Source organism: Mechercharimyces mesophilus, from assembly GCF_059818345.1.
In genome coordinates this window covers 1-57671 of sequence record NZ_JCBAPH010000002.1, presented here as the reverse complement: position 1 = coordinate 57671, position 57671 = coordinate 1, and the positions used below count along the sequence as shown (strand labels likewise).

The 57671-nt window shown below is 45.3% G+C and carries 51 protein-coding genes, 12 tRNA genes and 1 riboswitch (1 of these 64 running past the window's edge); of the genes, 52 read left to right on the top strand and 11 right to left on the bottom strand.

The features are described 5' to 3' along the window. The 11 genes from AC6RGY_RS08025 to AC6RGY_RS07975 form a co-directional block, all read left to right on the top strand. Positions 1-178, top strand: partial view of an outer membrane lipoprotein-sorting protein gene (locus tag AC6RGY_RS08025; RefSeq protein ID WP_499861535.1) — the 3' portion only. Its footprint begins 836 nt before the window's first position; only the last 178 of its 1014 coding nucleotides appear in the window; the start codon falls outside the window, past its left edge; the stop codon is at positions 176-178. A gap of 270 nt (positions 179-448) precedes the next feature. Next, positions 449-871 carry a hypothetical protein gene (locus AC6RGY_RS08020; RefSeq protein WP_499861534.1) on the top strand — a complete coding sequence of 141 codons (423 nt, stop codon included), beginning with the start codon at positions 449-451 and terminating at the stop codon, positions 869-871. Between the two features lie 4 nt (positions 872-875). Further along, positions 876-2054: an alanine racemase gene (gene alr / locus AC6RGY_RS08015; protein WP_499861533.1), complete on the top strand. Its 1179-nt coding sequence runs from the start codon at positions 876-878 to the stop codon at positions 2052-2054. A 213-nt stretch (positions 2055-2267) separates the two neighbouring features. After that, positions 2268-2519, top strand: coding sequence for a CopG family ribbon-helix-helix protein (locus AC6RGY_RS08010; RefSeq protein WP_499862449.1), 252 nt, complete (start codon positions 2268-2270; stop codon positions 2517-2519). Positions 2520-2524: 5 nt separating this feature from the next. Continuing rightward, a complete protein-coding gene (locus AC6RGY_RS08005; protein ID WP_499861532.1) occupies positions 2525-2875 on the top strand; it encodes a type II toxin-antitoxin system PemK/MazF family toxin in 351 nt (116 codons plus the stop codon). Between the two features lie 245 nt (positions 2876-3120). Further along, entirely contained in the window at positions 3121-4122 is a 1002-nt protein-coding gene (locus AC6RGY_RS08000) for a SpoIIE family protein phosphatase (RefSeq protein ID WP_499861531.1), read from the top strand. 58 nt (positions 4123-4180) lie between these two features. Further along, entirely contained in the window at positions 4181-4534 is a 354-nt protein-coding gene (locus AC6RGY_RS07995; protein WP_499861530.1) for an STAS domain-containing protein, read from the top strand. Next, complete coding sequence (gene rsbW / locus AC6RGY_RS07990; RefSeq protein WP_499861529.1) at positions 4512-4994, top strand: anti-sigma B factor RsbW; 483 nt, start codon at positions 4512-4514, stop codon at positions 4992-4994. Before AC6RGY_RS07995 ends, rsbW begins: the two co-directional genes overlap by 23 nt. Next, the gene (gene sigB, locus AC6RGY_RS07985) at positions 4963-5745 is read left to right on the top strand and encodes an RNA polymerase sigma factor SigB (RefSeq protein ID WP_499861528.1); all 783 of its coding nucleotides are present in this window, start codon (positions 4963-4965) and stop codon (positions 5743-5745) included. The genes rsbW and sigB overlap by 32 nt, the downstream gene beginning before the upstream one ends. 105 nt (positions 5746-5850) lie before the next feature. After that, positions 5851-8001, top strand: a complete 2151-nt coding sequence (locus AC6RGY_RS07980) for a Tex family protein (protein WP_499861527.1) — start codon at positions 5851-5853, stop codon at positions 7999-8001. A 19-nt stretch (positions 8002-8020) separates the two neighbouring features. Then, the gene (locus AC6RGY_RS07975) at positions 8021-8917 is read left to right on the top strand and encodes a M23 family metallopeptidase (protein WP_499861526.1); all 897 of its coding nucleotides are present in this window, start codon (positions 8021-8023) and stop codon (positions 8915-8917) included. 1 nt (position 8918) lies between these two features. Here the strand turns inward: AC6RGY_RS07975 and cmpA are convergent, their stop codons facing one another. Continuing rightward, the gene (gene cmpA / locus AC6RGY_RS07970) at positions 8919-9056 is read right to left on the bottom strand and encodes a cortex morphogenetic protein CmpA (RefSeq protein ID WP_499861525.1); all 138 of its coding nucleotides are present in this window, start codon (positions 9054-9056) and stop codon (positions 8919-8921) included. 303 nt (positions 9057-9359) lie between these two features. On the opposite strand from cmpA, the gene AC6RGY_RS07965 reads away from it, so the two are divergent. Continuing rightward, positions 9360-9920 carry a thioredoxin family protein gene (locus tag AC6RGY_RS07965; RefSeq protein WP_499861524.1) on the top strand — a complete coding sequence of 187 codons (561 nt, stop codon included), beginning with the start codon at positions 9360-9362 and terminating at the stop codon, positions 9918-9920. A 38-nt stretch (positions 9921-9958) separates the two neighbouring features. On the opposite strand, the gene AC6RGY_RS07960 is transcribed toward AC6RGY_RS07965, so the two are convergent. Next, a complete protein-coding gene (locus AC6RGY_RS07960) occupies positions 9959-10990 on the bottom strand; it encodes a ThiF family adenylyltransferase (RefSeq protein ID WP_499861523.1) in 1032 nt (343 codons plus the stop codon). 94 nt (positions 10991-11084) lie between these two features. On the opposite strand from AC6RGY_RS07960, the gene AC6RGY_RS07955 reads away from it, so the two are divergent. Next, a complete protein-coding gene (locus tag AC6RGY_RS07955; RefSeq protein WP_499861522.1) occupies positions 11085-11528 on the top strand; it encodes a hypothetical protein in 444 nt (147 codons plus the stop codon). Between the two features lie 131 nt (positions 11529-11659). On the opposite strand, the gene AC6RGY_RS07950 is transcribed toward AC6RGY_RS07955, so the two are convergent. Further along, positions 11660-12373 carry a sporulation protein gene (locus AC6RGY_RS07950; RefSeq protein ID WP_499861521.1) on the bottom strand — a complete coding sequence of 238 codons (714 nt, stop codon included), beginning with the start codon at positions 12371-12373 and terminating at the stop codon, positions 11660-11662. Between the two features lie 364 nt (positions 12374-12737). Between AC6RGY_RS07950 and AC6RGY_RS07945 the strand changes: the two genes are divergently transcribed. The 8 genes from AC6RGY_RS07945 to AC6RGY_RS07910 all read left to right on the top strand — a co-directional run bounded on the left by AC6RGY_RS07945 (position 12738) and on the right by AC6RGY_RS07910 (position 13560). Continuing rightward, positions 12738-12812: transfer RNA gene (locus tag AC6RGY_RS07945), tRNA-Asn, on the top strand. A gap of 8 nt (positions 12813-12820) precedes the next feature. Further along, positions 12821-12913 (top strand) — tRNA-Ser (locus AC6RGY_RS07940). A 30-nt stretch (positions 12914-12943) separates the two neighbouring features. Next, positions 12944-13019 (top strand) — tRNA-Glu (locus tag AC6RGY_RS07935). A gap of 76 nt (positions 13020-13095) precedes the next feature. Further along, a tRNA-Val gene (locus AC6RGY_RS07930) sits at positions 13096-13171 on the top strand. Between the two features lie 21 nt (positions 13172-13192). Then, positions 13193-13268: transfer RNA gene (locus AC6RGY_RS07925), tRNA-Asp, on the top strand. A gap of 12 nt (positions 13269-13280) precedes the next feature. Then, positions 13281-13356, top strand: a tRNA-His gene (locus AC6RGY_RS07920). A gap of 12 nt (positions 13357-13368) precedes the next feature. Next, a tRNA-Gln gene (locus AC6RGY_RS07915) sits at positions 13369-13443 on the top strand. Positions 13444-13484: 41 nt separating this feature from the next. Next, positions 13485-13560: transfer RNA gene (locus AC6RGY_RS07910), tRNA-Lys, on the top strand. A gap of 58 nt (positions 13561-13618) precedes the next feature. Here AC6RGY_RS07910 and AC6RGY_RS07905 read toward each other — a convergent pair. Further along, complete coding sequence (locus AC6RGY_RS07905) at positions 13619-15733, bottom strand: SBBP repeat-containing protein (protein WP_499861520.1); 2115 nt, start codon at positions 15731-15733, stop codon at positions 13619-13621. Between the two features lie 197 nt (positions 15734-15930). Here AC6RGY_RS07905 and AC6RGY_RS07900 point away from each other — a divergent pair. The 16 genes from AC6RGY_RS07900 (at position 15931) to AC6RGY_RS07825 (ending at position 27636) form a co-directional block, all read left to right on the top strand. Next, a tRNA-Leu gene (locus AC6RGY_RS07900) sits at positions 15931-16014 on the top strand. A 22-nt stretch (positions 16015-16036) separates the two neighbouring features. Beyond that, positions 16037-16123: transfer RNA gene (locus AC6RGY_RS07895), tRNA-Leu, on the top strand. 35 nt (positions 16124-16158) lie between these two features. Beyond that, positions 16159-16235, top strand: a tRNA-Pro gene (locus tag AC6RGY_RS07890). A gap of 25 nt (positions 16236-16260) precedes the next feature. Further along, positions 16261-16334: transfer RNA gene (locus AC6RGY_RS07885), tRNA-Gly, on the top strand. A gap of 52 nt (positions 16335-16386) precedes the next feature. Next, complete coding sequence (gene thiL / locus AC6RGY_RS07880; protein ID WP_499861519.1) at positions 16387-17370, top strand: thiamine-phosphate kinase; 984 nt, start codon at positions 16387-16389, stop codon at positions 17368-17370. 93 nt (positions 17371-17463) lie between these two features. Continuing rightward, positions 17464-17925, top strand: a complete 462-nt coding sequence (gene tsaE, locus AC6RGY_RS07875; RefSeq protein WP_499861518.1) for a tRNA (adenosine(37)-N6)-threonylcarbamoyltransferase complex ATPase subunit type 1 TsaE — start codon at positions 17464-17466, stop codon at positions 17923-17925. A 2-nt stretch (positions 17926-17927) separates the two neighbouring features. After that, entirely contained in the window at positions 17928-18635 is a 708-nt protein-coding gene (gene tsaB / locus AC6RGY_RS07870) for a tRNA (adenosine(37)-N6)-threonylcarbamoyltransferase complex dimerization subunit type 1 TsaB (RefSeq protein WP_499862446.1), read from the top strand. Continuing rightward, the gene (rimI, locus tag AC6RGY_RS07865; RefSeq protein WP_499861517.1) at positions 18632-19093 is read left to right on the top strand and encodes a ribosomal protein S18-alanine N-acetyltransferase; all 462 of its coding nucleotides are present in this window, start codon (positions 18632-18634) and stop codon (positions 19091-19093) included. Before tsaB ends, rimI begins: the two co-directional genes overlap by 4 nt. Next, positions 19083-20129, top strand: coding sequence for a tRNA (adenosine(37)-N6)-threonylcarbamoyltransferase complex transferase subunit TsaD (gene tsaD, locus AC6RGY_RS07860; RefSeq protein ID WP_499861516.1), 1047 nt, complete (start codon positions 19083-19085; stop codon positions 20127-20129). Before rimI ends, tsaD begins: the two co-directional genes overlap by 11 nt. A 315-nt stretch (positions 20130-20444) precedes the next feature. Beyond that, positions 20445-21191 carry a 5-oxoprolinase subunit PxpB gene (gene pxpB / locus AC6RGY_RS07855; protein WP_499861515.1) on the top strand — a complete coding sequence of 249 codons (747 nt, stop codon included), beginning with the start codon at positions 20445-20447 and terminating at the stop codon, positions 21189-21191. Then, entirely contained in the window at positions 21175-21939 is a 765-nt protein-coding gene (locus AC6RGY_RS07850; RefSeq protein WP_499861514.1) for a LamB/YcsF family protein, read from the top strand. Before pxpB ends, AC6RGY_RS07850 begins: the two co-directional genes overlap by 17 nt. 2 nt (positions 21940-21941) lie before the next feature. After that, positions 21942-22892 carry a 5-oxoprolinase subunit C family protein gene (locus AC6RGY_RS07845; RefSeq protein WP_499861513.1) on the top strand — a complete coding sequence of 317 codons (951 nt, stop codon included), beginning with the start codon at positions 21942-21944 and terminating at the stop codon, positions 22890-22892. 565 nt (positions 22893-23457) lie between these two features. Further along, positions 23458-24054, top strand: coding sequence for a hypothetical protein (locus AC6RGY_RS07840; RefSeq protein WP_499861512.1), 597 nt, complete (start codon positions 23458-23460; stop codon positions 24052-24054). 166 nt (positions 24055-24220) lie between these two features. Next, the gene (locus AC6RGY_RS07835; RefSeq protein ID WP_499861511.1) at positions 24221-25483 is read left to right on the top strand and encodes a glycosyltransferase family 4 protein; all 1263 of its coding nucleotides are present in this window, start codon (positions 24221-24223) and stop codon (positions 25481-25483) included. Between the two features lie 157 nt (positions 25484-25640). Beyond that, positions 25641-26876 carry a glycosyltransferase family 4 protein gene (locus AC6RGY_RS07830; protein WP_499861510.1) on the top strand — a complete coding sequence of 412 codons (1236 nt, stop codon included), beginning with the start codon at positions 25641-25643 and terminating at the stop codon, positions 26874-26876. A gap of 34 nt (positions 26877-26910) precedes the next feature. Beyond that, the gene (locus AC6RGY_RS07825) at positions 26911-27636 is read left to right on the top strand and encodes an FkbM family methyltransferase (RefSeq protein WP_499861509.1); all 726 of its coding nucleotides are present in this window, start codon (positions 26911-26913) and stop codon (positions 27634-27636) included. A 142-nt stretch (positions 27637-27778) separates the two neighbouring features. Here the strand turns inward: AC6RGY_RS07825 and AC6RGY_RS07820 are convergent, their stop codons facing one another. Together AC6RGY_RS07820 and AC6RGY_RS07815 are read right to left on the bottom strand one after the other, a co-directional pair. Beyond that, the gene (locus tag AC6RGY_RS07820) at positions 27779-28363 is read right to left on the bottom strand and encodes a hypothetical protein (RefSeq protein ID WP_499861508.1); all 585 of its coding nucleotides are present in this window, start codon (positions 28361-28363) and stop codon (positions 27779-27781) included. A 254-nt stretch (positions 28364-28617) separates the two neighbouring features. Continuing rightward, on the bottom strand, positions 28618-30540 hold the full coding sequence (locus tag AC6RGY_RS07815) for an ABC-F family ATP-binding cassette domain-containing protein (RefSeq protein ID WP_499861507.1): 1923 nt from the start codon (positions 30538-30540) through the stop codon (positions 28618-28620). Positions 30541-30686: 146 nt separating this feature from the next. Between AC6RGY_RS07815 and AC6RGY_RS07810 the strand changes: the two genes are divergently transcribed. From AC6RGY_RS07810 to groL, 5 genes are all read left to right on the top strand, one after another. Next, positions 30687-31298: a 5-formyltetrahydrofolate cyclo-ligase gene (locus AC6RGY_RS07810; RefSeq protein WP_499861506.1), complete on the top strand. Its 612-nt coding sequence runs from the start codon at positions 30687-30689 to the stop codon at positions 31296-31298. Positions 31299-31437: 139 nt separating this feature from the next. Then, entirely contained in the window at positions 31438-32106 is a 669-nt protein-coding gene (locus AC6RGY_RS07805; RefSeq protein WP_499861505.1) for a redox-sensing transcriptional repressor Rex, read from the top strand. Between the two features lie 33 nt (positions 32107-32139). Then, positions 32140-32928, top strand: a complete 789-nt coding sequence (gene tatC / locus AC6RGY_RS07800) for a twin-arginine translocase subunit TatC (RefSeq protein WP_499861504.1) — start codon at positions 32140-32142, stop codon at positions 32926-32928. Positions 32929-33243: 315 nt separating this feature from the next. Continuing rightward, complete coding sequence (groES, locus tag AC6RGY_RS07795) at positions 33244-33525, top strand: co-chaperone GroES (RefSeq protein ID WP_499861503.1); 282 nt, start codon at positions 33244-33246, stop codon at positions 33523-33525. 185 nt (positions 33526-33710) lie between these two features. After that, positions 33711-35360, top strand: a complete 1650-nt coding sequence (gene groL, locus AC6RGY_RS07790) for a chaperonin GroEL (RefSeq protein ID WP_499861502.1) — start codon at positions 33711-33713, stop codon at positions 35358-35360. 211 nt (positions 35361-35571) lie between these two features. Here the strand turns inward: groL and AC6RGY_RS07785 are convergent, their stop codons facing one another. Further along, positions 35572-36606, bottom strand: coding sequence for a hypothetical protein (locus tag AC6RGY_RS07785; protein ID WP_499861501.1), 1035 nt, complete (start codon positions 36604-36606; stop codon positions 35572-35574). A gap of 400 nt (positions 36607-37006) precedes the next feature. Continuing rightward, complete coding sequence (locus tag AC6RGY_RS07780; protein ID WP_499861500.1) at positions 37007-37840, bottom strand: prohibitin family protein; 834 nt, start codon at positions 37838-37840, stop codon at positions 37007-37009. A 448-nt stretch (positions 37841-38288) separates the two neighbouring features. Between AC6RGY_RS07780 and AC6RGY_RS07775 the strand changes: the two genes are divergently transcribed. Then, positions 38289-40268, top strand: coding sequence for an SBBP repeat-containing protein (locus AC6RGY_RS07775; protein WP_499861499.1), 1980 nt, complete (start codon positions 38289-38291; stop codon positions 40266-40268). Positions 40269-40504: 236 nt separating this feature from the next. On the opposite strand, the gene AC6RGY_RS07770 is transcribed toward AC6RGY_RS07775, so the two are convergent. After that, complete coding sequence (locus tag AC6RGY_RS07770; protein WP_499861498.1) at positions 40505-41035, bottom strand: prolyl hydroxylase family protein; 531 nt, start codon at positions 41033-41035, stop codon at positions 40505-40507. Between the two features lie 432 nt (positions 41036-41467). Here AC6RGY_RS07770 and AC6RGY_RS07765 point away from each other — a divergent pair, with 432 nt between their 5' ends. The 9 genes from AC6RGY_RS07765 to AC6RGY_RS07725 all read left to right on the top strand — a co-directional run bounded on the left by AC6RGY_RS07765 (position 41468) and on the right by AC6RGY_RS07725 (position 54845). Continuing rightward, complete coding sequence (locus tag AC6RGY_RS07765; RefSeq protein WP_499862444.1) at positions 41468-42430, top strand: AAA family ATPase; 963 nt, start codon at positions 41468-41470, stop codon at positions 42428-42430. Next, complete coding sequence (locus tag AC6RGY_RS07760) at positions 42427-43638, top strand: DUF58 domain-containing protein (protein WP_499861497.1); 1212 nt, start codon at positions 42427-42429, stop codon at positions 43636-43638. Before AC6RGY_RS07765 ends, AC6RGY_RS07760 begins: the two co-directional genes overlap by 4 nt. Continuing rightward, positions 43622-45880 carry a transglutaminase-like domain-containing protein gene (locus AC6RGY_RS07755; protein WP_499861496.1) on the top strand — a complete coding sequence of 753 codons (2259 nt, stop codon included), beginning with the start codon at positions 43622-43624 and terminating at the stop codon, positions 45878-45880. The genes AC6RGY_RS07760 and AC6RGY_RS07755 overlap by 17 nt, the downstream gene beginning before the upstream one ends. Positions 45881-45936: 56 nt before the next feature. Further along, complete coding sequence (locus tag AC6RGY_RS07750; RefSeq protein WP_499861495.1) at positions 45937-48156, top strand: transglutaminase-like domain-containing protein; 2220 nt, start codon at positions 45937-45939, stop codon at positions 48154-48156. 124 nt (positions 48157-48280) lie between these two features. Next, positions 48281-48382: riboswitch (purine riboswitch) on the top strand. 111 nt (positions 48383-48493) lie between these two features. Beyond that, positions 48494-50032 (top strand): glutamine-hydrolyzing GMP synthase, encoded by a 1539-nt coding sequence (gene guaA / locus AC6RGY_RS07745; protein ID WP_499862441.1) that lies wholly within the window; start codon positions 48494-48496, stop codon positions 50030-50032. Positions 50033-50315: 283 nt separating this feature from the next. Continuing rightward, the gene (locus AC6RGY_RS07740; RefSeq protein ID WP_499862439.1) at positions 50316-51623 is read left to right on the top strand and encodes an NCS2 family permease; all 1308 of its coding nucleotides are present in this window, start codon (positions 50316-50318) and stop codon (positions 51621-51623) included. 347 nt (positions 51624-51970) lie between these two features. Further along, the gene (locus AC6RGY_RS07735; RefSeq protein WP_499861494.1) at positions 51971-53164 is read left to right on the top strand and encodes a peptidase MA family metallohydrolase; all 1194 of its coding nucleotides are present in this window, start codon (positions 51971-51973) and stop codon (positions 53162-53164) included. A gap of 148 nt (positions 53165-53312) precedes the next feature. Continuing rightward, positions 53313-53627 carry an ArsR/SmtB family transcription factor gene (locus tag AC6RGY_RS07730; protein ID WP_499861493.1) on the top strand — a complete coding sequence of 105 codons (315 nt, stop codon included), beginning with the start codon at positions 53313-53315 and terminating at the stop codon, positions 53625-53627. A 285-nt stretch (positions 53628-53912) separates the two neighbouring features. Beyond that, entirely contained in the window at positions 53913-54845 is a 933-nt protein-coding gene (locus AC6RGY_RS07725) for an NAD(P)-dependent alcohol dehydrogenase (protein ID WP_499861492.1), read from the top strand. A 98-nt stretch (positions 54846-54943) separates the two neighbouring features. Here the strand turns inward: AC6RGY_RS07725 and pruA are convergent, their stop codons facing one another. Together pruA and AC6RGY_RS07715 are read right to left on the bottom strand one after the other, a co-directional pair. Then, complete coding sequence (gene pruA, locus AC6RGY_RS07720) at positions 54944-56488, bottom strand: L-glutamate gamma-semialdehyde dehydrogenase (RefSeq protein ID WP_499861491.1); 1545 nt, start codon at positions 56486-56488, stop codon at positions 54944-54946. A gap of 233 nt (positions 56489-56721) precedes the next feature. Further along, positions 56722-57237: a GNAT family N-acetyltransferase gene (locus AC6RGY_RS07715; RefSeq protein WP_499861490.1), complete on the bottom strand. Its 516-nt coding sequence runs from the start codon at positions 57235-57237 to the stop codon at positions 56722-56724. Positions 57238-57671 lie beyond the last annotated feature (434 nt).

Here is a 57671-nt window from a genome sequence, read left to right as displayed (position 1 = left end):
GACGGCTAATGGCGCTCCTGTTGATCTCGGTTTTACCTATGGTGTGCTCTTGGAAATGGAAGATAAGAAACGGATGACGTGGACGTATGAAGGAACACAATTTGAATTAGTGGGTGATCTGCCTACGGTGGAAATGGAGAAGATTGCGAGGTCAGTGGCGTCGCAACCGGCGAAATAATGTTGATCACGAGTCCGCCTTCCTTTTGGGGGCGGATTTGCTCTTGGTATAGACGAGGAGGGATGATAATCAATTGCATGCGTTGATACAGTAGAGGAGTAAGAGAAGAAGGGTGTAGAAGATGACTCTTAGAGGAAAAATTAACAGGCGCAAATCTCTGTTCTTCCTTTGCAATCTCAGACGAAAGAGAGTATGATACCAGTGAGGACAAGTAGAAATGACTGGCGTTTTTAATAGAATGATTGATGAGGGGAAGGTAAGGAAGAAGCGATGAGTGATTCGGTTATTCGGGAAGAAACGACTTCTTTTACACTGCTTTTATATCGGAAAAGCCCGACCACCCGTTATGTAGAAATGGGACTTTTTTTGGTCGGTTTTTTGCTGTTGCTTCCTTTTTTCTCACTTCGCTCTACCCCATTTATCATGGCACTGCTTTCGTTGGCAGCAGTGTTGATGTTAGGGGTTCCTGCGATTTTCCGTTTTTTGTGGCGCCCGCAGTATACGCTTTTTGCGGATCGTTTAGATGTAAAGATGGGAAGAAAGATACAATCTTACTCCTTGGCTGACCTAGAGCGAACCTATGATTTGTCCCATATTTTTCGTAGCAAGACAAAGAAGAAAAAACTTTATCTTTTGGTCTCAGATGAATTTCTAGCAGATTTGAAAAGCCAATTGAAAAAGAAAAATAGGTGAGCGTATGCAGGAACAACCCTATTGGCGTGAAACAGTTGCTACTGTAAATCTGGATGCGATTGGGCATAATGTAAAGCAGTTTCGACAACATGTACCATCTTCAGCACAGTTGATGGCTGTAGTGAAAGCGGATGGGTACGGTCATGGTTCTATTCCAGTTGCTCAAGCTGCGCTGGATGCTGGTGCGGACTGGATCGGTGTCGCTTTTTTGGATGAGGCATTGGAATTGCGTCGAGCAGGGGTGAGCGCTCCCATTTTGGTGATGGGTTATACCCCTCCGGCAGGAGTAGGTCTAGCCACGATAGAGGGGATTACTCTAACTGTCTATTCTCAGTCAGATGCTGCATTGATGGCAGAGGAAGCGATGCGAACAGGGAGAAGTCTCGATGTCCATGTGAAAGTGGATACTGGCATGGGACGGCTCGGTTTGCTTGAAGATGAAGTTTTGCCAATGCTTCATGCAATCGGAGCCTATCAGGGCATTCATGTTGCGGGTCTTTTTACCCACTTCGCTTGTGCAGATGAACGGGACAAGTCGTATACACATGAGCAAGCAGATCGTTTTGAAAAGGTGTGTGCTCAACTGCAAAAGGAAGGATTGCTTCCGCCCATGGTTCATGCGTCTAATAGCGGAGCTGCGATCGATCTGCCTCAATATGCTTATTCGCTCGTACGACTAGGGATTAGCCTATATGGGTATTACCCTTCAGCCGACGTCGATCACGAGTCCGTACGCTTGTTGCCAGCGCTCACGTTGAAAGCAAAGGTTGCTCGAGTGAAGAAATTACCAGCGGGAAGCGGTGTGAGCTATGGCAAAACCGCCACCGTCAATGGAGAGCGGTGGATAGCGACGGTCCCCATTGGCTATGCAGATGGATATAGTCGGCAGCTTTCCAATCAAGGTGTGGTCCTGGTGAATGGGAAGCGCGTTTCCGTCGTAGGGCGTGTCTGCATGGACCAAATTATGGTGGATGTTACCGAAACAATGCCGATCCAAGTGGGCGAAGAAGTGGTTCTCTACGGCGAACAAGCGGATCAAAGAGTGACGGTTGACGAAGTAGCTACGATGCTAAATACGATCTCTTATGAGGTAACAAGTAAGATTAGTCGGCGTGTTCCGCGAATATATTTGAGACAAGGGCATGTAGTGGAAGTAGTCAACCGCCTGCATTCGAAGCTGTGAAAGAGAAAGAATTGAAACATCCTGTGGGCAAAGCAGGAATGATGTAGGGAAAGTCGAATAATGTTATGAATGTAGGGTTATCGTCAGTTGATCTCATTCTCTCTAAAGTATAATTTTGCAACGTAACTGACATAATGGTAGTATTGAATAGAGAAAATCGCCAACGGAGTAGATGGTTGGGGGTGCTTGTAGTTGTCTCATACGAAAAGAATCATGATTAGCTTACCAGATCATCTCCTGCAGGAAGTGGATGGAATGGTGGCCAAAGAAAATTCGAATCGGAGCGAGTTTGTCCGCCGGGCGATGAAGCTTTATTTAAATGAGCGCAAAAAGCGTATTATACGCGAGATGATGCAGCGCGGCTATATGGAAATGGGTCGAATTAATCTTAATTATGCTTTGGAAGCTTTTGAAGCGGAAGAAGAGGCGGATGATACGTTGGTTCGTATGGTTAGTGGGGTGTAACCAACTTGATTGTTAAGCGTGGCGATGTTTATTTTGCCGATCTCTCTCCAGTGGTTGGTTCCGAACAAGGAGGCGTGCGTCCTGTTCTCGTCATTCAAAATAATATCGGTAATCGCTTCAGCCCCACCGTTATCATCGCCGCGATCACCGCTCAAATCCAAAAAGCGAAGTTACCAACGCACGTGGAAATTGACGCAAAAGCGAATGGCTTTGATCGAGATTCAGTCATTCTCTTGGAACAGATTCGGACCATTGATAAGCAGAGATTGACAGATAAGATTACCAGTCTTGATGATGAAATGATGGAACTTGTTAACGAAGCTTTGCAAATAAGCTTAGGACTAATTGATTTCTAACCGAGTAATGCCTTGATTATAAGTGTGGACTCCTTATATCCTGAGCTAATCTTGTGTATGGGAAACTTTTACCAAAGCTATATAGAAAACCAATCATGGAGACGGTGGGCATAAGGATGTGGGAGCACTTATTCTTCCGCATCCTTTTTTATATGCAAAGAGGCTCTTTTTGCGTTGGCCTATACGTTTTTTTAGTATAATAAGGAGAAATAAGAGTCAGTTTGTCTTCTAATAGAGGTGAAAGAGTGGACAAAAACTTTAAGCAGCAATATATTGATATCCTTCAATCCTACATGAAGGAACAAAAAGAAGATCACTTGTACGCTGCCGGTGAATTGGGGAAATGGATGATGGAAGACTATCTTCCCCCTGAAGAAGTCGTCAGTTACCATGCTGCTGGTCTCAAAGAAATCATGGGAGATCTTCCAGAAGAACTAACCTTTTCTTTGGACGTTTTGATCGAAATCATGGTCCGCTATGGGGTAGCTTATCGTGAGCATGAGATGTTGATCACCCGTCAACAGGAGTTGGAGTCGGAGATTGATGTGGCGGTCGGGATGCAGCAAACCCTTCTTCCAGATAGTCCGCCCGCTTATTCAGGATTGGACATTGGAACCATAAGTGTTCCGGCAAATCGAATGAGCGGTGATTATTATAACTTCGTCCTGCATGAAGATGGATCACTAGGGGTGGCGCTTTCTGATATTATTGGAAAAGGAATTCCAGCTGCTCTGTGTATGTCCATGATTAAGTATGCGATGGATGGTCTGGATGAGGAATCCCCCTCACCTTCGGAAATTTTGCGTCGTATTAACGCAGTGGTGGAACGGAATGTGGATTCCAGTATGTTTATTACGATGGTGTATGGAATGTACAATCGGCAGACCGACCGTTTCCAATATGCGACGGCGGGACATGAGCCTGGGTTTTACTATCGAGCCAAAGAGCGAACATTTTATGATATGACCACGCGTGGCTTGGTATTGGGTGTCAGCCGAAATGTGCAATACCACGAGTACAGTTTGGATTTAGAGCCAGGTGATGCGATTATTCTTTTCTCGGACGGGGTAACGGAGTGCCGGGTCGATGGGCAGTTTCTGGGTCGGGAAGGATTGCGTGAGATACTGGAGGGGAAAATGGACTTGCCCGCACAAGAAGCAGTTGATGCTACCTTTCAGCAGATCTATGAGCAAGCCAACTATGAGCTACGTGATGATCAAACGATTCTTCTGATCCGGCGAAAGTGAAGGGTTTGATGGAGGCGGGAAGAGGGTAAAGTAAGATTAGTATCGGAGGGTGAGATCGATGAATGTATCAATCGAAGAGCGGACGGGAACGGGTGTAGGAGCGACATTGGTCGTTCGGGGCGAAATCGATGTCTATACAGCTCCCGCCCTACGAGAGAAAATCATGCCACTAGCAGAGCAAGTTAGCTGTATCACTGTGGATCTAGCTGGTGTCGATTATATAGATAGCACCGGCTTGGGTGTATTGATTGGAGCATATAAAACCTTGCGTAGCCATAACGGCGAATTGGAGCTAACAGGAGTAAGTGCACGTCTTTATCGACTATTAAGCATTACCGGTCTGGATGAGATCTTTACGATTCACGAAAATGGAAAGGAGGAAACAAAGAATGGAACTGGATCCAATGGATGAAATTAAATTAAGTATCCCAGCGAAGCCTGATTATGTTGGTGTTGCTCGCTTAACTTTGTCCGGGATTGCTAATCGCATGGGCTTTTCTTATGATGACATCGAAGATATGAAATTAGCCATGGCAGAAGCTTGTACCAATGCTGTTGAGCATGCCTATAACGGCAGTGTGGGTGTAGTGGCTATTTCTTATCTCCTTTATCCCGATCGTTTAGAGGTTCGGATAGAAGATCAAGGTTGCAGTTTCGATCTGGCTCATGTGGAAACCGTAACGGGGCCCATCAAAAATGATTTGCCCCTTCCTATGATGAGAGAGCGTGGACTAGGAATCTACTTGATGAAATCCTTGATGGATCAAGTAGAGATTCAAGAAAGGGAGGGCGTAGTTGTAGTGATGACGAAGTATCTTCGTAGAGACGAGGTGGAACCCCATGCCGCAATCTCCGAGTCAAAATCACTCTAAGGAAGAAATGAAGGAGCGAATTATTCGCTACCAGGAGGAAGAAGATCCGGAATTGCAGAGGGAATTGGTTGAGCACTATACGGAGTTGGTTTCCAACTTGGCAGCCAAGTTTTCACGGGGTGCTGAACCATATGAAGACCTCGTGCAAGTAGGTATGATTGGCCTCTTAGCGGCCTTAAAGCGGTATGACTCTTCTTATGGACACACCTTTGAAAGTTTTGCTGTTCCAACCATTGTGGGAGAGATCAAACGCCATATGCGCGATAAAACATGGAGTGTCCATGTACCAAGGCGAATAAAAGAATTGGGACCTCGCATTAAACGGGCTGTTGAAGAGTTAACTACGCAATTGCAACGATCGCCGCAGGTAGATGAGATTGCTGACTATCTTGAAGTGAGACAAGAAGAGGTCTTAGAGGCGATGGAGATGGGGCGTAGTTACAATGCGGTGTCCGTAGATAGTCCCATCGAAGCTGGGAGCGACGGCAGTCAAATCACTTTGCTGGATCTGGTCGGTGAACAAGACTTATCCTTTGAGCACGTAGATCAACGTATGTTGCTGGAGAAGGCTTTTCAAACTTTGTCGGAGCGGGAGAGAAACATCCTACAACTTACATTTTTTGAAAACTACAGTCAAAAACAAGCGGGAGAGAAGCTGGGAATCTCACAAATGCATGTCTCTCGTCTTCAACGAAAGGCACTTCAAAAACTAAGAGAAACCATTGCAACGGAGCCATCCGAAGTCATTTGATTGTAGGGTGGCTTTATTTGTGTTTTGTCTAATTGCACTCTTTTTCAGAAGGCGGTATGATGAGGAAGCAGAGGAAGAGAAATAGTAGAAAGTAGTGAAAGCAGGATGGAAAATAGGCAGATCTATCAATTAATTGCGACCGAGTTAAAACTAAATGAAAAGAATATTATAGCGAGTATTGAATTATTGGAAGAAGGGAACACCATTCCCTTTATTGCTCGTTACCGCAAAGAGCAAACGGGGGAACTGGATGAAGAGCAGTTACGTGCGATCGAAGATCGCTACCAATATATGAAACAATTGAACCAACGAAAATCGGAAGTCCTGCGTCTTATCGATGAACAGGGAAAGTTAACAGATGAATTGCGTGATCAGATTGATCGGGCAGAAAAGTTGCAGGAAGTAGAAGATCTGTATCGTCCTTATCGTCAAAAAAGGAAAACGCGAGCTTCCAAAGCGAAAGAAAAAGGATTGGAGCCACTCGCCACGTTTCTTTTTCACACGGATGAGGAGGAACAGATCCTAACGGAAGCAGAGAAATACATAGATGAAGAAAAAGAAATTAACTCTACGGATGATGCGCTGGCAGGGGCAATGGATATCCTTGCAGAAAATATTTCAGATGATGCGCGTATTCGGAAGTGGGTCCGTGCTTTTACGTGGGATAGTGGTTCGTTGCTATCGGAAGCCCGTGACGCCCAGCAACAAAGCGTCTATGAAATGTATTATGAGTGGCAGGAAGCCATTAAAAAAGTCCCTCCACATCGAATCTTGGCTGTTAATCGGGGAGAACGTGAGGAAGTATTGCGGTTAAAAGTGGAGGTGGAGGAAGAGGAGATTCTTCGACAGATCGAAAAACTGTTTTTTACTGAATCATTCCATCCCTATTTGAAAAAGTCTGCAGAAGACAGCTACAAACGCTTGATTGCTCCTGCGATTGAACGAGAGATTCGAGCGGCATTAACGGAGAAAGCAGAAGAGCAAGCCATTCATATCTTTTCCGAAAATCTACGTAAGTTGCTCTTGCAACCTCCAATCCGTGGAAAGTGGGTTTTGGGGATGGATCCTGCTTATCGGACAGGCTGTAAGTGGTCCGTTGTCGATCCGATGGGCAAGCTGATGGAGTATGGGGTTATTTATCCCACCAAACCGCATAACCGTGTGGAAGAAGCGAAGAAGCAGATCAAACGTTGTATTGATCATTACAAGATTGATTTGCTTGCCATTGGGAATGGCACGGCTTCCCGTGAAACAGAACAATTTGCGGCAGAAGTGATTACTGAGCTAGAGAATGAGCTATTGCATTATGTAATCGTCAATGAAGCAGGGGCCAGTGTGTACTCCGCATCGAAGCGAGCACGTGAAGAGTTTCCGGAGCTGGATGTAGCACAGCGGAGTGCGATCTCGATTGCGCGTCGTTTACAAGACCCGTTGGCTGAATTGGTGAAAATTGACCCCAAGGCAATCGGAGTAGGACAGTATCAACATGATGTAACACAAAAGAAATTGGAACAAAGTTTGACTGCTGTAGTCGAGTCCGCTGTTAACCATGTAGGCGTAGATGTGAATACAGCCTCTGCCGCACTTCTTCAGTATGTCTCCGGAGTCTCTGCTGCTGTTGCTACCAATGTAGTCAAGAGACGAGAGGAAGAGGGACCATTCAACGATCGCAAGCAATTGAAGAAGGTTCCGAGACTGGGGAATAAGACATATGAACAATGTATTGGGTTCCTCCGCATTGTAGACGGGGATGAGCCACTCGATAAAACCCCGATTCATCCTGAGTCTTATCCAACTGTACTTAAACTATTGCAGAAGTGGGGCATCTCTGCGACTGAAATTGGAACCCCTGCTTTTATTGAACAAGTAAAAGAGGCAGACGTAAGAGCGTTAGCAGAAGAGTTGGAATGTGGCATACCCACTTTAAGGGATATTCTTAGTGCGTTATTGCGACCGGGTCGAGATCCTCGTGATGAGATGCCTGCTCCGATTTTGCGCTCGGATGTTCTGCAACTGGAAGATCTAACGGAAGGGATGCAATTGAAAGGGACGGTACGCAATGTCGTTGATTTTGGCGCTTTTGTCGACATTGGTTTGAAGAATGATGGACTTGTTCATCTATCCAAGTTAAGTGATCGCTTTGTTCACCATCCACTAGATGTGGTTGCTGTGGGGGATATCGTGAATGTATGGGTGTTGGATGTGGATCACGATCGAGGACGCGTGGGCTTATCCATGGTTCCATTTGAAGCTTAATAAAAGAAGGGGTTTTTGGGTGAGAAAGCGGTGGGGTTGGCTTCTTTTCCTGTTGGTTTGTTTGATCAGCGTTGGGTATGTACTATGGGGAAATCAATGGATTGGGGCAGACACTTCCTTGCTGGAAGCAGAAAAGATTGTTGAATTGGAAGTGCCAGGGGAATTAGCTCCTCTCTATCTTGAAGTAGCAGAAGAAAAGGGTGTACCTTGGACGTATCTTGCTGTTTGGGATGAGATGACGAATGAGTATCGTGGAGTCGATCGGGAGAGGATAAGAGCGCATGCTTCCGCCTTACAGGAAGCAGATAAGGAAGAAGGGTCAATAGAAAAATCTTTTTCTACCTTGCTCGCGTCGGAAGAGTTATCCACATTTGAAATTGAGGAAGCGTTGGCGATTGTGGATGCCTATCATTGGGAAGCAGCCTCGCTTGCAGAAGAAGATGTTTTCCCTTTTCGTAGTGAAGATTTGGATGGGGTTTCTTACTCTGATACTTGGGGAGCTTCTCGTTCTTATGGTGGGAATCGACAGCATGAAGGGACGGATTTATTTGCCGATCACGGTACGTCCCTTGTTGCTGTGGCGGAGGGGACCATCGTGAAGAAAGGTTGGAATGAACTAGGTGGTTGGAGCATGACGATCCGCGATGCGAAGCACCCTCAACTCAACTATTACTATGCACACATGAGTAAGTATGCGGAAGGAATAGAAGAGGGAGAGTCGGTGGAAAAAGGAACAGTGATTGGTTATGTGGGGGACTCTGGCTATGGTCCAGAGGGGACAACGGGAAAGTTCCCATCCCACCTTCATTTTGGCGTTTATGTGCAAAATGGTCTGTGGCCATGGAAGCGGGAAGCAGTGAATCCATATCCTTTCTTGGTGACTTGGGAAGAGGCTGTTATAGAGCGAGAAGAATAATCTATGACTCTATCTCTCGTTGGGATCGCTTTTTTGTTTGATGATTAAACATGAACCAACAATCATTGAGAAAGCGGATCTGTCTGCGATCCTTTCCGTAATACGCTTTCATTAATTGTGTCTTTAACCATTTAGGCATGATAATCCCACCTTAATCAAAAGTGTTCATGCAGATTTAGTAGGTAATATGAAAGTTTTTATTTTATGAAGCTACATTTAGCTAGATGAAATTGACGATTGGAACAGAGAGAAGCTCTTCTTCATGGATGATCTCGTGGGTTTAGCTTTCATCCGAGGACATGTGGTATTTACCATGACTGTTTTATGAAAATCTCCTGCTGGAAGTGTGAGCCGTTGGTTGCCGAGGCCCCATCTGTGTGTTGTATCATATGAGAGACTGGATGGTTATGTGTCTATTTCAAATTAGAAAGGATGAGTGTTCATGAGTTTACTTCAGTGGTATGAGAAAGGACTGACGACAAGTCAGTATATCGATTCGATGCAGGTGAATCGGGAAGATATGTTATCTATTTATGATCGGTTTTTACTTTCGGATCACGAATGTAGTAAGTTAGAGGGATTACGTTCTCAGGCGTTGAAGATGGTGGTACTAACGGCTGATTGGTGTGGAGATGCGATGTTATGTGTTCCGGTCATGCTACGAATAGCAGAAGCGACTGGCATCTCCGTGCGTTTTCTCATTCGAGATGAGAATCTTGAACTGATGGACCAATATCTGACCAATGGTACCTCTCGTTCCATTCCGATCTTTATCCTCTTAGATGAAGAAGGAAGGGAAAAGGCGGTTTGGGGTCCACGAGCACCTGAGGTTCAACAGATTGTCATGGATAGCATCGCCAAACTGCCTGCGAAAGATGCCCCTTCCTATCCTGAGGAACAAAAGAAGATGTATCGCTCCTTTAAGAGTAAGCTGGTAAATGATCCTAGTATTTGGGATGTGGTTTATCACAGTATGAAGGAGCGCTTCTTAAGCGAAGCATAAATAGTAATTTGTTTGCTGTTGGAGCTTCTATCATTATGTTAAGTTCCGATATACCTCGCAATAAGTGAGCGTGCCAATATGGGGTCATCCGTTCCTTGAACCAGTGTACGGCCATCGGGAAATAAGACTAGCTGTTGCGCGCCTAAGTTGACTCGAAGCAAAAAAGGGTTTTTCTCAACTTGAGCCACAGCAGCTAGCTTCTGAGTCAGTGTATCCAGATTGAGTGTTTGTTTCTCTTTCGGAGTAAATTGAATCGTATTTCGCCCACAGAGAGAAACCATTTCTTCCGACTTATCGTTGGGATGAAGAAAGTCAAACTGCTTGAGTGCACAACAACGACAGCTAGCGCTTTGTTTGTTGTGTACATCAAGAGCGGTTGATTGATTTTCCCATAGATGAAAGTGCCGGTATCGAGAGTCGATGGAAGAGGTATCTCCGACAATCCATTTTATTGCATCCGTCACCTGATGAGCGGCTACGAGGTGAATGATGGGGCTGATTACGCCTGCGGTATCGCAGGTATCTGCACTACCAGCTACGGGTGCTGAGGGAAACAAACAACGCAAGCAGGGGGTTTGCCCCGGCTGGATAAAGAAGCAAGAGCCTTGTGCTCCAACTGCACCTCCATAGCTCCACGGTATTTGATATTTCACGCTGATATCATTGAGTAAATAACGAACGGAGAAGTTGTCTGATCCATCAATGATGAGGTCGGCGTTCCTCAACAGGCCGTCAGCATTCTTCCAAGTGAGATCCGTAACGGTTGCCTCGATGTGAACACGGGAATTAATCTCTTGTAGCTTTTGTTTGGCTGCGATTGCTTTCGGAAGACCTTGACTTGCATCGTGCTCATTATAAAGCATTTGCCTTTGAAGATTGCTGCTCTCGACGAAATCGCGATCTATGAGGTCGATACGTCCCACTCCAGCTCTTACGAGGTGGTTAGCCGAGGCTGTTCCTAGTGCGCCCAATCCAACAATGGCAACACGAGCATCAAGCAGTTGCTGTTGCCCTGTTTCCCCAATCGGCGCAAATAATATTTGACGAGAATATCGCTCATGAAAGGACATGGTCATCACCTACCTTGGATGGTCCATCTATTATAACGAAATTAGCGCAATTATGCAGGCAGTTTTTGGTTGGGAGAAAGGAGGGATACGGAAGATGGAACAGAATGAAGTCATTCAGTGGTTAGTGGGTTTGCTAGTGGAAGACATTGAACGTATGGAAGAAGACGAACGTCCGATAAAACGTATTGAAACAGAAAACCAAGGGTTTCATCTATCCATGAAAAACGGGAAGGGCTGTTTTGTACGTGTAGATTCAACGGGTGAAGCGAAGGAGGAAGAGTCTATGCATGAGTCTATGCATGAGTATATAGATGAAGATGATGTTATTCATATCTCCTATGAGGAACTGCAAGATTTAGTAGGTGTATTGGAACGATTACTAAAATTTCTTCAGTTTGATGAGAAGAAAATGGGAGAGGTTATGGTGCGGACCACCGATTTTCCTTGGGAAAGCCGGGCCAAACGAATGGAAAAGATGAAGGAGGAATTAGAACGGGTACTAAAAGCGCTGGAGAACAAGATGGACGAAGAAAGGTAGATCGAATTGAGGGAGATAAGGAAATCGCTCTGCTAGGGCACTGGCTCTAGCAGAGCGATTTCCATATGAAAAGATAGTATGAAAATATGAGGGACATGAGAGCGATGTGATACTACTGGATCATGATCAGGCTATTGAAGGAAGTCGTTGATCACTTGAATGAGTTGATCTTCAAAGACCGCTGTACTCTCAGTAAATGTATTTTCATCTACAGACAGTTGAAACTCAGCGGGTGCCTGGTGGGAACCAACTAGCTCAAGATAGATATCCACTCTCTCTTCCTCGTCGATGGGGTCAAAACTGATTTTAGCTTCCTCGAGATCCTGCTGGATGGACTGTGGAGGATGGAAAGAGAATTCCTGAGTAAATGGATGGATTTGCATCTCTTTTTCATAGTTATATTCCACATTGTAAAGTTGGAAGGCTTTTTGTTCCATTACACTCAGCACAGTTTCGATCAAGGGATGAGGAAAAACCTCGATTTCTCCCATCTCGGCGAGTTCCTTCTCTTCACTTACGATGTCAGTCCGTAAGTAAACAGGGGTATCATCCAATGTGACAGGGGTGTCCCATGGAAGTTCAAATTGAAAGGGGATTTGCGTCTTTTTACTGGGCTCAATCTGGATCGTTTCCGTTAGAGGATACTCTGCTAAGACATACTCTTCTGATGAATTCCCTACTGGAATGACAAAGGAGAGTGTAATATCCTGCAGGTTCTTCACAGTATCCCCATTGATGGCGACTTCTCCGAGAACCCATTCTCCTTGGCGGTAGTGTGTCTTCTCTAACTTCGTATCCACAATGGCTCCGTCCAGTTGGAGACTAGACACGGTTTGTACAGTCATGGATGCCAATCATCCTCCTGATCATAAACAAGTGATTACGATGAATAGATTAATTGTTTTTTAGGACCAGGTCAATAGCTGGCAGGACAAAATAAAAAATACTTCCATAATTGAGTGAGATCTACGTCTTAAGATGAAAGCAAACCGATAGAAAAAAGGCCTGGGAAATAAAAATTTGTTATTGACTTCGGTTTAAATCCATGTTAAATTGTAATAGTCGCTGAAAACGAAGCGCCTGAACGGCGGGCTTTGACAGTGTGTTTGATTGAAAGATTAGCAGAAATAAACTTACAAAAAAGCACTTGCAAATGTGAGTGAGATAAGCTATAATAAAAAAGTCGCTCGGAAGAAAGAAACTCATCATTCCTCCGTAGCTCAATGGTAGAGCGCCCGGCTGTTAACCGGTAGGTTGCAGGTTCGAGTCCTGCCGGGGGAGCCAGTACACGCGGAGAGATACTCAAGAGGCCGAAGAGGACGGTTTGCTAAACCGTTAGGGGGTCTTACGGCCCCGCGCGGGTTCGAATCCCGCTCTCTCCGCCACGTTAGTCTTGTAGAGCGCAGTATTTGCTTGGCCCGTTGGTGAAGCGGTGAACACACCAGCCTTTCACGCTGGCATGCAGGGGTTCGAATCCCCTACGGGTCACCAAAAATAGATGTTAGAGATCGGGAATCAGAGGTGAGAGCTTTCCGAATTCTGATCCCTGGCATCTCACTTATCACAAGGACGATTAGCTCAGCTGGGAGAGCACCTGCCTTACAAGCAGGGGGTCGGCGGTTCGATCCCGTCATCGTCCACCAGTGCAACACTTCTTTTTACGCGGAGCTGTGGTGTAGGGGTCAACATGCCTGCCTGTCACGCAGGAGATCGCGGGTTCGAATCCCGTCAGCTCCGCCAATTTTCATTATGGCGGCTATGGCGAAGTGGTTAACGCACCGGATTGTGGCTCCGGCATTCGTGGGTTCGATTCCCATTAGTCGCCCCATTTATATATTGTTGGGGTGTAGCCAAGCGGTAAGGCAACGGACTTTGACTCCGTCATGCGCAGGTTCGAACCCTGCCACCCCAGCCATTCACGCACTTTATAGATAGAAAATTCGCACAATTTCATGCGAGCCATTAGCTCAGTTGGCAGAGCACCTGACTTTTAATCAGGGTGTCGCAGGTTCGAATCCTGCATGGCTCACCAGAGAAAAACCTCCTTAGGTAATAGGGAGGTTTTTTGTGTGAGTCCGTACCTATAGTAGCTATTCGCCACGGGGTCTCTGTGATCCACGCGATCCGCGTGGCCCTCGTAACCCTCGCGGACCAGCTGGACCCAAGGAACCAGTCGCCCCAGGGAGCGGGATGGAGGGATTTCCTGCTTTGAATACAAATCCCTCTTCTCTGGGACCCAGGCTGTTATTTGTCGTCTGGGTTGCCCCTGGAGAAACAGGAAACCTTCTCGATGTTGTTAGTCCGCATACATAAACATTTTGAAAAGTATCAAGGGTGATGGCGCATGGGTTTTGTTCTCCATCGATCCCGCCAATATAAGTGGAGAACAAGAGTCCAGTACCTGCAAAGCTGAGGGATGTTAAAAAAACGTCTGATAGGCCCAACGCTTGCCTCTGGAAGGCATCGGATGTGGTAGGCAGGTCTGTCGATTCGGTCCCACCTGCAATCCATACATTTGCGAAGTGATCGACAGCGATTCCTTGACTGATATCATTCCCACTCCCACCGAAATAAGTAGAATAGACGAGTCCAGATCCTCTGCGATTCATTTTTGATATGAAAGCATCACACTCAGCGAAACCAGCTATTTGTGTTTGGAAAGCCCCAGGGGTTACAGGGAAATTATTGGAGAACGTCATACCTGTAATATAAGCGAATCCAGAGGAATCGACAGCGATGCCGCTAGCGATATCATCCGCTGATCCGCCTAGATAGGTAGAATAGACGAGTGAGCTCCCGCTCGGATTCACTTTGGTTATAAAGGGGCTTTCTATATCTACAAAGTCTCCTCCTGGGCTCATGGTTTGAAAAGCTCCATTGGTGACGGGGAAAGAAGTGGAAGTGGTAAATCCCGTGACATAAGCAAAACCGGCGGAATCAATCGCAATGCCTGTGCCGCAATTATCGGCATCTACCCCATTCCCTCCTAAAAAAGTGGAATAGATCAGCGAAGAACCTTGTGGATTCATGCACGTGACAAAGGCATTGCGAAACCCGGCTAACTGGGTTTGAAAAGCTTGCGATGTGATGGGGAAGGTGGTTGCGGTGGTGAGTCCGGTGACATAAGCGGACCCTTCTTCATCCACGGCGATACTATTGCCACCGCTAATCATATCTTCTTCTGATCCCCCTCCTAAGAAGGTGGAATAGAGTAAGGTAGAGCCAGTAGGAGATAGCTTCGTTACGTAGGCATACTCGGCTTCACCGAAAAGCTGTGTTTGAAAGGCGTTCGATGTAACGGGAAAATTACTGGAGCCTGTATCGCCGGTCACATAGGCAGAACCAAGTGAGTCGACTGCAATACCAAGACCTTCATCAAAGGAATCTCCTCCAAGAAAGGTAGAATAGAGAATGGAAGTACCGCTTGGATTATATTTGGTGACATAAGCGCTAAAGACGCCCCCGGGATAGACAGTCTGGAAGGAACCTGACGTGACTGGGAAATTATCCGATGACGTGGAACCTGCTACATAGGAAGAGCCTGTAGAATCAGCGGCAATGCTATTGGCTGGATCGTTAGAAGATCCGCCTAAATAGGTAGAGAAAATAACGACAGGGTCAATAACAAGTGGTTTGGTATTGTCGTATTTCTCTTCTACAGTAAAGCCGAACTGGTTATCGGGATGTAACTGAAAACGAGTAGATACAATATCCTCTTTCCTTCCGAGTGGGTAACTAATGGGTCTCTCCTCTTTTAATATGCCGTATCTGGTATATATCAAGAGATCTCCTTTTTCACTGAGAAAGAGTTGATCGGAATCCTCATACTTCAGGAGGATGTTCTCTGTATTCGCTCCTGGCTGAAGGTGGCACTCGTATTTCAGTTGAGAGGGGGTTAGGTGAAAGAGCAGGTTAATTCCAGGCCAGACTTCTTTGTAAAGGACTTTGTTCGTGTTCTTCTGCGATGGCTCATCTACATCGGATGGAAAAAGGGGAATATGTTGCGGGGTTGTATTCCCTACTGTGTTTATAAAGCAAAGGGTTAATTGGTGAGATGGAAAGATATTTAATAACACCTTATTATTAAGAAATATCGGTTTTATGGCCTGTCTGATCAGAGGGATGGAAGTGTGCTCGTTTCCAAAAGCACCAGGTGCCGATAACAGCCGCTTTTCTGAGTTTTTATCCCCGGTTCTTGATCGCAAAAGATCTCATCCTTTCATACTTCGATGAAATATTATTATTCTCGTTAGTGAAGGTTTGTGAACCAGAGATAAATTTCCCCGAAAAAAATAGTGAAAAGTGCTTGACTCAAATTATGTAGCATGATACTATAGTACTTGTCGGCAGGCGATGAAGCCCAACGACACAAAATGAAATTCGCTGATGACAGCGTACACAAGCGGGTGTGGCGGAATTGGCAGACGCACTAGATTTAGGATCTAGCGCCTCTGGCGTGGGGGTTCGAGTCCCTTCACCCGCACCATTATAAATTGATGAGTATGTATGCGGTCGTGGTGGAATTGGCAGACACGCTATCTTGAGGGGGTAGTGGCCTCATGGCTGTGCGAGTTCGAGTCTCGCCGACCGCACCACCTAACAGGATTGCGAAGTGCAGCTGGTGCACTCTCGGGGTGTGGCTCAGCTTGGTAGAGCGCCTCGTTCGGGACGAGGAAGTCGCAGGTTCAAATCCTGTCACCCCGACCATCTAGCAAAAGGAAAATTTGATTATGCGGGTGTAGTTCAATGGTAGAACATCGGCCTTCCAAGCCGAATGCGTGGGTTCGATTCCCATCACCCGCTCCAAAGCGACCGTAGCGATTAACGCTGCGGTCTTTTACTTATGGAGGGGTTTCTGATGCAGGATGAATTTTCCTTAATCCATCATTTGCTCACGCGCCGACCTCCCCCCTCGAGGAAGATCGAGGTTGATGCGGGGGATGATGCGGCTGTTCTGGGTGTCTCAGCAGGCTGTCATGTTGTTGTCACCAGTGATACGATGGTGGAGAGCGTACACTTCTTACGAGAGACGATGCGGCCGTCCGATATTGGATGGAAACTCATGGCCGCGAACTTAAGTGATATTGCTGCTATGGGAGCGAAACCTACCTTCGCCACTCTTTCGCTTGCGATTCCGAAGGATTGGACAACAAAAGAGTTGGAAAGTATCTACGAAGGGCTATATGAATTGGCTCACAGATGGAAAGTGACTCTTGTCGGAGGCGATACGGTCTCTTCACCGAATGGGCTGGTGTTAACGCTTACCTTGTTAGGGGAAATAGAAAAGGGAAGAGCAAGGAGACGCTCGGATGCACGAGCGGGAGATGTGGTATTTGTCACGGGACCGCTAGGAAGCTCAGCGGCTGGATTAGATCTCCTTCTTCACGGAGCGGAAGAAGAGAAGAAACGATACGGTGGCCTCATCAAAGAGCATCGTCGCCCTGTACCGTGTGTGGAGCAAGGAGAATGGCTGGCAGCAACAGGCGTGCGTATTTCCCTAAATGACGTGAGTGATGGGATCTCTCAAGAAGCGTGGGAAATTGCCTCTGCTAGTAGTGTCCGTCTTGTATTAGAGCGAGCGAACATTCCCATCGCGAGTGAAATGCGTCGTTATGCCCACAGTAGAAACCGTGATCCCTATGATTGGGCTCTGCATGGAGGGGAAGACTTTCAATTAATAGGTACAGCTCCAGCTGATTGGTTTGATCAGATAGCGGGATCTCTTGTTGAACGGCTATATCCGATCGGACGAGTGGAAGCAGGAGATCCCGCTGTGGAAATGGTGGTGAACGGAGTCTCCCATCTGTTGGAACGACGTGGGTACAACCATGGTTCAAGGTGATGATAGCTATGTATCCCTTTCTTGAGTAAGTTTAATAATTGTTCTTATCTTGTAATAAGGGATGGGTAGATCATAAAGAAGGTGAATATGAAGATGACAAAGCTCTATCAATGGCGAACGGCTCGGGCGGAGGAAACGATGGAACTAGCACGAAAGTTTGCTAGGCTACTCTGTCCTGGAGATGTGGTAGCGCTCGAAGGAGATTTAGGAGTAGGAAAAACTACTTTTACACAAGGTCTGGCAACAGGACTGGGTATTAAAGGTCCAGTGGATAGTCCCACTTTTACGTTGATTAAAGAATATGATTCCACCCCCCCTCTCTATCATATGGATGTGTACCGCATCCAGGATCCTTATGAAGAACTGGGGTTAGAAGAATATTTTGAAGGAGAGGGAATTTCCTTGGTTGAATGGGCTCATCATATCGAGCCACAACTTCCCCATGATTGCTTTTGGCTAACGATTACCGTACAGGTAGACGGGAGTCGCTTAATCACATTGGAATCAACGAACAAACGCATGCAACAAATGGGTGAGGAGCTGGAACAGAAGTGAAAATGCTAGCTATAGATACCTCTACACTGGTACTGGGTGTGGCGGTTTTAGAGGAAGAGCGTGTATTGGGCGAAGTCACGACCAATCTTAAAAAGAATCATTCTGTACGGTTGTTGCCTACGGTACATCAATTGCTTCAAGACCTGGGGATAACGTTTGCGGAGATCGATCTAGTGGCTGTTGCACAAGGTCCAGGCTCCTATACAGGTGTTCGAATTGGTGTAACCACAGCGAAGACGATGGCGTGGGGGCGCAATTTACCTTTGATTGGTGTTTCTAGTTTGGCCACTTTGGCGTATAACGGAAAGCGGTTTCCAGGTGGGGTGGTACCGATGTTTGATGCGCGCCGTCAAAGAGTGTATACAGGCTTATATCAGCAGTCAAGTGAAGGTGAGTGGTCCTTACATAAAAAGGAACACGTCACCCCGATAGAGATTTGGCTTTCCGAACTTAAGGGAGAAGGGCCACTTCTTTTTCTAGGGGACGATGTGGCTACCTTTCGTTCAACGATTGAAAAGACATTAGGAGACCAAGCTCACTTTGGTAGCGCTGACGAGAATATTCCCAAAGCGATTGGATTGGGGAGAATGGCGTGGAAGAAGTGGCATAATCAAGAGAAAGAAGATCCTTATACCTTTGCGCCGGAGTATTTGCAGTTGACAGAAGCGGAGGCCAAATGGAAAGAACAACAGCAAGGGGAATCAAGATGAAGGAAGGATACCCTCACTTTCGTCCGCTGGAACCCGCTGATATACCAGCGGTATTAAAAGTAGAGCAAGCATCTTTTCCTACTCCATGGACAGAACAAGCTTTTCGGCAAGAACTAACTCATAATCGTTTTGCCCATTATACTGCGGTTGTATGGGACAAAGAGGTGATTGGCTATTGTGGAATGTGGGTGATAATGGATGAAGCCCACATTACCAACTTTGCTCTCTTGCCCAACTTTCGTGGCCGCTCGTTAGGAAAGATGACGATGCAGTATGTGTTTGAGTTAGCGAAAATGCTGGGAGCCAGTAAAATGACTTTGGAAGTGCGTCCTTCCAATCAAGCTGCCCTTGCCCTTTATTACAAACTCGGATTTGAAGTGACGGGTGTTCGTCCGCGCTACTATACGGATAATCAAGAAGATGCCATGATTATGTGGGTGAAACTAAATGATGATTGAAGGAAAAAAAGAACGGACTTTGGTCCTCGGAATAGAAACTAGTTGCGATGAAACTGCAGTGGCAGTGGTAGAAGGAGGGAATACCATTCTCTCCAATGTAGTTGCTTCACAAATGAATATTCATCGACGCTTCGGCGGGGTTGTACCAGAAGTGGCCTCGAGACGGCATGTGGAAAATATCACGCTGGTGATCCAAGAAGCACTTGATCAGGCGAAAATCACTTTATCTGATCTATCTGCGATAGCGGTGACTCAAGGTCCAGGTTTGGTGGGAGCACTTTTGATTGGGGTATCCGCAGCGAAAGCCCTCTCCTATGCGACCCATATTCCTTTGGTGCCTGTTCATCATATTGCGGGTCATATCTATGCCAATCATTTGATTTCAGAGCTTACTTTTCCGCTTGTCTCGCTGGTGGTTTCCGGAGGTCATACAGAACTCATTTATATGGAAGATCACATGCAATTTGAGCGCTTGGGACGTACAAGAGATGATGCTGCTGGGGAAGCATATGATAAAGTGGCACGTTTACTCCAATTGCCGTATCCAGGTGGCCCTCAAGTAGAGAAGTTGGCAAAAGAGGGAGAACCTCGTTATGACTTGCCACGTGCATGGCTAGAAGAGGGCTCGTTGGATTTTAGTTTTAGTGGATTGAAATCAGCAGTCATGAATAAAATACACAATGCTACTCAAAGGGGAGAAGAGTGGAGCCATGCCGACTTAGCGGCCAGCTTTCAGGAGTCTGTGCTAGATGTTTTGGTTGAAAAGTCGATGGAAGCAGTACAAAGAACAGGAGTCAAAGAATTGCTTCTGGCCGGTGGTGTGTCGGCAAATCAGGCCTTACGTACTGCTTTGACGGAGCGTTGTGAACAAGTAGGCATTCGTCTAAAACTTCCTCCCCTTTCTTTGTGTACAGATAATGCAGCGATGATTGCAGCAGCGGGGACCTTTGCATTTGCCAAGGGAGTTCGCGGAGATTTATCTTTAAATGCGCACGCGAATCTTCCCTTGATAGAGGATTTTACAGAAAAGGAATAATCTTGATTAATAGAATGATCCTGATCACAGCACATGCCACTAACTTATCCACACACTTGTGGATAAGTTAGTGGATAAAATGTGTGAACCTTATGCCAAAACTGACAGGTTGAAAGGGGATAAAGCTGTCGAAATAGATCGAAGGGTTTCGCTTTTGTTCGAACGATGTGGACAGTGTGGATGAATATATCCACAGACTTGTGGATAATGTGGATAACTTTATAGATGAGCGATTGTAAGGAGTTCAGGCAAGAAGCGCTTGTGGATAACTTGTGGATAAAGTAGTGGATTTGGGTATAAAGAGGAGGGGTGTAATTGGAGACGATCCGGCCGATGGGTGACCGTGCAGTACGTGTGGTCTTTGGTAAGAAAATTAGCCCTGATATCAATCGTTTGGTACAGGATTATTGTTCCTATTTGCAAACGGCAAAAATAGAAGGAATCGTAGAATGGGTACCCACCTACGGGAGTGTGGCCATTTATTACGATCCGATAGTGATCTCCTACGAAACACTTTGTGGAAAACTCAGACGATTAGAAAAGAAGCAGAGTGATAGGGATTCATTGCCTGATTCTATGCTGTTTCACTTACCGGTTTGCTATGGAGAAGAGTATGGTCCTGACTTAACGGAAGTAGCTCGCTATCACGACATGACGGAAGGGGAGTTGGTTCGCCTTCATACTCGTCCAAACTACCTAATCTATATGCTTGGTTTCGCTCCAGGCTTTCCTTACCTTGGTGGGATGAATCGCAGGATTGCCACTCCTCGTCGTTCTCAACCGAGAGCGAAAGTACCGAGAGGAGCAGTTGGCATTGCTGGAGAGCAAACCGGTATCTACCCTTTGGAGACACCAGGTGGTTGGCAAATTATTGGGCGGACGCCTGTCTCCCTCTTCTCGTGGGGAGAAGAAGAGCCACTGTCTTTTAAGAGTGGAGATTGGCTTCGCTTTGTCCCTATTTCCGCTGAGGAATTCCAAAGGTTGGAACAAGAGGGGAGAGAGAAACCGATTACTCTAAAAAAAGAACTGATGAGGAGGGATCTCCATGAGAACAGAAATTGATTTGAACAGTGACTTAGGAGAAGGGTACGGGGTTTACCGACAAGTGGAGGAAGAAGCACTTTTTCAGTGTATCAGTTCAGCCAATATTGCTTGTGGCTACCATGCAGGGGATCACAATGTCATGTTTGATACGGTTAAGAAAGCTGTTGAGCAGAAGGTGAGCTTAGGGGCTCATCCCGGACTGCCAGACCGGATGGGATTTGGTCGCCGTTATATGGCGATCAATCCTGTGGAAATTCACCATCTGGTTGTTTATCAAGTGGGGGCGATGATGGCCTTTGCGAAGCTTCACGGACAGTGTTTGTACCATGTAAAACCGCATGGGGCTCTGTACCATATGGGAGCAGAAGATGAGGCAGTGGCAGAAGCAATCGCGAAGGCGATACACGAGCTCGATCCTCAATTGGTCTTATATGGGCCTTCAGGGAGCTACTTAATTGAAGCAGGGAAAAATGCTGGTCTGACAGTAGCTGAGGAAGCATTTGCTGATCGAACATACCAAGCAGATGGGCGTTTAACTCCGAGAACGGAGAAAAATGCGTTGATTGATGATCCACATAAGGCGGTGGAGCGTGTTCTCCGTATGCTAAGTGAAGGGAGAGTAGAAACAACAGCAGGCACTGACCATATCCTACACGCAGATACCATTTGTGTTCATGGAGATACGCCACATGCGCTACAATTTGCGCAACAATTGCGAAGTGGCTTATTGGAACAGGGAATTCAAATTAGGAAGGTGAGGCGCTGAGTATGAGTGTGAAGGTGATGAAGCCAGGGATTATGACGACGATTCAAGATAGTGGTCGCTTTGGCTATCAAAAGATAGGGGTTACGCCTGCTGGTGCAATGGACCCTTATGCTTTTGCGATAGCCAACTTGATTGTCGGTAACACACGTTATAGAGCCACTTTGGAAGTGACCTGGTCAGGATGTTGTCTTAAATCAGAGGACGATCACCTAGTGGCAATCACCGGAGGGGATTTAGGTGCCGAAGTGGAGGGAAAGCCTGCTCCGCTGTGGAAGAGCTTCTGGCTAAGAGCGGGAGAGACTCTTTTCTTTTCACAAAGGCGAAGAGGTGCGCGAGCGTATTTAGCAGTGGCAGGAGGATGGCAAGCAGAAGAAGTGTGGAGGAGTCAATCCACGGATGTGAAAGCCAAAGTAGGCGGGGTGAAAGGACGGTCGCTGCAAAGAGGGGACCGTTTATGGACTTGTTGCGCCAAGTCTTCTCAAGGACAAGCAAGTAGAGGTTTGGTCTCATCTATGATCCCGTATTATGTTCATCATCCCATATTGCGTGTTGTCATGGGACCGGATGACGACGCATTTACCAAAGAAGGCATCCAAACGCTCCTTTCTAGTGCTTATCGAATTGGAGCACAGTCCAATCGAATGGGATATCGTTTAGAAGGGTCCTTGATCTCTCATGTGGATGTAGCCGATATATTGACGGAAGCTGTCACCAGAGGAACCATTCAGGTACCGGCTGCGGGAGAGCCTATCATTATGATGGCAGACCACCAGACAACGGGGGGATATGCACAAATCGCTACAGTGATTTCTGCTGATCTCCCTTATTTAGCGCAACTGGGACCAGGAGACCAGGTTTCTTTTCGTCCTGTAATGGTGGAAGAAGCACACCGTGCGGTGCGGGAGATGGAAAAAGGATTACAGCAAATAGAAGCGGGGGCAAAAGGAGCATAAGGGTTTCTATGAAAGTCTCCACCTAGCGAAATGGATGTCACTAGGTGAAAAAACTGCCGCCGCCCATGAAAAAGGTAGCGAGAGAACCTGAAGCTTTCATGACGACTGCTTTCATCCAGGTCCTGTGGAGAGTGGACTATGGGTGATTTCTTTGAGGTTTGTCTTCTGGCTGGTCATCGGTCGTAGAAAATAACTTCATTTCTACGAAAAAAACGAGCGGAAAATTCGGAATTATATATGATTATCGAGGAGAGCAGTTTATACCAAATGATGGTTTTTTTCATAAATTACTAATGTATCCTTTGATGTCACTTCATTTAGAAAGGAGAAGCGTTATGAGTTACACCAACAATAGGAAATCCTCTTGTGGATGTGTGAAAGATCCCAATTCTACTATCCAGCGATTAATTTGTAGTGGGAAATATATGTTTGTTGTTATTCCTGTGTACAAACATGGAAGAATCGTGGATCAAATCAGTATCCCATTTTTGGTTTCTGATAAAGAAAAGGTTCTGCGATCGCTAGGAATCCCGATATAGAAATTCATGAAAAAGGAGGTTAAAGTATGTCCACCGAAAACAAAGTATTGCTATCTTTATCGAAAGATCAGTCAATAACAGCATCGTGGAGTGTTTCCTCTGCGAAAGAAAAGATGCTGGACTCTTTTCTCGATTTAGAAGCAAATCAAATATTGCGTGGTGTTCGCTTGTACCAACTCCAATCGGACGCAAAAGCAAATCAGGATGTAGAAAACTATCGTGATATCTTTGTGAAAGCAGATGTAGACTCTTGTACAATTCGCAATGTGGCTCCAGGAAAATATAAAGCGCAATATGGTGTCTTTCAAAGGGGCCATTTCTTTCCGGTCGCTCAATCGGATGAGATTACCCTCAAAGGGGAGAAGAAAGAGCGACAAGTTGACCGGCAAGTGCGAGCAGCGGGTCATCATGTCCCTTCCCCCTATTCATTGGCATCTTATTTTTCAACCGTAAATGCTGCAGTACCGTTCGCTCCGGCATATGGGATTGTGTCGTACAGTCAATCTAGCTATTTCCCATCAGATTTTGTTTGCGAAAACTATTCCGCATTCACCGTTAGTGGCTATTCCAGTAACTATTCACTTCTATTTAGCATTGTGAACTATGGACGGTACGATTTTTAACTTCATAGTAACCAAGCTTCGTATTGATAAAGTCAATACGAAGCTTTCTATCATAAGTCCAAGCGAGAGGATGGGATAGATGCAAATCCATGAAGGTGAACGATGAACCGAGAAAAAGGCAGGTAGGAAGATTTCATACTTCGAGTTTAGAAGGGTGTGAGAGAAATTGAAGATAGGAGATGGGAAGAGCCAAGGAGACGTCCCTCCCTTATTGATGTCAGAGTGTTGTCAATCAAAGAGCGGTTTATCGGTGCTTCTACTTACCTGGGAATACCCGCCGTATATTGTCGGTGGGCTAGCAAAAGCGGTATACGGATTGGCAAAGCATCTTGCGCAGGAGAAGGTAGAGGTGCATGTCATCACGAGTGCTGCCATCAATGCACCTTTAACCGAGAGAAGTGAGGGTGTATATGTGCATCGTGTCAACCTCTTGGTCGCCAATAATGAAACAGGAAGTTACTATGATTGGATTTTCCACTTAAATCTTGGAATGGTCGATAGAGTGGAGCGCCTTGTTGAAGAAGGGCTTCGATTTGACCTCATCCATAGTCATGATTGGCTGGTGGCGTTTGCTGCGATGAGTATAAAAGAACGTTATTCGCTGCCACTGGTTTCCACCTTTCATGGTTTGCAAGCACCGCGTAATCGTGCTGCTCGAGTAGAGGAGAAAGATAAAGTTCATGAGACAGAACACAAGCTATCAAAGGTAGCAGATAAAATGGTTACCGTAAGCAATTCCATGGTGGGGGAAATGGAGAGATTATTGGATGCCCCTCAAGGCCGTATTAAAGTGATCCCCAACGGCGTGGAATTTTCCACAAAGAAGGGAGGAGATGAAGAAGATCTCACCTCCTTTCGGCGATCTTTGGTAGACGATGAGGAGAAAATCGTGTTGTTTGTAGGGAGATTGGTCGCAGAAAAGGGCATTCATTATCTGTTACAAGCCATTCCTTATGTGCTCCAGCAACAACCCCAAGTTCGATTTCTCATCGTAGGTACGGGGTATATGGAAGAGCAATTAAAAAAAATGATCCAATATTTAGATTTAGAAAAAAATGTATCGCTACTTGGTTTTGTCGAAGAAGCATTTCGAGATAACTTGTATCGTGTAGCGGATCTTTGTCTATTTCCTAGTACCTTTGAACCTTTTGGGCTGGTGGCTTTGGAAGCGATGGCGTTTCATGTTCCAGTCATTGTCTCTCGAACAGGGGGACTCAAGGAAGTAGTGAAACATAAAGAAAATGGTCTATGGATAGAGAGCGAGAGTATTTCCTCCATTCAAGAGACTGTGACGTGGGCATTGGAGCATCCGCTAGAGATGAAAGCACTAGCAGAGAAAGCTTATAACGATTTGGACCGTTACAATTGGCTACACATTGCACAAGAGACGATTAAAGTATATCAAGAGGTATGTATTACACAAAAATAAAGCAAATAAATAGGGTGATCTCAATGGAATATTGGTTTCCGGAATGGAGATGGATATCTTCTTTACCTGCTAGCTATCGTGGTTAAAAAGCACATACTATTTATTCGCTCTTTTCATAATATACGTTGAAGATAAGTAGAGAAGAGGAGTGAGTCAGATGAATGAAAGGGGAGAAGAGAAGAAGAGGCCTCGCTTTCGTGTCTTGATCCTAAGTTGGGAATATCCTCCCCGTGTGGTAGGTGGGTTAGCTACTGCCGTGTGGGGTTTAGCAAGGAATTTATCTAAACATGATGTCGAAGTACATGTTGTAACCAATGCGGCGAAGAATGCTCCTTTTTTTGAGATAAATGAAGGTGTTCACATTCACCGTCTTCGAAACTTGATTGGTAATCATGTAGGGGACGGTTTTGATTGGATATTTCATATGAATTTAGATTTGGTCATGGAAGTGGAACGCCTCGTATCTGAAGGCCTTCAGTTTGATGTTATGCATAGTCATGATTGGCTGGTATATTATGCGGGGGCCTGTCTACAAGAAAAGTACGCTTTTCCTTACGTAGCAACCTTCCATCAGATTCAAGCTTTGCGCAATCGTGCCTCACGTGTGATGGAAACGGAGTATGATATCGGTCATGAGAATGAGATCAAGCTGATTAAAACAGCGGATAGATTTATAACAGTAAGCAATTGGATGGCTGAAGAGATGCGCGAAGTATTGGGGATGCCTGAGGATAAATACGTGGCTGTTATTCCCAATGGAGTTGAGCTTCCTACAGACGAGATAGAAGAACCGACTTTAAGGAAACTCCGTGGTCAATATGCTACCCCTGAGGAAAAATTGCTTTTGTTTGTGGGAAGGTTGGCGGGTGAAAAGGGGATTGACCTTCTCTTGGATGCCCTTCCTGAGGTGTTAATAAAGCATCCCCAACTGAAAGTACTTATTGCTGGGGAGGGTTATTTAGAGCAGAAATTAAAGGAACATCGGGATCGCTTGCAATTGCAAGAAACCGTAAACTTTTTAGGGTTTATCGATGATGAGGCGCGTGATCAACTTTATCGTGTGGCAGACTTATGTGTCTTTCCTAGCTTTTTCGAGGCGTTTGGGATCGTAGCCTTAGAAGCGATGTCCTTTCAAACGCCGGTTATTGCATCAGATACAGGAGGGTTAAAGGAAGTAGTGCTGGATCAAAAAAATGGCTTATCGATAAAAAGTGAAAGTGTGGATTCGCTTGTGGAGAAAATGATTTGGGCATTGGATCATCCACAAGAAATGAAGACAATGGCTACGTATGCATATAGCCAATTGGAGAAGCACTATGATTGGTTTCAGATTGCGAGGGAGACGATTTTCGTCTATGAAGAAGCGATAAAAATGAATCAAGGGAGGTTGTGACCCAGTGTATGGAACATATATAGGTAATAACAGGATGATAATCCGTTTAAAAGAAGGGGGCAGGCTACGGATTCCTGCAGATAACTTAGTGATGACTCCTACACTCATTACCGAAGGGGAATACAACACAGCCATTACTCGATTTTTAAAACATCACATTGTCAGGAACCAAGTTGTGGTGGATGTTGGGGCAGGCTTCGGGTACTACTCTGTTTTAATGGGAAGGCGTATTGGTTCACAAGGAAGGTGTATTTCTTATGAGCCTTGTCCGAACACTTATCGTTATTTGAGGGATAACTTAACCATTAATTCTTTAGAAGGGCATGCCAAGGCTTGGAATTTGGCGGCTGCTTCTTCGGGATGTCATAGAGTGAAGATAAGTGCAAGGAATGAAAATAACATACAGAAAGATTCGGACGAGAGAGACGTCGAAGTAGAGGCGGTATCACTGAACGAGCATCTTCATTATCTTCCAAGGATTGACTTTATGAGAGTAGGGGTTCGAAAAGACCAATTAGACGTCATGATGGGGTTATCAGAATTGGTGAAAGAGAAAATCCATCTCCTGTTATTCATGCTTGATTCGACGTTAGCAGAAGAAAAAGTGCTCCCATTAAAAGAATTGATCACCATTTTTCAGAGCAATTATGGCAAGAAACTATGCGTGGTTCATCCAGATGGAGAATTGGCTCCTATCGAGTTAAAGGTGGCTTTTGAATTTAAGGAGCATCCTCTTCCATTAGCATTGGCATCCTGGTAAGACGATAGAATAACAGTAGGGATTTTGATGAAGAGGATCAACAATACACAGACAGCACCCCCCGTATGTGAGGGTGCTGAAATTTTTGAAATTTATATTAGAAGAGAATGTTTTACAGTCATAATGCGAATGTACCATTACGCTACTTGGAGGATTTTTTATGACGAGTGATTCGGAGAGGATTTTTGGGGATGGCTTTTTTTTGTTCCAATTTTTTAGTATGAAAAGAGCGATGGGTGGTAGTGAGAGAAGGGTTTAGAACAACAAAAGGGGTTTCGGGTAAGACCGCTGTAAATGGGGTCTGAAGCACAGTGCCGAATACGGTGATAACTTGACCACCGAAGACCGTGATCGTGCCTTCTACGGACAGTAGAACCTCAAAATTATTTACGGCTGTAACGAATTCAGGTACTGTTGTGAAGACGCTTAGATCATCACTTGTAAATGTACCAAAAAGGTTTCTTCCATCTACGAATCCCGGTAGGGATAATTCAGTATCCGCGCTATTCATGACTTCTTTTAAATTGACGACGGTTTGCTGTTCCCCTTCCACAAGAGTAGTTAATTCTGCTCTTCTTAGCGGAGAACCGAGGTTGGCAGCGGAAAGTGTAAATTGGACGCTGGTTTGCGAAGAGTCTACTAGCAAGCAATTTTGTGCGGAATAAATCTGTGAGAAGAAGTTAATGGAGAATGAGGCACAGGAGAGCTGAGCGTTTGTCGAGTTCATATCATTTTCGCTACGAGTAGTAGCATCGGCGATGCAAGAGGGCGATATCGAGTGATCGATTCTGCTACTCTTCGTAACAGTATTCACCTCCTTGAATGAGTGGAGAAGGGATGAATCCAGTCTCCTACTATATATATTTTGATTTCTTAGCATCGGTGAGGATGGGGAGCAAAAATGAGAGAGTGTCTGCCAAAGGGATCTCTTGCCCCCTTCACCATGAAGGGGGCTTGCAAGTTACCCCTGTTTCTTTGATCCTATCGATCTTCACTCAGAACTTCTGCTTGATTTGCCCATTCTAGAGTGAGTGCTTCAATCTTTTCTTCTAGTTCACTTAACTGGGTTTGTAGTGGTTGGCTTTTTTCGGGGTCTTGAAAGTTCTCTGGTTGGCAGAGCTCCTCTTCAATCCGTCCTTTTTCTTTTTCCATTTGAGCAATGTTTGCTTCTAATGTGGCAAGGTGTTCTTCCGCGGCTTGTTTTTGCTTTTGCTGTTGTCTCTCTTTCCGTTGTTGTTCTTTGTTGGAGGTGGGCTTCTTTATGGCTTTGGGAGTGACGACTTCTTGTTGCTCTTCATAAGCAAGAAATTGATCGAAATTGCCCTCGAAACGAATGAAGCCGGTGGGTGTAAGTTTGAGAATATGCGTGGCTAACTTATTAATAAAGTAGCGATCGTGTGAGATGAATAAAAGCGTTCCCGTATATTGATGGAGTGCTTCCTCCAGTCGCTCTTTACTGGGCATATCCAAATGGTTGGTGGGCTCATCCATCAAGAGGAGATTGGCGCGGTTGATCATGCGTTTTAACAAAGAGAGACGCGCTTTTTCGCCTCCGGACAAGGAGGATACTTGCTTAAACACATCCTCGCCTTGAAAGAGAAATTGCCCCAAATAGGAGCGGACGGTTGTCTGATCCAAGCGGGGGTGAGCGTTCCACAATTCGTCCAGTACGGTATTTTCAAGAGTAAGCCCCGTTTGTTCTTGATCGTATAGATCCATCTGTACGCCTGTACCAAAACGGACCTCACCTGCGAGTGCTGGAAGTGTACCGGCTATCGTTTTGAGCAAAGTGGTTTTGCCGGTGCCATTGGGTCCAAGGAGTGCGACTCGCTCGCCTCGCTGAATATGAAAAGAGAGATCTTGTGCCAATACTTGATTGGGATAACCGATGCTGAGATTGTCTATCGTTAGGACCTCTTGTCCACTTGTCTGAGCGGTAGGGAAGCGGATGGCCGCATTTTTTCGCTCTTTTGGTGGTGCATCGATCCGGTCCATCTTCTCCAGTGCCTTGCGTCGGCTTTGTGCGCGCTTGGTTGTGGATGCGCGTGCGATATTGCGTTGGACAAAATCCTCCATTTGTCCAATCTCCGCTTGTTGCTTCTCATAGGCTTGTTGCCATTCGGCAAGGCGCTCTTCTTTTTCAATGAGGTAACGGGTATAATTGCCAGTGTAACGGGTGACTTGATGCCGGTCCACCTCATAAATGATTTGTACCAATTGATCGAGAAAGTAGCGATCGTGAGAAACCAAGAGGAGGGCAGCGGGGTACTGGGACAAAGTTTGTTCCAGCCAGCGTAAGGCCTCCATGTCCAGGTAGTTGGTGGGTTCATCTAGAATGAGAAGGTCGGGCTCTTCTAACAGCATCTTTGCCAATGCCACCCTTGTTTTTTGCCCGCCACTCAAGGTGTGAATGGGAGTCTCCTCCCACGATAATGCCGCTAATCCCAATCCATGAAGCGCACCGCGGATACGGGCTTCATATTGATATCCCCCTCTTCGCTCGAAGGTTTCTTGCAGTTTCGCATACTGGGCCAATACTTTCTCATATCGCTCTTCGTTTGCTAATACCTCAGGTTGCCCCATCGACGTTTCCAGCTTACGGAGGCTTTCCTCCATTGTGCGTAATTCAGCAAATACGGACAGCATCTCATCCCAAATGGTTCGTGTGGACTCGAGGCCACTGGTCTGGGCGAGATAGCCGATATGCGCGTTCTTAGCACGTTGTATCTCTCCCTGATCTGCTTCTAACTGTCCGAGAATCACCTTGAGTAAGGTGGTTTTGCCGGCACCATTGGGACCGACAATGCCGACGCGTTCCTTCTGGTTAATACGTAGATCGGCGTTCCGAAATACAGGCGTGGCTCCGAAGGATTTGGATACTTTTTTTATTTGTAACAGATTCATCGGGTTCACCTCATTTTTCCTATTCCAGTGTAGCGCAAATAGCGGTTTATCGGCAAATGGAGAAGAGAGGAACGAAAGGGCAGGAAACGGAGCTAGAATTTCGGTCGAGGGAATGAGGGATAAAGGCTGGATAGGGAGGAAAGGAAATGAACCTTCGTAGTGAGAAGGAAGCTTTGCGTCAGCAGATGAAAAGACAAAGAAGCGAGATGGAAACGCACGAGAGGGAGAAGCAATCGAAGGCGGTTTGTCGACAGATACAGAAGCTATCGGTGTTTCAACAGGCAAATACGGTATTGTTTTATATGCCCTTCCGTCAGGAAGTAGATATTCGTCCAGTGATGGAGATAGGGTGGGAACAAGAAAAGCAGATTGCTTTACCGAAAACCGATTCGGTTGGAAAAAGGTTGACCCTTTATCGTGTGGATCGTGGTGATGACTGGGAAGAAGGAGCTTATGGAATTCAAGAGCCACGTGCTACTCCAGAGAAGGAAATCACTCCGACTACTGTGGATGTCGTAATCGTACCGGGTCTAGCGTTTGATGAAGCTGGTTACCGCTTGGGATATGGCGGAGGATATTATGATCGTTTCTTTGCTAACCAATTATCTTCTCACTGCATACGGATAGGCGTGGCCTATCCTTGGCAGATCGTCCCTACCGTCTATCCGGAAAAACATGATGAGCGGTTGCACTATGTCGTAACTGCGAATCGGGTGGTTGCCATTTCACTTGAGAAAGATCGTCCTGTGATGGAGTAAATTGTTATTGTGAACGTATCGATCCCACCACCTGCTCACTCGTCCTCTTTCATTATGCTATACTAATGGTTGAGAATGCACGAAGAATCATTCGTTTTTTCCGCGAAGGATATATCAAGTTTCACTTGGAGGATGCCCTATGTCTCAAGAAACTCAGATTCCAAAGGTAACCGCCAAACGTCTTCCGTTGTACTATCGTTATCTGGAGAAGCTTCATGGAATCGGAAAGCAGCGCGTATCGTCTACACAGCTGAGCGAAGCACTCCAGATTGATTCCGCTACTATACGCCGGGATTTCTCTTACCTAGGAGAACTAGGGAAAAAGGGATACGGCTACAATGTAAAATATCTATTACAATTCTTGCGTGACTTTTTACACCAGGATGAGGTAACCAATGTCGTGTTGGTCGGTGTGGGCTATCTAGGGACGGCGCTTCTCCGCTACAACTTTTATCGTAGCCACAGTACGAAGATTGTGGCAGGGTTTGATACAGATAAAGCGAAAATTGGACGTGAGATTGATGATATCCCCGTCTTTCCAATGGCAAGGATGCCAGATATCTGCCAGCTTCACCAAGTGGAAGTGGCGATTTTGACGGTTCCTGCCAACGTAGCACAGACCACAACAGATCAAATTGTGGATTCAGGGATCAAAGGAATTCTTAATTTCAGTCCGTCCCGCATTACGGCACCACCACCTACCCGTATTCATCATATTGACTTAACGACTGAATTACAGACATTGATCTACTTCTTGAAAAATTTCCCGGAAGGTGTTGGTGAGGAAGATTCTTTTCCGCTCCGATAGCCTCTTACTTTGTGAACTAAAGGAAGGATTCCGATGACAGAGCAAGAGCAAAACCAAACCGCACTAGACCATTTTGTTGAGTTACGTAAACGTATTTTGTGGGTGCTGGGGACGTTTGTTATCACGATGGGAGGAGGAATCTACTTTGCCGGTCCGCTTATTCAGTGGTTTAAAGGCTGGCGAGCATTAGATGGATTCTCTCTCCACATTTTTAATCCGATGGACCCATTAACCGTCATTATGCAGTTCGCCTTCGTCATTTCTTTTTGCTTAACTCTCCCGGTTCTCTTATATCAAATATGGAAATTTGTAAAACCTGGTTTGATGCCACACGAACAGCGGGCAACGCTCATCTATATTCCGGTTGCTGTCTTCTTGTTTGCACTGGGATTAAGCTTTGGATTGTTTATTGTTTTTCCTTTCCTACTCTCGTTTATGGGTAATTTGAATGGAATTATTGGCGCAGAGATGACCTATGGTATATATGAAGTGTTTGCCTTTATGTTTCGTATCTGTTTTCCGATGGCCGTTTTATTTGAACTGCCCATCGTGGTTCTGTTCCTCACACGTCTTAGAATTTTGAGACCAGGTATGTTACGTAAGGGACGACGTTATGCCTATGTGGCATTGATTGTGGTGGCGGCTCTCATTACCCCACCTGACTTTGTCTCTAATGTACTGGTGGCCATTCCACTTTTCTTACTTTATGAGATCAGTATCGGTCTCTGTGCTTGGTTGGATCGTCGTCTAATCAAGTTGGATGAAGAGCGTGAACGCATGTGGCAAGAAAGGCATAACAGTGAGTCTTCAACAATAGAATAGACCAAGCTTCGAAATGAAAAGCCACTGGCAGTTAACCAGTGGCTTTCCTGCGATACAAACAGAGTGAAGTTTCATTTGATTATGGATACAACGTGGAAAACAGACTCTCTCTGGTTAGAACTTTCGCTGTTTTGGAATAGACAATCACAGGAGACCTACCTTCTATGTATTGAATCATGCGCACAAATTTTTTTGGTAAAGGTCTTGCAAAATGACCGCAAGAAGAATATCATAATAATGGGTGTTAGCACTCGAGCTTAATGAGTGCTAACAAAAAAATAATGAATTCCGCTTGATATGAAGGAGGGTTTTCTAGTGATCAAACCATTGGGTGATCGGATCGTATTGGAAGCGATCGAACAAGAGGAAACGACTGCAAGTGGGATAGTCCTACCAGAAGCAGCGAAAGAAAAACCGCAAGAAGGTAAAGTGATTGCGGTAGGTAGTGGCCGTTATGAAAACGGTAATAAAATCGAGTTAGAAGTTAAAGAAGGCGACCGTGTCATCTTTTCCAAATATGCCGGCACTGAAGTTAAAGTCGGTGAAAGCGAATACTTAGTTTTGCGTGAGAGTGATGTATTGGCGATTGTGGAATAGTTACTTGACTGTTTCGATTATCGATTAAGAAGAGAGGTTCCTACTTCTTCTGTACTGTAGGTACCTCACCCTTGAGATAAAGGGGAGGTACTCTGACAGAGGCTGTCAGGGCTTCGCTTGTGATGCACTTTCAAGTAGGAAGAGGAATACTATCCAATCCTACTACTAGGAGGGGGACATAAACGATGGCAAAAGAAATCAAGTTTGGTGAAACAGCTCGTCGTTCCATGCTAAGCGGGGTAGATTCGCTCGCAAATGCAGTAAAAGTAACACTTGGACCGAAAGGGCGCAATGTTGTTCTCGAAAAGAAATTTGGCTCTCCACTCATTACCAATGACGGTGTGACCATCGCCAAAGAGATCGAGCTGGATGATCACTTTGAAAACATGGGTGCACAATTGGTTAAAGAAGTTGCGACCAAAACCAACGATGTAGCAGGTGACGGAACCACCACCGCGACAGTTCTGGCTCAAGCGATGATCCGTGAAGGGCTGAAAAACGTGGCTGCAGGTGCCAATCCGATGATCGTGCGCAAAGGGATTGAAAAAGCAGTAATCGCTGCAGTAGAAGAAATCAAGAAGATTTCGGTACCAATCGAAGGCAAAGAGTCGATTACGCAAGTGGCTTCGATCTCTGCTAACGATGAAGAAGTAGGTCAACTCATCGCAGAAGCTATGGAAAAAGTGGGTAACGACGGTGTGATCACTGTTGAAGAATCCAAAGGATTTACCACTGAGTTGGAAGTAGTGGAAGGAATGCAATTTGACCGTGGTTACATCTCTCCTTACATGGTAACGGACTCGGATAAGATGGAAGCCGTGTTGGATGAACCTTACATCCTTATCACCGACAAGAAGATCAGCAATGTACAAGAAATTCTACCACTCCTCGAAAAAGTGGTTCAACAAGGAAAGCCACTCTTGATTGTTGCAGAAGACCTTGAAGGGGAAGCTTTGGCTACCTTAGTCGTAAACAAATTGCGTGGAACCTTTAACGCCGTAGCTGTCAAAGCTCCTGGCTTTGGTGACCGTCGTAAATCGATGCTACAAGATATTGCTACCCTCACCGGTGGTCAAGTAGTGACCGAAGAAGTGGGCATGGACCTGAAAACGGCTGATATGAATGTTCTCGGTCGCGCTCGTCAAATTCGTGTAACCAAAGAAGATACCATTATGGTAGATGGCTTTGGAGATCGCGGAGAGATCAACGCTCGTGTAGGTCAAATCCGTAAGCAATTGGAAGACACCACTTCCGAGTTTGATAAAGAGAAGCTACAAGAGCGTTTGGCTAAATTGGCTGGCGGTGTAGCAGTCATCAAAGTAGGTGCTGCTTCCGAAACCGAATTGAAAGAGAAAAAACTACGCATTGAAGATGCTCTCAACTCCACCCGTGCGGCTGTAGAAGAAGGTATCGTATCCGGTGGCGGTACGGCACTGGTTAACGTGATTCGTGCGGTAGAAAGTGTGGAAACCTCAGGTGATGCTTCCACAGGCGTGAGCATTGTGAAGCGTGCACTGGAAGAACCAATCCGACAAATCGCGTTTAACGCAGGCCAAGAAGGCTCTGTTATCGTTGAGCGTCTGAAGAAAGAAGAAGTAGGCTTTGGCTACAACGCATTGACCGACGAGTGGGTAGACATGGTGAAATCCGGTATCGTTGATCCGGCGAAGGTAACCCGTTCTGCATTGCAAAATGCAGCCTCTGTTGCCGCGATGTTCCTCACCACGGAAGCGGTTGTTGCAGATGAGCCGGAAGATGAAGATGCAGCCGGTGCTCCAGGTATGGATGCCATGGGCGGCATGGGCGGTATGGGTGGAATGGGCGGCATGATGTAATTTGTGCCACCAAAGAAGCTTGATGGAAATAGATTTGATTGTGGGTTAACGTCCTTGACCCACAGTAGGTCAAAATCAGAGGTTTCTCATAAGTTCAGCGAACTTTTGGGAAGCCTCTTTCTTTTTAGGTTTTGGCATAAAGAGAGGAACTTGTCTATGACAACCTCCTAATAGGGAAATAGTAAATGGTTAGCTTCAACCTAGACCCACATTACATATTTATTTCGTATATGTTATAGCGAATATATCCGCCAAATTCGTGTACTTGAACTACGTAGTTACCATACATAGCGATGTCTGAGTTTGTACCATATTCTCTTAGGGAGTTGTCTCCAGTATTTAACCATTGCAAAGTGTCTAAGTTATCGGACTCTGACCGAACTTTTTGACCAATCCTGTAATCAAGCATACTGTTATTGTACTTATTCTGGAAAAATTCAACTATCAGTCCATCCGCATTGCCGGCTATGCTCGATTTAGGGGATGGTATTCCACGAGGAGGTTTAAACCCATCATGAAACCCACTACCGGGTAGTTCATGCATTGGCTCGTGTAGATAATTCATTCCTCCAAAATAAGCTTGGTCGGTTGTAACAATTGGGAAATTGTTTACAAATGCTACATCAGGATTGTCTTCATCATCTATCTGATAATCATGGCCGGTAAACGGTGACCTATGTTTATAGTCTGAGATGAATCCCCACTCGTAATCAGCGCTCACATAGCGTAAGGAATCACCTTTTTCATAAACGAAAAGCAGTTCATTTTTCTTTCTATTTGCGGTAAAAGCAACAGATGGATTTTCTCCTTGATTATCATAAATATACTTATTGTTCTTCCAAACGAGGCCCGTTCTATCCATCCATGCAGTATCCACATACAACGTCCCAGAACGGCTGTATGTCACAACCGCATATCCATCATCTGTTAGAGCAACACTTGGATTTTGTCCCTCGGAAAAGAATTGCTTTTTTGTCCTCCAAAAAATACTGTCTCCTTTTGTTGTGATTTCTCCCAGATAATAGAAAATATGACCATCTTCTTGACCCACAACAACGACTCGTCCATCCTCAGACACAGCGATATTTGGTAATTCCCCTTCGGTAATAGCAGAACCGGATGTGTTTGTAAGGCTGGTTAGTGTCGGTGTCTTAGCAGCAAATGCTAGATTTGAAAAAGAGAAAGAGACTAAGGTGAAGATTGCGACAAGTATAGCCAAACTTTTAGATATGGTGCTTTTCTTCATGATGCTTGATACTCTCCTCTACGATGTTTTGTTTAGTGCAAATCAACTATAACACAATCTATAGAGTTAGTAATACGCCTTTATTTAGATTGTTTACTATTTTTCATATAATTTCTACATCACGAGAGAGGGCTTATTCCTGTTTTGTATACGCTTTTTTCCATACTCTGTTTTTGGGCGATAGATATCGTAGTCCGAGAGGGAAAAGGCGGAAAGACCTGTACCCTGTATCTCTCCCGTAAGGTCGTTCGACTCCTTCGAGACTTATCTGTTTTTACATCCTCATACTTCTCAGCAATATAATCAAACAATTCTAACATATCCGGTTTTACATTTTTAAAGTCGGAGTCTGGGAACTTCGTTTTTATTCGTTCCCAGACTTCCTCAGATACCCTATCTATTAATTATTATCTTCTTCAATCAACACACCATCTGCGCCTTGAATCTCAACCCATCCGTGCTTCTGTCGTGCTTCCATCTCTAATTTCTTAAGGATCTCAGATGTAATTGATTTCGCAATCAATTCATTAGCCTTAGCTTCCCCTTTTGCTTTTTCAATTTCAGCATCAGCAATACCTTGAGCTTCAATCAATTGCTTTTCAGCAATCTCTTGCGCTTTTTCTTTCTCAATTTTCAAGGCTTCCAATTCTTGCTGACGATTAACCACTTCTTGAATCGCTTTTTGCGTTTCTTTATCAGGTGTTGGCGTTCCAAATACAACGTTTTCGATCAAGAAACCATGGTCTTTCACGTCTTTTGTAAACTCTTCAAGGATCTCTGCTTTGATCTTTTCTCGGTTTTGAAAAACTTCTAGGATCGTATACTTTGATGTCACTTCAAGCGCAGTGTCTTTGATTCGAGCTTTCAACCACGTTTCTTCAATTGCTTCGGGACTTTGACCTTTGAACTTATCATATATGTAAGGCAACTTCTCCACGTCGTTAAAGTATTCAACTGTGATATCCACTGTTAATGGCTTCCCATCACGAGTAGCTAGTGGTAGTTCCCCATAATCAATGGTTTCAGTAGAGACAGGATACTCGGTGATACGTTCAATCGGATTCACGAAGTGTAAACCTTGACTTAGTGTCTTATCCTTCACACCTTCAGAACGAGAATAAACAACTCCTGCATGACCTTGGTTGATTGTTTCTGTGAAAGACACCCATGCAATAATCCCAGCAATAAACACGGCTATAGCAATTCCAATTTTTTTAAGTGTTTTTAATCCCAATTATTTATCCCCTTTATTCTTCTTATCCTTATCGACAATCTCTTCTGCAATGATCCAAGAAACTAAGGCGACAGTCACGGTTATAAAAATAATCCAACTCATCTTCTTACTTATCACCTCCTTTACTAAAATTCAACTTATTATCCAGATTAAAGTTTAAAATATTAACTGACTTTTTCTCATCGTTTTACTAAACATTATACATCATCTCCTCATATTTGGTTATCATTAATTACTTATAATTTTTCTTTTTAAAGTAAATGTGAAAGACCTCTGGCTACATACAAAAAACGCCTGTATTCTTCGATGATGCAGGCGATTTCTTGTGTAAAAAAGCATTGGATGGTCGGCCTGACATTGCATGGATGCTAGTAGAAGAGCATATTCTTCATCCGAAGAGGCATATACTTCCTATTATTGATGAATGATTGTCATAGGGAGTGTAGGCATGGCGATGATTACTGAAAAAAAGCGACTGGTCTTTAACTGTGTAAAAGGAAAAAATGAAGAAGAAGGTGTATTGAAAGCTGAAGGTAGGGGAACCCAATTCCGATTTCATCAGGACTATGTTGAGTATATCTTTGACACCGATGGAAGCGAAGAAAAGCTATCCTTTCAGTTTATCGATGCGAATCCAGAGCTCCAAGTACATACATCCAAAAACAACGAAAAGATATATTATAAGAATGTTTGGTCAGGTATCGATTTGATATTCTACGGGGATGAGGAACAGCTGGAATACGACGTTGTGGTTCACCGAGGCGCTTCGATGGAACAAATCCACTTTTTTTATGAAGGGGGAGAGGGTTTATCTCTGACTTCTGAAGGGGAGCTATGCATCCATACAAGAAGGAGCACCCTTCGCGAGAGCAAGCCGATTGGATACCAGTGGTTACAAAATAAAAGAGTAACCATCAACACGCATTTTTTTCTACGCTCCGCTCACTCTTTTGGAATCAAGGTAAAGGGTGAGTACAATCGGTCACAAACATTACTCATTGATCCTGTCGTCTTTTATGCCACCTATTTAGGTGGCTCCGATATTGACCAAGGAAGAGGGATTGTGGCGGATTCTACAGGGAGTGCCTATGTGACCGGGGGAACCATCTCTGCTAATTTCCCTGTTACAACAGGCTCCTTTCAAAGTAGAATTGCCGGTGGGATGGATGCGTTTGTCACAAAGTTTAATCCGTCAGGGTCTGCTCTTGTCTACTCTACTTTCCTGGGTGGAAGTCGAGAAGATAGAGGAAATGCCATCGCACTGGACCTAGCTGATCGGGTTTATGTGACGGGATATACCGCGTCTACTAACTTTCCAGTAGTGATGGATTCATTCCAAACCATTTTGGCTGGAGCATCCGATGCCTTTATCAGTAAGCTAAGTCAAGACGGCTCGGCTCTTCTTTATTCCACCTATTTAGGAGGAAGAGGAGGACAAAGAACCGTCGGGAACGGTATTGCCGTCGATATTAATCAAAATGCTTACATTGTGGGCTCTACCGATTCGACGAATTTTCCTATAACATCAGGAGCCTTTCAGACTATATTTAAAGGAACCCCCTTTAGTGCCTTTGTAACCAAGCTGAATGCTGTGGGAAACGCTCTTGTTTATTCTACTTTCCTAGGAGGAAGAGAGCGAAATTTGGGTCGTGGCATTGCGATAGATAAGGAATTTCAAGCTTATGTGACAGGGCAAACCAATTCGACAAATTTTCCAACGACGTCTGGCGCATTTCAAACATTCAAAAATGGAATTGACAGCAATGATGCTTTTATCACGAAACTGAATGAAAATGGATCGGCTTTGATCTATTCTACGTATTTAGGAGGATTTCTAGAGGATAGAGGAACAGCGATTGCTGTAGATAGTCAAAGTCATGCTTATGTTATTGGTTTAACCACTTCACCCGATCTACCAACCACAACCAATGCCTTTCAAACATTATTTGGAGGAGCCAGTGATGCTTTTGTTGTCAAATTTACGAAAGATGGGAGCAATCTCGTCTATCTAACCTATCTAGGAGGGAAGAGAAGAGAACAAGGGTTAGGAATTGCCGTCGATTCCCTAGGATCTGCTTGGGTGACCGGCCCCACAAACTCTACCAACTTTCCCGTTTCACCGGATGCTTTTCAAGCGAGACTTACTAGTCCCTCTTCTCTTTTTAGTGATGCCTTTATTGCACAATTAAGCTATTCTGGTCGCGGACTTTCTTTCTCCTCTTATCTTGGTGGAAGTAGTCTGGATAGTGGGCAAGCGATTACGCTGGATCAGGAAGAGAATCCTTATATCACAGGTCAAACACTTTCTCCTGATTTTCCGACGACCAAGGATGCCTTTCAATCGCTCTTTGGAGATGGATTAGCGGATGCTTTTGTTGCAAAGGTAGGATTATCCCCTTCTAAAGGAGATAGTAAAAAGCAAAGGTGAACATTCTACGTAGATGAACGCACGAATGTGTCTTTTTTGGGATGAAAATGGTCAAGAGAGCTCCATTTGGCGAAACGTTTAAATGTTTGATTGTAGAAGTTAAGGCTCTGCCTATTCTTCCTAGAAGCCGTTTCTTCTTGTTATTTGCAAGAAGAAACGGCTTCTTATAAGAAGGATGAAGCGACGGGGCAAGCTGCCAGGAAGTCCTTGCAATGGCTTGGGTTTTTATCTTCCGTTTAGTATAAAGGACGCTCACGAAACCACAACGTACAAATCCACTTCTCGCCTTCCTCGACAGGACAACCTTGATGCAAGGAGAGAGGGTGTTTTTCATTTGTTCCCTGCTTACAGTTTTGGAAGAACAATAGCTTGCCAGTCTGTGGGTGGATCGATAAGTCGAGTTGAGGAAAGGTGGTTTCTCCACCAGCAGAGACTTCATTTAAGTAGAGGAGAGCGGTGTATAACCGTTGTCCTCTGTTTTGTACGCGTTTTTTCCCATACTCTGTTTTTGTGCGATAAACATCGTAATGTGCGTTAAACTTGCCTCCCACCGGATAGTAGGCAATCTGCAAAGGTTCACAATAGCGAAGAGGGTGTGACACAGTGGAAGCTATCTTCTGACAGATGGTTTTTACAATGGGAGCGGCATCATGTCTTTTCCATGCGATCTCCGATGTTCGCTCTTTTCCATGACCAAAAGCTTCCACGGGAGTGAGCGATTCTTTAGCTAGAGTGATTAATTCTTGACACTGGTCTGAAGGGATCACTTCTTCGTAACACGTGACTAACGGATCTGAATTGAGAAGGGTGTGGTTCACTTTTTGTATGCCGTGCTCTATGGACCTTCGTACGAAACATGAGCATCCATAGGGAGAAGAACGTGCGTTTTGCATAAGAAAAGAGGAAGGGTTTTCACCCTTCTATTACCAGAAGGATGATGTTCATCCAACAATACATCGCTTCCTCAAATGAAGACTTTCCTAGAAAACGCTTCTCCTGCACGCCTCCTTTCCGTTACAATAAGATGGTAGGTACTGATGTTATGCGAAAAGAGATGGATTCTTAATGAGTTTATGCATCAAGAGCGTGGCTTGTGCTACTTTTTATGGAAAGGTAAGGTTCGCTCTTTGTTGTGTGAAAACAGTATAATAGACAAAATGGAAGGAAAATAGTGTTTTTTGGAGGTTGTGATGACTCAAATGACTCAAGGACAACAGCATGTAGCCAGTTTGGTTGATAATATTGAAAACATCTTGGTAGGAAAACGGGAAACCATAGAGCTGGCAGTGGTAGGGCTTTTAGCAAATGGACATGTTCTCTTAGAAGATGTTCCAGGTGTGGGAAAGACCATGTTAGTACGTGCGTTAGCGAAGTCGATCGGTGGCAGTTTTAAACGTATACAGTTTACACCGGATCTTCTCCCGTCTGATGTGACAGGGGTATCCATCTATAATCAGAAGACAATGGAGTTTGAATTTAGAGCAGGCCCCATTATGGCCAATGTTGTGTTGGCAGACGAAATCAATCGAACTTCTCCCAAAACACAGGCATCGCTTTTGGAAGCATTGGAGGAAGGGAGTGTCACAGTGGATGGGAATACGTACTCTCTGGAACCTCCTTTCTTTGTGATGGCGACACAAAACCCGATTGAATACGAAGGAACGTTTCCCCTTCCTGAAGCGCAGTTGGATCGGTTTTTACTCAAGCTTCAATTGGGTTATCCACAGGTGAGCGATGAATTGGAGATGTTGGACCGAGTGAGAGAGCAGCACCCCATCGAAACCCTCCAGCCTGTGATTACGCCAACAGAATTGCGAGAAATGCAGAAGGAAGTAAGAGGAGTACATATGGACCCTTCACTCAAGGAGTATTTGGTTGAACTGGTTTTGGCAACACGAACCCACAAGCATGTCTATCTAGGTGCTAGCCCGCGTGGATCGATTGCTCTGTATCGGGTGGCACAAGCTTATGCATGGATTCAGGGAAGGTCCTATGTCCTGCCAGATGATATCAAGAGATTGGTACCCGTTACGTTGGTCCATCGCATCATATTAAAGTCGGAAGCGAGATTAAGCGGAATTGGGGTAGATCGTTTGCTTCATGAGGTGTTACAATCCGTGCCTGTTCCTGTCATGGGACGAAAGCAGGTTAAGCAGTTATGAGGAAAGCAAAGGTTTCTCTGCTTTTACTTGTGTTGCTATTGGGTGTTACCTATGCATATGGGCGTTTTCAAGGGGGATTTGTTCCGTGGTTTCTCTTCTATGCGGTGTTACTTCTAGTGGTCTATGAAGGGGCGATCGCTTTTTTCTCGGTCCGGGAGATCGAAGTGAACCGTTCCTTAGCGGCCCATTACTTGACGGCAGGCGATTCGCTACAGGTTCAGCTTCGCTATCGCTTTATTGCTTGGATACCGGTTACTTGGCTATATCTTGTGGATAAAGGAGATATGGCGGAGCATGCTTATGGTTCCAAAAATCGTTTGCTTCTCTTTCCCGGATGGAAAAGAGAAGGGAAAGCCACGTACACTCTCCGACTTACTCAACGGGGTGTTTATCATTTTGATGCTGTGGAAGTAGAGAGTGGAGATGTTTTTGGTCTGATCAAACAGAAATGGGTTCTTCCTGTAGAAGATGAAGTGATGGTTTTTCCAAAAATCTCCCCGATTCGCGAATGGGATACGATGGTGGAGAGTTATATGGGGAGGATGGCTCTTTCGAATCAGTATAGTGAAGATGTTTCCTCCGTGTCAGGTGTGCGTGAGTATGCGAATGGCGATCGCATGAATCGAATTCACTGGAAGGCGAGTGCACGAGGACAAGGATTAAAGGTAAAAGAGTTTGAACATCACGTGATGCGTGAATTCTTCTTTGTGCTTGATGGAGGGAAATCGCTCGATCCTGAATCGTTTGAATGTGGGGTTCGTTTGGTCGCTTCACTCATTTCTTATACCACGCGTCAGCACGAGCGTGCAGGGTTGTTAACCAATGGGAAGACTCCTTCGTACATTCCCATGGGAAACAGTGAGAAGCATTTCGTGCAAGTGTTGAGACATTTGGCGTTGGTGGAGGCAGGTAGCGAGCAACCCATCAGTGAATTATTGCTTCAGTATCGAGGGATGATTCCCCATGGAGCGACGATTGCCTTAATCACATCGGAATTGGATACGGAACTGATGAACCGTCTGGTGGAGCTGTCACTGCGTGCTATTCGGGTGGAGTTGTTTCTCATTGATCTCTCTCGCGACAAGGATGAAAAAAGGAAAGTACAGGTGGCTCGCTTGCAGTCCTTTGGCGTGACTGTCTGGGATATTGGTGATACGCAATGGGAACATTTCGTCAAAGGGGGGACGAAAGTTGGCTCGTCTCTATAAGTGGAATTGGCGCTTAGTGGTTGTACTGCTGCTCCTTCCTCTGCTGTGGTGGGAGTGGCTAAAACCCTTAAAGGAAGCTACCGGCCTTGGGAATATCGGCTGGCTTCTCTTAGGTGGAGGCCTCTTTTTGTTGATCGAACTGTTTGTCGAGAGGCGTTGGTTAACGGGTCTGCTCGCAAGTTTTGTTTCGCTGGTTCTTATACACCAAATCTACTATGCACCCCAAGAGATCATACTCAGCGATCCTGTGTGGTTAAAAGAAGTAGGAAGTGACTTACTCGTGTATGGAGAAGCACTTTTTACAGGCGAGTGGACTACGATGGCTTCCCACCCGCTCCAGACGTTTGCCCTACTCTTGTTTCTCTATTTCTTAACTGTACGTACGTTGCGTGCGCTAATAGAGAAGGCACGATTGTTCCCGCTTATTTTCCTTTCGCTCCTCTACTTTGGCGTACTGGATGCCTTTACTTCTTACGAGGCGACGGCTACGGTTATAGGCTTTGTTGTGGGGGGAATGGTATGCGCAGCTTGGCTTCGTTGGTCGCAACTCAAAGAGCGACTAGAGAAAGCCCCCCAGCCTAAAAGGTGGTACCGCTTTGCCGCTTTGTTCTTGATCGCTGTGCTGGCTGTGGGAATGTCGGCTCCCAAGCCGGTAGCCAGTTGGCCAGACCCAGTCACTTTGCTTGATCTGGGTACAGGAGATGAAGAAGGTACAGGAAATGGAATAGAGAAGAGAAATAGTAAGATTGGCTATGGCTCGGATAATGCCTTCCTGGGTGGATCGCTGAAGCAAGACAATGCGATCGTGTTTACCGCTACCGTGGATGAGAAGTACTATTGGCGCGGGGAGTCGCGGTATTTTTATGATGGGAAGAGGTGGATGAAAGCCTGGGATAATGTTGATACCCATCCATTAGGCAATTTAGAGAAAGGTGATGTAGTTACACCTGATGGAGCATCCCGTTATACCGGCTTGCTGGAATCGGATGAGGCGTTGCTGTTTCATAATGTGAAGACGTTACCCAACGAGGCGCAGGTGGATGTGCAAGTGTCGGATGGTCCGGTTATATTTACACCGGGACAACTTAGAGAATTTATTTATGAAAATCAACCGAGTGATTCCATTGAGATGAACACCGTGGGAGTATGGCTATCCAGTGAGAAAGAAGGACCTTATCATGTTAAAACAGAGATTCCTGTACTCGATCTGGAGCAGTTAAGAAGTGTAGAGACAGAGACGACATTTACGAAAGAAGAGATACAGATGTTTGGTAACCTTCCTCATGATCTCCCAGATCGCGTATTCGAAAAAGCAGAGGAAGTCATCGCTGAGGAAGATAATCAATATGACCGTGTAAAAGCAATCGAACGATACTTAAAGAATGGACCGTTCACTTATGAGACAGATGATGTACCGGAAAGAGGGAATGGACAAGATTTTGTCGACCAGTTCCTCTTCGAGACGAAACGGGGCTACTGCAATCACTTCTCTACCTCGATGGTGGTCATGTTGCGGGCGGTGGGGATTGAGGCCCGATGGGTGAAAGGATATGCCCCTGGCGAAGCGGTCGAGGCAGAAGAAGACCAATATGAGGTGACTGTTCGCCATAGTGATGCGCACTCCTGGGTGGAAGTATATTTTAAAGATATTGGCTGGCTTCCCTTTGAGCCCACCCCGGGCTTTACCAACCCTACTCCGATCATGGGGGAAGGGGAGGAAGAGGAATCAATCGCAGAGCGTGATGAGGATGCGGGTAGCGAGGCAGTGACTGAGAGCCGTGAGAATTCACCACTTGAGAAAGAATTGGATGAAGAAAAAGCTTCATCTTCAGATTCATCTAGCGAGGTAGCGAGACAGGGATGGTATCAGCTGTTAGGTGTTGGGGCAATCGCGCTCCTCTTTATTGGAGGGGGTGTATGGAAGTTTCGACGCACCTTATATTGGCTGTGGCTACTGGGTAGAGGACCGGCAAGAGAAAGGGGAAGAGAGGGCATTATCTCCCTTACTCATCATCTGCTTACCTTATGGAGATGGCACCATGGTCCTCGTCAGCAAGGTGAGACGGTGCGTGAGTATTTGCTACGAGAGAATGGTGTCAGCGCGGTTTCTTCTACCGAGTTGAAGGAAATGGCCATCGTCTATGAAGAGGCACATTATGGACGAAAAGAAGATAGAGAAGGGCATTTACATGAGAAGTTGCATCGGTTGTGGAGAAAACTATTGAAACAGCTGCGACCATGATCTTTTCTTCGTAGGAATCAGAGGATGAAATTTGAATGATAGGGGAGTGGGGAAGGTTGGATAAGCATTATCCACTTACGGGTCACTTACTAGTTGTACTCCTGCTCCTACCTTTCATGTGGTTGGAGTGGCTTCTACCATTACAAAACATAGGTAGTCTGGGGAGCTTAGGTTGGCTTCTCTTAGCTGTTTGTCTCTTTTTGCTTATTGAACTTTTTACACCTAAACGATGGTGGGTTCCCTTGTTGACCGGATGCGTCATGCTTTTCATCGTGCATCGTATTCACTTTGCTACAAAAGGAATCGCTTTATTAGACATCTCGTGGTTAAGCCAGATGTTTAGTGAGTTTTGGAGGTATGGAAAAGCTCTTCTGCAAGGAGGATGGAGCACAGCGCTACCTGGATCTATGCAAACTTTGGCTCTTCTCCTCTTGCTTTCGTTTCTGTCTGTTCGTATTTTGCGTACCCTTGTGGAGAGAAAGCATTTGTTTCTTGTTCTTATTCTTTCGTTTTGCTATTTTGGTGTGCTAGATGCTTTCACTTCTTTTGAGGGGAAAGGAGTGGTGATCCGCTTTGTGATAATCGGTGTTTTACTGGCTACATGGTTTCGTTGGTCTCACTTAAAAGAGCAATTGGAAGATGAACCGGAGGCAAAGGGTTGGACCCGTTTCGTCTTGCTCTTTCTCTCGGCCCTCCTGATTATTGGATTATGGGGGCCAAAGCCAACGGCAAGCTGGTCTGACCCGGTTGCTTTTCTCGCTTTTGGTGAAGGAGAAAGGGGAGGCAAAGGGGTTAGTCAAATTGGTTATAGCAAGAGTGATTTGGTACTAGGCGCACCCTTTGCTCCGAATGAGACGATTGCCCTTACGGCTTGGATTGATCGTCCTTATTATTGGCGTGGTGAGGCCAAAGAGATGTACACCGGTGCAGGTTGGGCGGACCGCTTAAATGAGGGAGTTGTAGATGCCGATAGATATTCTCTGCAGGGTGAAGGAAACGATAAGAACGAGGAAATCTCAGTCGAGCGTGTACTTTTTAAGGATGTAAAGACAGAGTTCAATCAAAGTGAGGTAAAGAACTTTGTCCCTGTTGAATCGATTGTCTTCGTCCCGGGTCAACTGTCCTCCTATATGCACAACGGAGGCGAGTCTTTGCTAGTTGTATCCTCTAATTCTGTCACCATGCAAGGAGAAGGTAGCCAAGTGGACGAATACCGCTTGCAAGCAGAGATTCCCTGGATCAATCGAAAGCAATTGAGACAGAGTGGGACAGATTACCCTGGCGAGATTGTTTATTATTATTTACAACTCCCTGGTGCTTTTCCTGATCGAATTCGCGAGAGGGCGTTAGAGGTGGTTGAGGGGGAAACAAACCCTTATGATCAGGCGAAAGCGGTTGAGTCCTATCTGAAGAATAACTTTGACTATGAAACGCAGGATGTTTCTATCCCTTCCAAAGGGAAAGATTTTGTCGATCAATTCTTGTTTGAAACCAAACAAGGATACTGCAACCACTTTTCCACCTCCATGGTGGTTATGCTACGGTCGATCGGAATTCCCGCACGTTGGGTAAAAGGCTTTGCTCCGGGGGACTCGGAGTACCATTCAGAGGTTGAGCGTTACAAAGTTACGGTGCGAAATAGAGATGCCCATTCTTGGGTAGAAGTTTATTTCGCAGATATTGGTTGGATTCCCTTTGAGCCAACGCCTAATTTTACTAATCCTACACCCATTCAAGCTATTTCTCTAGATGACGAGGCGACGGATGAGGGGAATGAGGGAGAAGATACTTCCATTCCAAGTGCCAGCCAAGAAAGAATGGATCAAATGGAACAATGGATGGAAGAGGAGTCCCAATCATCTTCTGCCACCCAAACCAATGCGGGTTTCTGGGGAAGATGGGGACTGATAGTGGGTGTAAGTGTCTTCAGCCTGGGTATGGCTACTCTCCTAGTATGGAAGTTTTGGCGTATCGCTTATTGGTGGTGGCTTCTGCGTTTCGGTTCATCGAGACAACAGGGGCGAAGAGGTGTCCTCTCCCTTACTCACCATCTTCTTTTCTTATGGCGCTGGCGCAAAGGGCCCCGTGAAAAAGACCAAACGGTTCGGGAGTACCTCCTCAAAGAAGATTGGTACGCTTCCCCTACGAAGGAGATGAAAGAAATGACGGTTCTCTATGAAGAGGCACACTATGGGAAGCAAGAAGGGAAAGAGAAGGAGTTGTGGCAACGGGCGCAACTCGTATGGCAAAAACTCTTACAACAATTGCGACCTTGACCCCTGTCCAACCGCTTTGGTATCATGCAGGTAGAAGATCATTTATCATCTGCTATATGCGAGATACAGGTGATCATAACGCATATGGGTTGATAAAAGCGGGAACTAGCAACTTACTAGTAAAACCACGCTTAAATAGCAAGCTCGTATATCTTCAGGAATATGGCCTGAAAGTCTCTACCCGACTACCGTAAATGGTCGGACTACGAGCGTATGGGTAGGATCGTGTTTTTTGCTATGGATGAACACGACCGGACTCCCGTATCGCTCGCTAGCGGTCTGGGGTGTCCGGTCTTTTCTATATTGTACAAAACAGGAGAATGGATGGGATAAAACCATGGACCAGCCCCAAGAACGTATTGTCGTACTCGATTTTGGTGGACAGTATAATCAACTGATTGCACGTCGAGTTCGTGAGTTAGGTGTTTATAGTGAATTGATTAGCAATCAGATTACTGCAGAAGAACTTCGTCAACTCGCACCACAAGGGATTATTTTCTCTGGTGGACCGAGCAGTGTATATGCTGAGGATGCTCCCTCCTGCGACCCAGCTATCTTCGATCTCGGCATTCCTATTTTGGGAATCTGTTATGGAATGCAACTGATGGCGGCTCATTACGGTGCGCAAGTAGACCGCGCGGCTTCCCGAGAGTATGGGAAAGCAGAGATTGAACTCGTCTCTGAGGCACCTTTGTATCAAGGGATGGATGATAAGCAAGTGGTGTGGATGAGTCACAGCGATGTAGTGACGGTTCCTCCGGCTGGATTTCAAGTAGATGCACGCACGGGTTCGGCACCGGTGGCAGCGATGAGTCATCCTGAAAAGCATCAATATGCGGTGCAATTTCATCCTGAAGTTCGTCATACCCAGAATGGGAATGAGATGTTACGCCACTTTTTATTTGCTGTGTGCCAGTGTGATGGAAAATGGAGTATGCAAAATTTCGTTCAAGAGACTATCGATGAATTAAAGCAGGAGATTGGTGACCGGAAGGTGCTGTGTGCCTTGAGCGGAGGTGTTGACTCCTCCGTGGTGGCCGCCTTAATCCATCGGGCGATCGGTGATCAATTAACCTGTGTTTTTGTCGATCATGGACTCCTGCGTAAGGGTGAAGCAGACAGTGTGATGAACACCTTCCGCGACAACTTCCAGATGAACGTGATCAAAGTGGAGGCTAAAGAGCGTTTCTTGCGTAAGCTAGCCGGCATATCTGATCCTGAGCAAAAAAGAAAGATCATCGGGAATGAATTTATTCGTATCTTTGAAGAAGAGGCAGAAACGTTAACGGATCATGAGCTATTAGCCCAAGGCACGCTTTATACGGATATCATCGAATCGGGTACAGAGACAGCACAAACCATTAAATCCCATCACAATGTAGGTGGACTGCCGGAAGATATGAAGATGGATTTGGTGGAGCCGTTAAACACCTTATTTAAAGATGAGGTACGAGCGGTTGGAGAAGAATTGGGGTTACCAGAAGAGATTGTGTGGCGGCAACCGTTCCCAGGACCTGGTCTAGGCATTCGCGTTATTGGTGAAGTAACGGAAGAAAAATTAAAGATCGTGCGTGATTCCGATGCGATTTTACGGGAAGAAATTCGCCTGGCAGGTCTGGATCGGGAGATTTGGCAGTACTTCACCGCGCTCCCCGACTTTAAGAGTGTTGGGGTCATGGGGGATGCGCGCACCTATGCTTATACGGTCGGAATTCGTGCAGTCACCTCCATCGATGGGATGACAGCTGATTGGGCCCGTATTCCCTATGAGGTATTGGAACGCATTAGTAACCGTATCATCAATGAAGTGGATGACGCCAATCGAGTCGTTTATGATGTGACGTCTAAGCCACCAGCCACTATTGAATGGGAATAATATCCGGATGGAGAAGGAGACAATAATCGATAAGCGGATGCGCTCTTTTTTGTCTCCAGCTTCACTTTCAGGGGAAATCGAACGTGAGACGGTGAAATAGGTTGACTGACCGGAGGGTTGCTTAAGTTATATGCAGGCTTCATATGAAAGGGATTGGGTAGAGACGAAAGAACCCTAGAATGAAGATATACGAGGGGCGTGTGAATTGCTAGAAATGCTGTTTGAAGCATCCCGTGGGATTTCACTTATTCTATGAAAGAGGGAAGGGAAGATCGTGGGGAAAATCGGACAGTATTTCGGATTTACGGAGCATAAGACAAATTTACGCACAGAAGCCTTAGCGGGGACAACCATCTTTTTTACGATGGCTTATATCCTGCTGGTTAACCCCTTTTTATTGGGAAAAGAAGCAGGGATGGATTTCGGGGCTGTATTCGTGGCAACAGCGTTATCAGCAGCTATTGGGACCTTATTAATGGGTTTGTTGGCCAACTACCCCATTGCACTCGCTCCTGGCATGGGGTTAAATGCCTACTTTACCTATACCGTTGTGTTAGGGATGGGTGTTAGTTGGCAGGTCGCTCTGGGTGCAGTATTTATTTCAGGAGTCATCTTTTTATTACTAACGGTTGTGCGATTGCGTGAGCTGATCATTAATGTGATTCCTGCCGGTCTCAAGAGTGCGATCTCAGCCGGGATTGGTCTTTTCATTGCTTTCGTGGGGTTGAAGAATGCAACCATTATTGTTTCCTCGGAAGCGACTTTTGTGCAGATGAATACCGACTTGACACAGCCCAGCGTTTTATTAACTGTTTTTGGTCTCATTTTGACCGTCTTATTGATGATTCGTGGGGTGAAAGGGGCTATCTTTGTGGGAATGCTGGCAACGGCATTGCTTGGTATGATGACGGGGATTGTGCCTCTACCTAGTGGAGTGTTTTCTCTCCCACCAAGTCTCGCTCCCACCCTGCTACAAATGGATATCTTAGGCGCACTTGACCTTGGCTTATTCTCCATTATTTTCGCTTTCTTATTTGTGGATCTGTTTGATACGGCGGGTACCATGGTGGGTGTGTCCAAGCAAGCAGGGCTGTTAAAAGAGAATAAACTTCCGCGTGCCGGACGTGCCTTGACAGCCGATTCGGTAGCTACCATGTCGGGGGCAGCCTTGGGAACCTCCACTGTTACTTCTTATATCGAATCGAGTGCAGGTGTAGCAAGTGGCGGACGCACGGGAATGACGGCTGTGGTTACTGCCGGCTGGTTCTTATTGGCTCTGTTTATCTTCCCTTTGGTGGAGACGTTTGCTTCGGTGGCGGCCATTACCTCGCCCGCTTTGATTATTGTGGGGGTTTTAATGGCTTCTAATCTAAAAGATATTGAATGGCAAGACCTTTCAGAAGCAATTCCTGCTTTTCTAACGGTTGTCATGATGCCGTTAACTTTCAGCATTGCTACGGGTATTGCTATTGGCTTTATCTTTTATCCACTAGCCAAAGTGTTTGTGGGTCAATACAAGCGGGTTCACCCAATCTTATATATCTTAGCCATCTTGTTTCTTATTCGTTTTGCATTTGGAGGAAGCTTATAGAGGGAACATCTTTTCTCATCGCTAATGTCGGAAGGCCTACACAGGGTGTAGGTCTTTTTTTATGGACGTCTCAACTTAGTGTAATCAAGTTTCACAAGTGAAAAAATGCCGTTAAAATAAGGATGAAAGCTCCCCCTAGAGTTGTAGGAAGATGGTCGAGCAGTTTCTCATTGAGAGACTCTGAGCTGTGGATCAGGCAGCGATAGGAGATGCCACCGTCCATCAACCAGGCGCGAGAGAACATGATGCTCTCCCTCTGATGAGAAAGCTAACTGATTGTACATCGCGCACAGGTATGAACAAAGCGGTTCTGTCACATGCTATAGGTAAAGATTGGGGGGATTATGATGAGTCGATCTTCTCGGCTGAAAGGGTACTTTCTGCTCATTTTCACGTTAATATGGGTTATTCAGACAGCACTCTGCTCACCGTCTGCCTTTGCGGCTGGCGAAGAATTGACGCATGTTCGTTCTCAGCTTGAAAAGCTGTTAAAAGTGAAGGCGCGTGCTGTGAATGAGTGTGATTATAAGCGATTTAATCAGGTTATCGATTCTGAGAATACGACCTATCTCCAGGAACAAAAACGGTGGTTTCAAGACGCCGTGCAAACGGTAGATCCAGGAAGCTATCAGTTGGAACTCCTTTCAATCATTCCTGGTGACGATCTTCAGCTACATACGCTGATTAAACAGGAATATCAGATAAAAGGGGAGACCTACTCTCTCAAAGTTCCCTTACTCTTTAAGAATACGGAAGAGGGTTGGCGCGAATCGGATATTCCTTTCCAACATATGGCCGAAGGCTCCGTAGTTGTTCATTACAGTCACCCAGATTTAAAGGAACAAGCTGCGGTGGCACTGGATGCTTCAAATAAAGCGTTGGAGGCTTTTACGCAAAAGTTTGGTTGGGAACAGAAAGAGAAAACGGAGATAAAGCTTTATCATGACAGTGCTCTCTTTCACCAATCAGTCAAGTTGTCTATACCAGAATGGGCCGCCGGTTGGAATGAATTTGGTCAATCAATAAAGTTTATCGGGGGAAAAGGGGACCCTCGCTCTTTCTCTGCAGGTATCGTCCATGAAGTGACACATAAAGTTTTAAGTGATCTTACCACAGATAACGCGGCATATTGGCTACAAGAAGGAGCTGCAGAGTATTATCAAGCTCATCTTCTTCCAGGAATGAAGAGTGAATATCCGGTGCTTGAAGAATCTCGGTACACCTGGGAAGAACTAAAAGGACAACAGTTAGAATTGCTTGGATCAACAGAAGCGCGAGCGTACTATGCTCATTGCTATGATTTTTACCGCTACCTAGTGGAGCGTTTCGGTGAAAATAAACTTCAAGAGGTGTTTGCCTATCTAAAGTTGTATCCCTTAGTAGACCAAGATGCTACGAACAAGCTGGCAGAAACCAATGAGCGGACGGAAGAAGCGTTGGAGGAAGGATTGGGCGTATCCCTTTCGCAATTAGGAGAAGAATGGTTACAACAAGTAGGAAATAAACAAGAGCCCAATGCCCCCATGTTTCAATATTTTTAGTGCCTAGCCCAGAACAGAAGGCGATTTTTTAGTGGTTGGCATTTTATGCTACGATCGCAATCGAGTTCATGATCTTGACGTATGGAAGAGGGAGGTGATATTATTGCGTTATTAAGTTTAAATATATCTACCTATTGAGAGGGAACTTATGGACAAATACCATTTGGATATCACTGATTTTGAGAGCGTAACGAAGTTTTTCACTGCATTAGGAGACCCTATTCGCATACAGATTACCTTTATTTTGGGTAACTATGGAAAATCAAATGTGACGGAAATTGCGAGTCATTTTGATATTAGTAGACCATCTATCTCTCATCATTTGAAAATCCTTAGAGAAGCACATGTAGTGGAGAGCAAGAAAGTAGGCCAAGAGGTTTATTATTGGCTATCCCGTGATCGTGTATCATCCAATTTGCAATTAATCGCGGAAGCATTAAACTCAACAGAGTGTGACGAATAATTTTTTTATCCTATCAGTAGATAGTTTTAAACATATATTCATATAAACGTCTTTATAGGGAAATGTTTTGTTCGCCCTATAGAAGTTTCTTTCTGATGATAAGAATGAAAGCCCGTCTCAAGAGTAGTTGAAAGATAGGCGAGTCGTTTCAACTAGGAGACTTTGAATCGTGATTCAGGCAATGATAGGAAATACTATTGCCCATCGCCCACGCGCCGAGAGAACCTGATGCTTCCCACGCTGTTTGTTTTCATCCTGAATTTTACGGAATGGAGTGTTTTCAAAATGAAAGCTGCCTTTATGGATAAAAAGTCCCTTATTGTGGGTGAAAAAAGTAAGCCAAAACCGAAATCCCATCAGTTGCTCATTAAAGTTTACGCGACCAGTGTTAATCCAGCAGATTGGAAAATGGCGAAAACCATGTCCAAATGGGGCCTTCCTCATCGTATAGGTTCGGATTTAAGTGGCGTAGTAGAAGAAGTAGGAGATAAGGTGACCCGTTTCCAACCCGGAGATGCTGTCTTTTCCCTGTTGGGACCGGGGGGTGGGTGTGCAAGTCAATATCTTACGGTTCACGAGAAAAACGTAATAAAAAAACCAGATCATGTTTCCTTTCAAGAAGCGGCAGGCGTTCCCACTGCAGGGATTACTGCGTGGCATGGTCTGACCACTTACGGCAAAGTACAGTCTGGACAAAAGGTTCTTGTTATTGGTGCATCGGGCGGTATTGGTACCTATGCCGTGCAGATGGCGAAAGCCTTAGGGGCAGAGGTTACGGGAGTATGTAGTACACGCAATGTTGAACTCGTTAAAAGCTTGGGGGCGGATCAGGTTATCGACTATCGAGAAGAGAGTGTGATTGATCGTTCTCGCTTTGCCGCATTTGATTTGATATTAGACACAGTAGCGAATATCGACTACAAAGAATATTTTCCTCTTCTTAAAAAAGAGGGATTGTATGTGACTCCTGTAACGACATTTCACCTTTTTATGGGGAAATTTAAAGGCCTCTTTTCTTTAAGAAGGAAGAGAGCGACCGTTATTTTTGTTCCTACACGGGGATTGAAGCAACTAGAAGAAATCAGTCAGTTGATGAGTCAAGGATTAGTGAAAACACCGATTGAACAAGTTTTCCCCCTTGAGGAGATCAAGCAAGCGTTTGATCTTAGTAAAACGGGGCGAACAAGAGGGAAGATCATTATCCAGGTTCATTCGTAAGTTCATTCCTTTAGATTGCATAAAAAGAGGCTGCCCCTTGTCGTTGAAGACACTTGGGGACAGCCTCTTTTATGTTGTTCAGTATTTAACAGATGGCATTAGAAAGCTTCCGTTACGGTTTTCGCATGGAGGAAGTTTCGTAGGTAATCTGGCCCGCCGGCTTTGGCGTCGGTACCGGACATTTTAAAGCCACCAAATGGTTGTTCACCCACGATTGAACCGGTACAACCGCGGTTGAGATAGAGATTCCCAACTTGGAAGTCACGACGTGCGCGTTCTAAGTGTTCTCGGTTGTTAGAGATGATAGCACCTGTAAGCGCGTAATCCGTGTTATTGGCAATTTCCAATAGCTCTTCAAAGTCTTTTGCTTTGGAGAAGCCGAGAACGGGACCGAAGATTTCTTCTTGCATGATACGGGAATTTGGATCCAGGTCTGCAATAATCGTGGGTTGGATGAAGTATCCTTTGGAATCATCTGTTTCTCCACCTAGACGCAACGTTCCTTCTTGTTTGCCGATCTCAATATATTCGCTGATGGAACGGAACTGACCGGAATCAATAACGGGACCGACAAATGTATGGACATCCGTAGGGTTGCCGACAGGCAATTCTTTTGCGAGCTCGATCGTACGCTCCAATACTTGGTCATACACATCTTGATGAACAATGGCACGAGAACAGGCTGAACACTTCTGTCCGGAGTAGCCATAGGCGGATTTCACAATGGATTGTGCCGCTAGTTCAAGATCTGCATCTTTATCCACGATGATGGTGTCTTTCCCACCCATTTCTGCTACAACTCGCTTGAGCCACTGCTGTCCTTCTTGTACTTTGGACGCACGTTCATAGATACGGCATCCTACTTCACGAGAGCCGGTAAAGCTGACGAAGCTGAGTTTAGGGTGATCGACGATGTAATCTCCAATTTCTGAGCCACTTCCGGGGATGAAGTTAAGTACACCTGCTGGTAGCCCTGCTTCTTCAAGTACTTCTACAAATTTAGCTGCAATGATGGGGGTATTACTGGATGGTTTTAACAGAACTGCGTTGCCTGTAACAAGGGCGGAGGTGGTAATACCGCACATGATGGCAAATGGGAAGTTCCATGGAGGAACGGCTAAACCAACACCAATAGGCTGATAGTTATATTCATTATGTTGGAACTCAGTGGAGTTACAGGGCTTTCCTTGAGAGAGTTCGATCATTTGGCGACCATAGAACTCCATGAAGTCAATCGCTTCAGAGGTATCTCCATCTGCTTCCACCCACGATTTTCCTGCTTCTAAGGTCATCAATGCAGAGAATTCATGGCGACGACGTTTTACGATCGCAGAAGCACGGAAGAGAATTTCGGCACGCGCTTTAGCTGGCCATTTGCGCCATTCTTCAAAAGCGGCCCAGGCTTCTTGCATGGCCTGTTCGGCATGATCTCTTTTGGCTTTGGAAACGGTTCCAATCACTTGCTCTTTATTAGAAGGGTTGATGGAAGTTATCTTGTCATCTGTTTTAATGCGCTTTCCACCAATAATGAGATCGTAGTCTCCACCTAACTCGGCTTCCACCTTCTTAAGAGCCGTTTGGTACGCTTCGCGATTTTCACTGACTGTAAAGTCTGTCCATGGATCATGTTTGTATGGGATCATGGGAACATTCCTCCTTTATCTCGTTTCGTCCCTATTTTAACTCATAGTCCGGGAGAATGGAAAGGATATCTGACTCTGCGTATTATGTCTCTTGAAAAAGAGATTATTACTCTTACCGTTGGTTTAGATACGAATGTGTTGAGGAAAATGAAGTTTTCAGGTGGACCAGAAACAGTAGGCGAAGTATAAGCGATCGATTTGTGATTGCATCCTCCATTACTGTAGTGAGAAGTCTATGGGTCAAGGACTTTATAATAAAAAATAGTGTCGTGGAGCTCGCCATTATTCGAGCGAGCGTAATCTGGAATTCGTCCAGCATCCTTGTAACCCATCGATTGGTACAAGTCATTTGAAGGGTCACCTGCACGGGTATCCAGAACAAGGAGGTGAAGTCCAATTGCTTTTGCTTTTTGATGAGCTTTCTCCATCAGTTGGCGTGCAATGCCTTTCCTCCGTGCGTTGGGGTGAACCATCAATTTTGCAATTTCGGCACGATGTAGACCGTTTGGTTTTGCGCACTTCTCTAGCTGAATACTGCCAATGATATTTTCTCCAGCCGTAGCGATCCATAGTTCTGTCTGATTCGTTGGTAGCATGCGCCAGTATTTCGTTGCTTGGTCGAGGTTGAGCGGGGTTAAAAAACCAATAGAGGCACCATCAGTGACAACATCGATCAACAGTTGAGATAGAAGGTGAATGTCTGTCTGTGAGAGGTGATCGACCTCTCGTATGGTATAAGCACTTTCCATGATACCCTCCTTGGAACTTGACTTGTTAATGGATTTTAAGAAGTAAGCTGATACCTCTGTAAAACGAGAGTGGAAGAGAAAGGGTGTCTGTTGTATGTGATCCCTTTATGATTTCTATTTTTAGAGAATGATTCTTCAATGTTGACGCTAAACTCTATTCATGGTAATATATTTCTTATCGTCGCGAGGAAATGACGATGTTCATAACAACACAGCAACAAATAAAAAAAAATCTGTTGACGAGAATAACTCAGCATGGTATTATAGATCTTGTCGCCACGAAAGAGTGGCACACATAACCGCCGGATGGCGGGATAAAGAGAAATTGTTCCTTGAAAACTGAAGAGCGAAAGATAGACCCAAGTCAATGAAATTTGAGCAATCAAATTCTTTTATGGAGAGTTTGATCCTGGCTCAGGACGAACGCTGGCGGC

Coding starts and splice junctions, on each gene's coding strand:
- AC6RGY_RS08020 (WP_499861534.1), top strand. CDS start 449: ATGAGTGATTCGGTTATTCGGGAAGAAACGACTTCTTTTACACTGCTT.
- alr (WP_499861533.1), top strand. CDS start 876: ATGCAGGAACAACCCTATTGGCGTGAAACAGTTGCTACTGTAAATCTG.
- AC6RGY_RS08010 (WP_499862449.1), top strand. CDS start 2,268: ATGATTAGCTTACCAGATCATCTCCTGCAGGAAGTGGATGGAATGGTG.
- AC6RGY_RS07995 (WP_499861530.1), top strand. CDS start 4,181: ATGAATGTATCAATCGAAGAGCGGACGGGAACGGGTGTAGGAGCGACA.
- rsbW (WP_499861529.1), top strand. CDS start 4,512: ATGGAACTGGATCCAATGGATGAAATTAAATTAAGTATCCCAGCGAAG.
- sigB (WP_499861528.1), top strand. CDS start 4,963: ATGCCGCAATCTCCGAGTCAAAATCACTCTAAGGAAGAAATGAAGGAG.
- AC6RGY_RS07980 (WP_499861527.1), top strand. CDS start 5,851: ATGGAAAATAGGCAGATCTATCAATTAATTGCGACCGAGTTAAAACTA.
- cmpA (WP_499861525.1), bottom strand. CDS start 9,056: ATGCCTAAATGGTTAAAGACACAATTAATGAAAGCGTATTACGGAAAG.
- AC6RGY_RS07965 (WP_499861524.1), top strand. CDS start 9,360: ATGAGTTTACTTCAGTGGTATGAGAAAGGACTGACGACAAGTCAGTAT.
- AC6RGY_RS07960 (WP_499861523.1), bottom strand. CDS start 10,990: ATGTCCTTTCATGAGCGATATTCTCGTCAAATATTATTTGCGCCGATT.
- AC6RGY_RS07955 (WP_499861522.1), top strand. CDS start 11,085: ATGGAACAGAATGAAGTCATTCAGTGGTTAGTGGGTTTGCTAGTGGAA.
- AC6RGY_RS07950 (WP_499861521.1), bottom strand. CDS start 12,373: ATGACTGTACAAACCGTGTCTAGTCTCCAACTGGACGGAGCCATTGTG.
- thiL (WP_499861519.1), top strand. CDS start 16,387: ATGCAGGATGAATTTTCCTTAATCCATCATTTGCTCACGCGCCGACCT.
- tsaE (WP_499861518.1), top strand. CDS start 17,464: ATGACAAAGCTCTATCAATGGCGAACGGCTCGGGCGGAGGAAACGATG.
- tsaB (WP_499862446.1), top strand. CDS start 17,928: ATGCTAGCTATAGATACCTCTACACTGGTACTGGGTGTGGCGGTTTTA.
- rimI (WP_499861517.1), top strand. CDS start 18,632: ATGAAGGAAGGATACCCTCACTTTCGTCCGCTGGAACCCGCTGATATA.
- tsaD (WP_499861516.1), top strand. CDS start 19,083: ATGATGATTGAAGGAAAAAAAGAACGGACTTTGGTCCTCGGAATAGAA.
- AC6RGY_RS07850 (WP_499861514.1), top strand. CDS start 21,175: ATGAGAACAGAAATTGATTTGAACAGTGACTTAGGAGAAGGGTACGGG.
- AC6RGY_RS07845 (WP_499861513.1), top strand. CDS start 21,942: ATGAGTGTGAAGGTGATGAAGCCAGGGATTATGACGACGATTCAAGAT.
- AC6RGY_RS07840 (WP_499861512.1), top strand. CDS start 23,458: ATGTCCACCGAAAACAAAGTATTGCTATCTTTATCGAAAGATCAGTCA.
- AC6RGY_RS07830 (WP_499861510.1), top strand. CDS start 25,641: ATGAATGAAAGGGGAGAAGAGAAGAAGAGGCCTCGCTTTCGTGTCTTG.
- AC6RGY_RS07825 (WP_499861509.1), top strand. CDS start 26,911: ATGATAATCCGTTTAAAAGAAGGGGGCAGGCTACGGATTCCTGCAGAT.
- AC6RGY_RS07820 (WP_499861508.1), bottom strand. CDS start 28,363: ATGAACTCGACAAACGCTCAGCTCTCCTGTGCCTCATTCTCCATTAAC.
- AC6RGY_RS07815 (WP_499861507.1), bottom strand. CDS start 30,540: ATGAATCTGTTACAAATAAAAAAAGTATCCAAATCCTTCGGAGCCACG.
- AC6RGY_RS07810 (WP_499861506.1), top strand. CDS start 30,687: ATGAACCTTCGTAGTGAGAAGGAAGCTTTGCGTCAGCAGATGAAAAGA.
- AC6RGY_RS07805 (WP_499861505.1), top strand. CDS start 31,438: ATGTCTCAAGAAACTCAGATTCCAAAGGTAACCGCCAAACGTCTTCCG.
- tatC (WP_499861504.1), top strand. CDS start 32,140: ATGACAGAGCAAGAGCAAAACCAAACCGCACTAGACCATTTTGTTGAG.
- groL (WP_499861502.1), top strand. CDS start 33,711: ATGGCAAAAGAAATCAAGTTTGGTGAAACAGCTCGTCGTTCCATGCTA.
- AC6RGY_RS07785 (WP_499861501.1), bottom strand. CDS start 36,606: ATGAAGAAAAGCACCATATCTAAAAGTTTGGCTATACTTGTCGCAATC.
- AC6RGY_RS07775 (WP_499861499.1), top strand. CDS start 38,289: ATGGCGATGATTACTGAAAAAAAGCGACTGGTCTTTAACTGTGTAAAA.
- AC6RGY_RS07765 (WP_499862444.1), top strand. CDS start 41,468: ATGACTCAAGGACAACAGCATGTAGCCAGTTTGGTTGATAATATTGAA.
- AC6RGY_RS07760 (WP_499861497.1), top strand. CDS start 42,427: ATGAGGAAAGCAAAGGTTTCTCTGCTTTTACTTGTGTTGCTATTGGGT.
- guaA (WP_499862441.1), top strand. CDS start 48,494: ATGGACCAGCCCCAAGAACGTATTGTCGTACTCGATTTTGGTGGACAG.
- AC6RGY_RS07735 (WP_499861494.1), top strand. CDS start 51,971: ATGAGTCGATCTTCTCGGCTGAAAGGGTACTTTCTGCTCATTTTCACG.
- AC6RGY_RS07730 (WP_499861493.1), top strand. CDS start 53,313: ATGGACAAATACCATTTGGATATCACTGATTTTGAGAGCGTAACGAAG.
- AC6RGY_RS07725 (WP_499861492.1), top strand. CDS start 53,913: ATGAAAGCTGCCTTTATGGATAAAAAGTCCCTTATTGTGGGTGAAAAA.
- pruA (WP_499861491.1), bottom strand. CDS start 56,488: ATGATCCCATACAAACATGATCCATGGACAGACTTTACAGTCAGTGAA.
- AC6RGY_RS07715 (WP_499861490.1), bottom strand. CDS start 57,237: ATGGAAAGTGCTTATACCATACGAGAGGTCGATCACCTCTCACAGACA.